General features: G+C 36.5%; 44 protein-coding genes. 6 read left to right on the top strand and 38 right to left on the bottom strand.

Annotated features, from left to right (window positions below; translation table 11 throughout):
* Positions 1-330: 330 nt before the first annotated feature.
* The 12 genes from lysS to pth form a co-directional block, all read right to left on the bottom strand.
* Positions 331-1,839 (bottom strand): lysine--tRNA ligase, encoded by a 1,509-nt coding sequence (gene lysS / locus M3005_RS03185; protein WP_293793622.1) that lies wholly within the window; start codon positions 1,837-1,839, stop codon positions 331-333.
* 66 nt (positions 1,840-1,905) lie between these two features.
* Entirely contained in the window at positions 1,906-2,916 is a 1,011-nt protein-coding gene (gene dusB, locus M3005_RS03180) for a tRNA dihydrouridine synthase DusB (protein ID WP_293793621.1), read from the bottom strand.
* Positions 2,917-2,991: 75 nt separating this feature from the next.
* Positions 2,992-3,876, bottom strand: a complete 885-nt coding sequence (gene hslO / locus M3005_RS03175; RefSeq protein WP_293793620.1) for an Hsp33 family molecular chaperone HslO — start codon at positions 3,874-3,876, stop codon at positions 2,992-2,994.
* A gap of 64 nt (positions 3,877-3,940) precedes the next feature.
* Positions 3,941-5,923, bottom strand: coding sequence for an ATP-dependent zinc metalloprotease FtsH (gene ftsH / locus M3005_RS03170; protein ID WP_293793618.1), 1,983 nt, complete (start codon positions 5,921-5,923; stop codon positions 3,941-3,943).
* A 117-nt stretch (positions 5,924-6,040) separates the two neighbouring features.
* Entirely contained in the window at positions 6,041-6,583 is a 543-nt protein-coding gene (gene hpt / locus M3005_RS03165) for a hypoxanthine phosphoribosyltransferase (RefSeq protein WP_293793616.1), read from the bottom strand.
* A 23-nt stretch (positions 6,584-6,606) separates the two neighbouring features.
* The gene (tilS, locus tag M3005_RS03160) at positions 6,607-7,971 is read right to left on the bottom strand and encodes a tRNA lysidine(34) synthetase TilS (protein ID WP_293793614.1); all 1,365 of its coding nucleotides are present in this window, start codon (positions 7,969-7,971) and stop codon (positions 6,607-6,609) included.
* A gap of 73 nt (positions 7,972-8,044) precedes the next feature.
* Entirely contained in the window at positions 8,045-8,506 is a 462-nt protein-coding gene (locus M3005_RS03155) for a S1 domain-containing RNA-binding protein (RefSeq protein WP_293793613.1), read from the bottom strand.
* Positions 8,507-8,601: 95 nt separating this feature from the next.
* Positions 8,602-8,979 carry an FtsB family cell division protein gene (locus M3005_RS03150; RefSeq protein ID WP_293793611.1) on the bottom strand — a complete coding sequence of 126 codons (378 nt, stop codon included), beginning with the start codon at positions 8,977-8,979 and terminating at the stop codon, positions 8,602-8,604.
* 90 nt (positions 8,980-9,069) lie between these two features.
* The gene (locus M3005_RS03145; RefSeq protein ID WP_293793610.1) at positions 9,070-9,342 is read right to left on the bottom strand and encodes an RNA-binding S4 domain-containing protein; all 273 of its coding nucleotides are present in this window, start codon (positions 9,340-9,342) and stop codon (positions 9,070-9,072) included.
* On the bottom strand, positions 9,329-10,918 hold the full coding sequence (locus M3005_RS03140; protein WP_293793608.1) for a putative polysaccharide biosynthesis protein: 1,590 nt from the start codon (positions 10,916-10,918) through the stop codon (positions 9,329-9,331). The genes M3005_RS03145 and M3005_RS03140 overlap by 14 nt, the downstream gene beginning before the upstream one ends.
* On the bottom strand, positions 10,908-14,435 hold the full coding sequence (mfd, locus tag M3005_RS03135) for a transcription-repair coupling factor (RefSeq protein WP_293793607.1): 3,528 nt from the start codon (positions 14,433-14,435) through the stop codon (positions 10,908-10,910). Before mfd ends, M3005_RS03140 begins: the two co-directional genes overlap by 11 nt.
* A 22-nt stretch (positions 14,436-14,457) precedes the next feature.
* A complete protein-coding gene (pth, locus tag M3005_RS03130; RefSeq protein WP_053949687.1) occupies positions 14,458-15,015 on the bottom strand; it encodes an aminoacyl-tRNA hydrolase in 558 nt (185 codons plus the stop codon).
* A gap of 188 nt (positions 15,016-15,203) precedes the next feature.
* Here pth and M3005_RS03125 point away from each other — a divergent pair, with 188 nt between their 5' ends.
* A complete protein-coding gene (locus M3005_RS03125; RefSeq protein WP_293793605.1) occupies positions 15,204-16,154 on the top strand; it encodes an L-lactate dehydrogenase in 951 nt (316 codons plus the stop codon).
* A gap of 151 nt (positions 16,155-16,305) precedes the next feature.
* A complete protein-coding gene (gene cbpA, locus M3005_RS03120) occupies positions 16,306-16,947 on the top strand; it encodes a cyclic di-AMP binding protein CbpA (RefSeq protein WP_293793604.1) in 642 nt (213 codons plus the stop codon).
* Between the two features lie 56 nt (positions 16,948-17,003).
* Here cbpA and M3005_RS03115 read toward each other — a convergent pair whose 3' ends face one another.
* The 5 genes from M3005_RS03115 to M3005_RS03095 all read right to left on the bottom strand — a co-directional run bounded on the left by M3005_RS03115 (position 17,004) and on the right by M3005_RS03095 (position 21,945).
* Positions 17,004-17,357, bottom strand: coding sequence for a type II toxin-antitoxin system PemK/MazF family toxin (locus M3005_RS03115; protein WP_293793602.1), 354 nt, complete (start codon positions 17,355-17,357; stop codon positions 17,004-17,006).
* Positions 17,358-17,418: 61 nt separating this feature from the next.
* Complete coding sequence (locus tag M3005_RS03110; protein ID WP_293793600.1) at positions 17,419-17,643, bottom strand: hypothetical protein; 225 nt, start codon at positions 17,641-17,643, stop codon at positions 17,419-17,421.
* Positions 17,644-17,662: 19 nt separating this feature from the next.
* The gene (gene alr / locus M3005_RS03105; protein WP_293793599.1) at positions 17,663-18,781 is read right to left on the bottom strand and encodes an alanine racemase; all 1,119 of its coding nucleotides are present in this window, start codon (positions 18,779-18,781) and stop codon (positions 17,663-17,665) included.
* A 99-nt stretch (positions 18,782-18,880) separates the two neighbouring features.
* A complete protein-coding gene (locus tag M3005_RS03100; RefSeq protein ID WP_293793597.1) occupies positions 18,881-20,416 on the bottom strand; it encodes a DEAD/DEAH box helicase in 1,536 nt (511 codons plus the stop codon).
* 158 nt (positions 20,417-20,574) lie between these two features.
* The gene (locus tag M3005_RS03095) at positions 20,575-21,945 is read right to left on the bottom strand and encodes a UDP-N-acetylmuramoyl-tripeptide--D-alanyl-D-alanine ligase (protein ID WP_293793595.1); all 1,371 of its coding nucleotides are present in this window, start codon (positions 21,943-21,945) and stop codon (positions 20,575-20,577) included.
* 194 nt (positions 21,946-22,139) lie between these two features.
* On the opposite strand from M3005_RS03095, the gene M3005_RS03090 reads away from it, so the two are divergent.
* A complete protein-coding gene (locus M3005_RS03090) occupies positions 22,140-22,601 on the top strand; it encodes a low molecular weight protein-tyrosine-phosphatase (protein ID WP_293793593.1) in 462 nt (153 codons plus the stop codon).
* Between the two features lie 49 nt (positions 22,602-22,650).
* On the opposite strand, the gene M3005_RS03085 is transcribed toward M3005_RS03090, so the two are convergent.
* The 5 genes from M3005_RS03085 to M3005_RS03065 form a co-directional block, all read right to left on the bottom strand.
* Positions 22,651-22,896 (bottom strand): type B 50S ribosomal protein L31, encoded by a 246-nt coding sequence (locus M3005_RS03085; RefSeq protein ID WP_053791508.1) that lies wholly within the window; start codon positions 22,894-22,896, stop codon positions 22,651-22,653.
* Between the two features lie 101 nt (positions 22,897-22,997).
* Positions 22,998-24,272 (bottom strand): UDP-N-acetylglucosamine 1-carboxyvinyltransferase, encoded by a 1,275-nt coding sequence (locus tag M3005_RS03080; protein WP_293793588.1) that lies wholly within the window; start codon positions 24,270-24,272, stop codon positions 22,998-23,000.
* Between the two features lie 155 nt (positions 24,273-24,427).
* Complete coding sequence (locus M3005_RS03075) at positions 24,428-26,044, bottom strand: CTP synthase (RefSeq protein ID WP_293793586.1); 1,617 nt, start codon at positions 26,042-26,044, stop codon at positions 24,428-24,430.
* Positions 26,045-26,230: 186 nt separating this feature from the next.
* Positions 26,231-26,812, bottom strand: coding sequence for a DNA-directed RNA polymerase subunit delta (gene rpoE / locus M3005_RS03070; RefSeq protein WP_293793584.1), 582 nt, complete (start codon positions 26,810-26,812; stop codon positions 26,231-26,233).
* 43 nt (positions 26,813-26,855) lie between these two features.
* A complete protein-coding gene (locus M3005_RS03065; RefSeq protein ID WP_293793583.1) occupies positions 26,856-27,290 on the bottom strand; it encodes a YwiB family protein in 435 nt (144 codons plus the stop codon).
* Positions 27,291-27,447: 157 nt separating this feature from the next.
* Here M3005_RS03065 and M3005_RS03060 point away from each other — a divergent pair, with 157 nt between their 5' ends.
* Complete coding sequence (locus M3005_RS03060) at positions 27,448-28,794, top strand: HD domain-containing protein (RefSeq protein ID WP_293793582.1); 1,347 nt, start codon at positions 27,448-27,450, stop codon at positions 28,792-28,794.
* A 12-nt stretch (positions 28,795-28,806) separates the two neighbouring features.
* Positions 28,807-29,619: a sugar-phosphatase gene (yidA, locus tag M3005_RS03055; protein ID WP_293793580.1), complete on the top strand. Its 813-nt coding sequence runs from the start codon at positions 28,807-28,809 to the stop codon at positions 29,617-29,619.
* A 50-nt stretch (positions 29,620-29,669) separates the two neighbouring features.
* On the opposite strand, the gene M3005_RS03050 is transcribed toward yidA, so the two are convergent.
* The 16 genes from M3005_RS03050 to trpS all read right to left on the bottom strand — a co-directional run bounded on the left by M3005_RS03050 (position 29,670) and on the right by trpS (position 45,080).
* Positions 29,670-30,020, bottom strand: coding sequence for a DUF3899 domain-containing protein (locus M3005_RS03050; RefSeq protein WP_293793579.1), 351 nt, complete (start codon positions 30,018-30,020; stop codon positions 29,670-29,672).
* Positions 30,020-31,000 carry a ribose-phosphate diphosphokinase gene (locus M3005_RS03045; protein WP_053949670.1) on the bottom strand — a complete coding sequence of 327 codons (981 nt, stop codon included), beginning with the start codon at positions 30,998-31,000 and terminating at the stop codon, positions 30,020-30,022. Before M3005_RS03045 ends, M3005_RS03050 begins: the two co-directional genes overlap by 1 nt.
* A gap of 124 nt (positions 31,001-31,124) precedes the next feature.
* Positions 31,125-32,498 carry a bifunctional UDP-N-acetylglucosamine diphosphorylase/glucosamine-1-phosphate N-acetyltransferase GlmU gene (gene glmU / locus M3005_RS03040; protein ID WP_293793577.1) on the bottom strand — a complete coding sequence of 458 codons (1,374 nt, stop codon included), beginning with the start codon at positions 32,496-32,498 and terminating at the stop codon, positions 31,125-31,127.
* 2 nt (positions 32,499-32,500) lie between these two features.
* Positions 32,501-33,343 (bottom strand): pur operon repressor, encoded by an 843-nt coding sequence (gene purR / locus M3005_RS03035; RefSeq protein ID WP_293793576.1) that lies wholly within the window; start codon positions 33,341-33,343, stop codon positions 32,501-32,503.
* A 120-nt stretch (positions 33,344-33,463) separates the two neighbouring features.
* Positions 33,464-34,312: a 4-(cytidine 5'-diphospho)-2-C-methyl-D-erythritol kinase gene (gene ispE, locus M3005_RS03030; RefSeq protein ID WP_293793574.1), complete on the bottom strand. Its 849-nt coding sequence runs from the start codon at positions 34,310-34,312 to the stop codon at positions 33,464-33,466.
* Between the two features lie 141 nt (positions 34,313-34,453).
* On the bottom strand, positions 34,454-34,699 hold the full coding sequence (locus M3005_RS03025; protein ID WP_053949666.1) for a Veg family protein: 246 nt from the start codon (positions 34,697-34,699) through the stop codon (positions 34,454-34,456).
* A gap of 87 nt (positions 34,700-34,786) precedes the next feature.
* The gene (gene rsmA, locus M3005_RS03020) at positions 34,787-35,674 is read right to left on the bottom strand and encodes a 16S rRNA (adenine(1518)-N(6)/adenine(1519)-N(6))-dimethyltransferase RsmA (protein WP_293793571.1); all 888 of its coding nucleotides are present in this window, start codon (positions 35,672-35,674) and stop codon (positions 34,787-34,789) included.
* A gap of 3 nt (positions 35,675-35,677) precedes the next feature.
* Positions 35,678-36,229, bottom strand: coding sequence for a ribonuclease M5 (gene rnmV / locus M3005_RS03015; protein ID WP_293793570.1), 552 nt, complete (start codon positions 36,227-36,229; stop codon positions 35,678-35,680).
* Complete coding sequence (locus M3005_RS03010; protein ID WP_293793568.1) at positions 36,229-36,996, bottom strand: TatD family hydrolase; 768 nt, start codon at positions 36,994-36,996, stop codon at positions 36,229-36,231. Before M3005_RS03010 ends, rnmV begins: the two co-directional genes overlap by 1 nt.
* 74 nt (positions 36,997-37,070) lie before the next feature.
* Entirely contained in the window at positions 37,071-39,107 is a 2,037-nt protein-coding gene (gene metG / locus M3005_RS03005) for a methionine--tRNA ligase (RefSeq protein ID WP_293793567.1), read from the bottom strand.
* A gap of 76 nt (positions 39,108-39,183) precedes the next feature.
* Positions 39,184-40,035 carry a DUF72 domain-containing protein gene (locus tag M3005_RS03000; RefSeq protein ID WP_293793566.1) on the bottom strand — a complete coding sequence of 284 codons (852 nt, stop codon included), beginning with the start codon at positions 40,033-40,035 and terminating at the stop codon, positions 39,184-39,186.
* Between the two features lie 15 nt (positions 40,036-40,050).
* Positions 40,051-40,758 carry an NAD-dependent protein deacylase gene (locus M3005_RS02995; RefSeq protein WP_293793565.1) on the bottom strand — a complete coding sequence of 236 codons (708 nt, stop codon included), beginning with the start codon at positions 40,756-40,758 and terminating at the stop codon, positions 40,051-40,053.
* 20 nt (positions 40,759-40,778) lie between these two features.
* The gene (locus tag M3005_RS02990) at positions 40,779-41,741 is read right to left on the bottom strand and encodes an IpaB/EvcA family protein (RefSeq protein WP_293793563.1); all 963 of its coding nucleotides are present in this window, start codon (positions 41,739-41,741) and stop codon (positions 40,779-40,781) included.
* Positions 41,742-41,743: 2 nt separating this feature from the next.
* Positions 41,744-43,003 (bottom strand): hydroxymethylglutaryl-CoA reductase, degradative, encoded by a 1,260-nt coding sequence (locus tag M3005_RS02985; RefSeq protein WP_293793561.1) that lies wholly within the window; start codon positions 43,001-43,003, stop codon positions 41,744-41,746.
* 92 nt (positions 43,004-43,095) lie between these two features.
* Positions 43,096-44,028, bottom strand: a complete 933-nt coding sequence (locus M3005_RS02980; RefSeq protein ID WP_293793559.1) for a Ppx/GppA family phosphatase — start codon at positions 44,026-44,028, stop codon at positions 43,096-43,098.
* A gap of 32 nt (positions 44,029-44,060) precedes the next feature.
* Entirely contained in the window at positions 44,061-45,080 is a 1,020-nt protein-coding gene (gene trpS, locus M3005_RS02975; RefSeq protein ID WP_293793558.1) for a tryptophan--tRNA ligase, read from the bottom strand.
* Positions 45,081-45,411: 331 nt separating this feature from the next.
* Here trpS and helD point away from each other — a divergent pair.
* Positions 45,412-46,901, top strand: a 1,490-nt coding sequence (gene helD, locus M3005_RS02970; protein ID WP_293793556.1) for an RNA polymerase recycling motor HelD, incomplete at its 3' end; no start/stop codon positions are given.

Raw genomic sequence — 46,901 nt, 5'->3', positions numbered from 1 at the left:
AGATTCCTTACACATCATCGATTATCAATCTTGTTCAGTTTTCAAAGATCTACCATTTTGTCTTTTTGACGACTTAATAAGTATATCAAAGTTGTGAAACATAGTCAACAACTTTTTTATTCAATTTATAAGTCGTTTTCCTTAACGACAACAATAAATATTATGCCATCTAATGACTGTAAAGTCAACATGTTTTTATATTTATTTTTTCGTTTTGTTTTTTCAAACAACATTTAATATATTATCAATTTTGTGGAACATCGTCAACCGATTTTACAAAAAAAGAACTTTAAAAATTGAAATTCAATCTTTAAAGTTCTTTTAAAAAAATTATTCTTCTACAGAGTTGTCTTCTGGTCTCATAGTTGGGAACAATAGAACGTCTCTAATTGATTCTGCATCAGTTAATAGCATTACCAGACGATCAATACCGATACCTAGTCCACCAGTTGGTGGCATACCGTATTCAAGAGCTTCAACGTAATCTAAATCGACTGGTTGAGCTTCATCGTTACCGTTTGCTTTTTCTGCAGCTTGTGCTTCAAATCTTTCCTTTTGATCGATTGGATCGTTTAATTCAGAGAAGGCATTAGCGTATTCCATTCCTTCTACGTATAATTCGAAACGATCAGTAAATCGACCATCTTCTGCATTCTTCTTAGCCAATGGAGAAATTTCTACCGGGTGACCGTAAATGAATGTTGGGTTGGTAATCTTAGGTTGAACTTCTTCTTCGAAGAATTCGTTAATGATGTGACCAACAGTCCAGAAGTCTTGGTATTGAATGTGATGTTTATCAGCAAGTTTTCTTGCTTCTTCTAAACTCATTTCTTTCCAGAAATCAATTCCAGTTTCTGCTTTAATTGCATCTACCATGTGTAGTCTTTCAAATGGCTTGTTGAAGTCAACTTCATCCCCACGGTATGAAATAATTCCATTATCAGTAACTACTTTAGCAGCTGCCTTAAAGATACCTTCTGTTTCATCCATAACATCATGGAAATCAAAGTATGCAATGTATGATTCTAATTCAGTAAATTCTGGGTTATGGTTTTGGTCCATCCCTTCATTTCTAAATACTCTACCAATTTCGTATACTCTTTCCATTCCACCAACGATTAGTCGTTTTAAGTGAAGTTCTAGGGCAATACGTAGGTATAAATCAATATTTAATGCATTGTGATGAGTAATAAATGGACGCGCACTAGCTCCACCGGCTTGGTTATGTAGCACTGGTGTTTCTACTTCTGTACAGTCCATTTCATTATCTAGATAATTTCTAATTGCTGAAATAATCTTGCTACGTTTTTGGAAACGGTTAAAACTATCTTGGTTAGAAATTAAGTCCAAGTATCTTTGACGGTATTTTTGTTCTTTGTTTTGTAGTCCATGGTATTTATCAGGTAATGGACGAAGTGCTTTTGATAAGAAAGTAACGTGAGTGGCTTTAACTGTTAGTTCACCCATGTCTGTCTTAATTAAGTCCCCTTCAATTCCTAAATGATCACCTAAATCGGCACGTTTGAAGAAGTGATAGTTATCTTCTCCAACTTCATCTTTTCTTACGTAAAGTTGAATTCTACCAGTACGGTCTTGTAGGTCACCAAAACCTACCTTACCTTTACCACGTTTAGCAACCATACGTCCTGCAATAACTACCTTAATGTCTTTTTCTTCAAGCTCTTCTTTTGAGCAATCCTTGTAGTTATCGTGTAATTGTTTAGCTAAATGAGTACGTTCAAAACGGCTACCAAATGGATCTACGCCTTCTTCTCGTAATTCATTCATCTTTTGGCGACGAACTCGCAATTGGTCATTCATTTGCTTTTCTTGTGCCACAGTAAAACCTCCATCAGAATAAATTATTATATCTATTTACATAATACCATAAAATATATCAAAAAATTAGATTTCACTTAAATCTGCATTTTTTGCTTGTCTTTTATGAGTCTTTTCAACAAATTCGTCGAAAATATCAATCATTTCTTGTTCTGTTTCTGCATTGTTTAATGCTACCTTAGCTCTAGCAGAATGTGAAATTCCCTTTAGGTAGTATGCAGCTTGTCCTCTAAATTCACGAGGACCTGTAAAGTCACCTTTAACCCCTACTAAACGGTGTAAATGTTCCTTAGCAGTTTCGATTCTTTCATCTACTGAAGGTTCTTCTAGCAATTCACCAGTTTCTAGGTAATGTCTAGTTTGTTCTAGCATCCAAGGGTTTCCTTCTGCTGCACGACCAATCATAACAGCATCAGCACCAACTTCGTCTAACATCTTTTTAGCTTCTTGTGGTGTTCTAACATCCCCATTACCCATGAAAGGAATTGTTAATGCATCCGCAACTTGTTTTAAAACGTTCCAGTCAGCATCACCAGTGTACATTTGTTTTCTAGTACGACCGTGCATAGCGATTGCAGATGCGCCGGCTTTTTCAGCCATTAAAGCATTTTGAACAGCGTAAACGTGGTCTTCATCCCAACCAGTTCTCATCTTAACAGTTACTGGTTTCTTAACAGCATCAGTAACGTATGAAACCATTTCATATACCTTGTTTGGGTCTAGTAACCATTTTGAACCTGAATCAGATCTAATTACCTTGTTTACTGGACAACCCATGTTGATATCAATAATGTCTGCTTCAGTTTCTTGGTCGATAAACTTCGCACCTTCAACTAAAGTTTCCTTAGTACCACCAAAGATTTGAATACTCATTGGGTGTTCCTTAGGATCGATATCTAACATACTTAAGGTCTTCTTATTCTTGTGCATTAGTCCACGGTCAGAAATCATTTCACAGACTACTAAACCAGCACCAGATTCTTTACAAATCATTCTAAAAGCAGTGTTAGTTACCCCCGCCATGGGTGCAACTACAACTTGATTAGGGATTGTAACGTCTCCTATTTTCCATTCCATTTTATTCACCTCTATTAAACACATCTAATATGATAAATATAATATCACACTAATTAATAAACTACCTAACAACAATTACGCATCTTTATTACTACTTAAAAGCGCTCTTAAATCATCTTCAGTATAATTATATTCACTTTGACAGAAATTACATACTACTTTTGCACCATGATCTTCATCAATCATCGCTTGAATTTCGTCATCGTTAATTCCTGAAATTCGATCAGCAAATTTTTCTTTTGAACAATCACATCTAAACTCAACTGGCATGTTTTGTAAAATATCGATGTTATCTTCACCAAAGATTAATTTCAAAATATCTTCTGGTTTTTGTTTAGATAAGAATAATTCTGAAATCATTGGAATTGATTTTAATCTTTCTTCCAACTTCGCAATTGCATCTTCAGATGCACCTGGTAATACTTGAATTAAGTATCCACCAGCAGCACCAATTGTACCATCTTCATTTACGTATACAGACACGCCCACAGCTGATGGGATTTGTTCTGATTGAGCAAGATAGAAAGTAAAGTCGTCACCAATTTCTCCAGAAACTAATTGAACGTTACTTACGTATGGTTCGTCACCACCTAGGTTCTTCATTACTTCAAGACTACCTTGACCAACAGCTCCACCTACGTCTAGTTTGTGGTGGGCATTTAATGGTAAGTCCACACGAGGGTTGTGAATGTATCCTTTCACGTGACCGTTGGCGTCAGAATCAATCACGATGCCACCAGCGGGTCCATCGCCCAAGATTTTAACGGTCATTGTTTCTTTCCCTTTAAGCACAGAAGTTGATAGTAATAAACTAGCAACCAATGAACGGCCTAATACCGCTGATGATACTGGCCATGTTTGGTGATCCTTTTGGGCTTCACTAACAACGCCAGTAGCTTCCATGGCATATGCTCTAAACATTCCATCTTTAGTTACACTTTTAGTTAAATAATCAGTCAATTTTATTCCTCCTAATCACCTAAAAAAGCGTGAGTCAAATAAATTCAACCCACGCTTTTATTAGTTAGTCTTCATCATTGTTTTCTTGATGTTGATTTTCTTTTTCTTCTAGTTTTGCTTTGCTTTCTTCAAAAGAAGAATCTTCGTTAGTTTCTTCTTCTTCAGGCATCTTACCTGTACGGTATAGACTTAAGATTTGCTTTTCGTCTAGAGTTTCGTATTCAAGTAATGCATCAGCAATTGCCTTATGTTGTTCACGGTGTTGTTCAATAATATCATGAGCTTGACCATGTGCTTCATCAATGATGCGTTTGATTTCTTCATCAATGATTGCGGCAGTCTTTTCAGAGTATCTTCTTGCGTATGGGTCATCACTTGGGTTAACTAATTGAACAGTTCCTAGTTTTTCACTCATACCATATTGAGTAACCATTGAACGGGCTAAGTTAGTAGCTTGTTCAAAGTCATTTGAAGCACCTGAATCTAGAGAGTCGAAGACGATTTCTTCAGCAGTTCTACCACCCATTAAACCAGCAAGTTGTTCCATTGCATTCTTCTTAGATAAGAAGTATTGGTCTTCTTTAGGTAGCATAATTGCGTATCCTCCAGCACGTCCACGAGGTACGATAGTTACCTTATGAACGACACGGGCATCGTTTAATACTAAACCAACAATCGCATGTCCTGCTTCGTGGTTAGCAACGATGTTTCGTTCTCTCTTACTTACCGCTTTATCCTTCTTAGCAGGACCAGCGATTACTCTATCTTCAGCTTCATCCAGTTCAGCTGGGCCAATTTCAGACTTGTTTCTTCTAGCAGCTAGTAAAGCAGCTTCGTTTAACAAGTTAGCTAAATCAGCACCTACGAAACCAGGTGTTTGTTGAGCAATTGCGTGTAAGTCAACGTTATCAGCGATTGGCTTGTTCTTAGCATGGACCTTAAGAATTGCTTCTCTACCTTTAACGTCTGGATAACTAACAAGTACCTTACGGTCAAAACGACCTGGACGAGTTAACGCAGGATCCAATACATCAGCACGGTTAGTAGCAGCAATTACGATTACACCATCATTACCTGAGAAACCATCCATTTCAACCAATAGTTGGTTCAATGTTTGTTCTCTTTCATCATGGCCACCGCCCATACCGTTTCCACGTTTTCTACCAACAGCATCAATTTCATCAATGAAAATGATGGCTGGAGAATCTTTCTTAGCTTGTTCGAATAAGTCACGAACACGGCTGGCACCAACCCCGACGAACATTTCAACGAAGTCAGAACCTGAAATTGAGTAGAATGGTACGCCTGCTTCACCAGATACGGCTTTAGCAAGTAAAGTCTTACCAGTTCCTGGAGGTCCTTCTAATAGGACACCATGTGGAATCTTAGCGCCTAACTTAGTGAACTTCTTAGGATCTTTTAGGAATTCAACAACTTCAACAAGTTCTTGTTTTTCTTCCTCTTCACCAGCAACATCACTAAATCTAACATCACTCTTAGTTGGCTTAGCTTTTGACTTACCAACACCCATGATGCCACCTTTACTACCATTCTTACCACCCATTTGGTTCATCATAATAAAGAAGAACACGATGATAATTAACATTGGTAATAATGAGAAGATTAGGTTTGACCAGAAACCGCCATCGGTATCTGCACCCTTAGCGCCCATCTTAACGCCGTTCTTCTTCGCATATTCAGTGATTTCATTGATAGTACTATTGTTCTTCAATACCTTAGTCTTGAATGAAGAAACTTTAGTTTCACTCTTAGCACCAGTAAATAAAATACTGCTGTTAGAGTCTGATTTCACGCTTTGAGCTTTTCTGTATTCACCAGAAACGGTGTATACACCATTTTCAGGTTGAATTGAGAAACTCTTAATTTTATTATCTTTTAGTTCTTGAACAAACTGGCTTGATTGTAGTTCTTGAGTTTGAGGTTGACCATTCTTAGATGTAACAAAGAAGGTAACTCCCAAGACTATTAAGAAACAAACAATGTAAAACAGGCTGTTCTTGAATAATCCTTTGTTGTTATTATGCATCAATTGCCTCCTGTGTTTAATGCTTGTCTATGTATTAAAAATTACGTGGTGAGACCGCCACTTTCTTCAATACATTACATGAAACATATATTATCATTTTTCAAACAAATACTCCATTTATTTGTCTGAATATACTTCTGGTTTTAGCACACCAACATATGGAAGATTACGATACATTCCTTTGTAATCCAATCCGTATCCAACAACGAATTCATTTGGTACTTCTAGACCAACATAATCAGCCTTGGCATCAACTACACGGCCTTCTGGTTTATCCATTAAAGTACATACCTTAATTGATTTGGCACCACGTTCAGCCAATAGATCTTCTAGATATTTTAGAGTACGACCTGTATCAATGATATCTTCCATAAAGATAACATCACGTCCTTTAACATCAAGTTCAACATCTTTAACTAGTTCAATTGATCCGCTAGATGCTGTTCCTCCGTGATAACTTGAAACATCGATAAAATCGATATCAATGTATACGTCCATTTCTCTTACAACATCAGTCATGAAGAAAATGGCACCCTTTAATACACCTATTACAATTGGCTTTTTCCCATTATAGTCTGAAGTAATTTGTTGTCCTAATCTGCGACAAGCGTCTTGAATATCTTCTTTGCTATACAAGGTTTTTAGAATGTCGTTGTTCATTAGCTGCTCCTTTCACATCGTTATTATTTAATTATTAATGCATATTTTTGTTTCTGCACATCCGTCTTAAAAACTGACTCACGATAGCCTAAGATAGCTAATACTTGTCCATTACTGTCTACCAGCGTTTGGGACATTTTGCGATCTTCAAACGGGACTTTACTATTAATAAAGACACGTTTGGCTGCCTGATGTCCACCATTTTTAAGCGTGACTTTGTCATCGTTTTTGGTTGGCTGTACATTGATTGGAAACTGTTCATCACTAAGATAAATAGTCGCCTCTCGTTTGTTTAATTCATCATGGTAATCTGACTTATCAGTAAGCATCCACTTAAATTGATTAGCAGAATACCATTGATTCAATGTTACCACAAATCGCTCATTTTTTAATCCTGATATTTGCTTTTTAACCATTTTTTCGACAAAAAAATAGTTATATTGCTTTTTCATGACAAAATTCTGTGCTAATTGCACCTCACCCTGTGGTTTAGTTCGGTTATTGAGCAACTGCATAATTTGTTTAATTAACGCTAAATTAAATTGATTAGGAATATTTTCATTCAAAATCAAATCAATTACACCCTGCTGAATAAACTCTGGACAACTTAATAATTGATTTAAGTCATACTTATTTTCCATATTAATTTCTTGCACAATTTGCTTAATTAAGTACTCATTTTGTTTATGCATTAATTCGACTTGATTGGCAAAACTTGCGATATGGTCGACCCCCTGTGGATTTTCCATTTCAATCAGAGGCATTAGTTGGTGTCTCATCCGATTTCTCGTGATTTCTAAATCTTGATTAGTCTCATCTTCATACCATTTAATTGAATTATCGATGGCGTATTGTTTTATTGCTTGCTTCTTAAAATGCAATAACGGTCTGACTAATTGATAGCCATGAAAATCTCTAACTTCCTTAATCCCACTTAAATAATTGATAAAAGTTCCACGAATTAATCGCATCAATACCGTTTCAGCTTGATCATTTTCGTGATGCGCCGTAATTAAAGCATCTGCATCATATTTTTGTAAAACTTGTAAAAAGAAATCATATCTAAACTTGCGCGCTGCTTCTTCCACTCCGGTTTGTGGATGTTTGTTTACATCCCAAGCACTCACCTCAAGCGTTAAACCGTGTTCTGCACAAAACGTTCTAACATATTGTTCCTCTTCATCACTGACGGATCGTAACTGATGATTAACGTGGGCAACCACAATCTGTGGGCGATTCTCAGTTGGTAAGTTCATCATTAAGTTCAATAAACTCATCGAATCCACCCCAGCTGAAACACCAATTACGACGGTTTGTTTGGGAGTAAACCAATGATGATTTTTTAAATGTAAATTAAATTGTTGCTGTAATTTTTTTGGCTCATCCATCCCAAACTCATCCTCCTTTACATTTTTAGGTAAAAATAAAATGATTAAGGTTTCCCCCAATCATTTTTTATGATTAGCTACGACGACCGCCACGGCCTCCGCGCTTACCTTCTGTATTCTTCTTGATTGTTGCTAAACGACTTTCACTTTCCTTTAAGAAACTGTCCATTAAGTCGTCAAAATTAGCTTTATTATTTTTATGGTTATCATTATGATGACGATTATCACCGAACTTACCATGAGTTGAACGATTGTTGGCCATCTTAGGTTGTGCTGCTGGCTTTTCTTTTGGTGCCGGTTTATCAGTAGCTTGTCTGATTGATAATGCAATCTTACCATCATCGCCTACGCTTAAAACCTTAACCTTAACGTCGTCGCCAACCTTTAATACATCTTTAATTTCTTTGATATAGCCATCAGAAATTTCACTAATGTGAACCAATCCTGTTTTGTGTTCGCCTAGATCAACAAAAGCACCAAAATTAGTGATTCCTGATACTTTGCCGGAAACTTTTGCTCCAACTTCAATTGCCATAAAAAAAATGTTCCTCCTAGAAATGATTAGTAATTTAAGTATAGCACCATTCAAATGATAATTGTATAAAAAAAACGGTATTTTTTCATACCATTTTAATTTTGGGTTACATCTTTTGAAACATCCCCTGGAAGGCTATATACCGTTTCTCCAGGCTTCGTGTAATAGTATCTTTCGCGAATGATTTTTTGGATGTAATCATTATCATGCAACTGCTTAATATTTTCTTTTAATTTCTTATTATCAACTTTACTCTTCTTTAGTTCTTGTTGAGATTGGACTTGCTGCTCAGAAATATTTCTCACCTTTTGTTTAGTTGAGATAATTTGAAAGGTTAGAACCGCAAATATTAAGAGGAATGTTGACACTAGAATAATTCCACGTTTTTTTCTACTTTTTAGAATTTCTTTGTGTCTAGACTGTTTCATTCTAGTATATTGATTATCTAGTTGATGAACGTTGTTCACAGCCATATCGATTCCTCCTCTCAAATTACTATTTATTAGTATAATTGATTCCTTAAAAAAATAAACAAACAATTAGCTTTTTTAATGTAAATTTAATTATTCTTCAAAAAAGTCACGTTCATACTTTTCATCCAAGACAGTGTACATTCTATCGGCATCTGCTTTCTTGGTTGTTTCAAATAATTGATTTACTTGAACCGTTAAGGTTTTGTTACCAAATTTAATCACTAACACATCGTTAGACACCACATTAGATGATGACTTAGCGACACGGTCATTGATGGTAATTCGACCTTGATCAGCGATATCTTTCGCTACTGTTCTTCTCTTAATAATTCTTGAAATCTTCAAAAATTTATCTAATCTCATTTTTTAATCCCCACTTATCTATAAACTTATTTATTACTGGGACTGATTGCCATTCTTGATAAGTTAATAATTTCATCTTGATTGCGAGTCCACCAAATACTGCTGCCCCAACTGGGATAAATAATACTAACCAGATGATGGCTTGTAATCTACTACTATGGATAAATACGTATTGTCCTAGTAATTGCATTAATCCTAATTCAATTACCAACATCGTAATCGCCATAATGGCTAGTTTAAACATAAATGACCATTTTTGTTCGATATTAACAATTGTCTTCGGCGCAAATTTAACGGTGAATATTAGCATAATCAATAAACTAACCACCGTTGAAATACTTGCTCCACTAATTCCCATATAGATTACCATTGTTTGCGTGATTAATAATTTCAACGTTAAACCAATTATAATCGATATAATCGTCACCTTAAAATGATTAGCACTCTGCAAAATACTACTATAAATGGTAATCATTGTAGTTAAAATGACACTAATCATAAAAATACTGATGGTTGTATTTTGTTGAACACTGTTGAACAACAAACGATTAATCAGTGGCATTAAACTAATCATCCCTACTGCTACTCCCACTGTTAAAAACATGCTAACGCGGAGCATTTCTGATGCCAAATGGTGAAATGATTTCAGTTCCTTTTTTCTGTATGCCAAACTTAATGACGGTAAAATGGCCGAAGCAAATGATGTTGCAATCACTAATCCTAATTGAACTAGTGGTTGGCCACGATCATAAATTCCCTTAACCACCTGTGAGTCTAACATAGATAAACCATTCATAATTAATCCCTTTCGCACAGTAAAGGAATCAATTAACTGCATTAATACCATCAAAGATGATAGTAAACAAATGGTTCCCCCTTCAAATACCATTCGTTTGATTAATACTCGATAGGATAAGACCTTGATTTTCGGTAATTTTTTAATGTCCTTAACATAGTACTTAACTAAAATTGCGACCGAGAATAATTCGGCTACCGGCGTTGCAATCATTGCATACGTTCCAATTGTATATGGATCAATGCCATGATGAACTCCAATGTAGGCTGCCAAGATAATCAATCCCACTCGAATGATTTGTTCAATCACTTGAGAATACGCGGTTGGTTTCATGACTAAGGTAGCCTGAAAGTATCCCCTTAAACAAGCTAGAATTGGCATCATCAGAAACATCCAACTAACCGCACGAATCAAACTATCTAATCGAATGTCACCCATCATTGCCGCAATTGATGTCGCTTTAAGCTGAGCGACCAAAAAGACGACGATTCCAAAGATTGCCAATACAATAAAGATTTGGCGTAATAGCCCCTTTTGCTGTTCGATTGAATCTTGTTCTGATATCACTTGTGAAATCAGCATTGGCATTCCACTTAACGCAAACACCATTCCAATTCCATAAATTGGATAAACCTGTTGAAAAACATAAAAGCCCACATCTCCGACTAAGTTTTGAAACGGTACTCTGTATACGGCACTTAAGATCTTACTGATTAAGGATGCAATTGATAAAATCATTGCACCCTTCATAATAATCGCTAATTTATTTTCATTTTTCATTATTTAAGTTTCCTGTGTGTTCTTTATCTAATGCCACGACGAATTTAGTTAATTCAGCTAACCATTCTTGTTCTTCCATATTTGGTTGAATAATCAATGTCACCTGCATCTTATCGTTGGCAGTTCCGACCATTGATCTAAAGTTAGTTTGGGCAATCGCTTTTAAAACTTGTTTACTATCATAAAATTCTGTTCCAATTCTCGATAGTGTAATCACAATTTGTTTTGGCACTTGGCGAATCTTTTCAATTAGTGATGCATCTGCATACATTTTAATTCGACTAATCGTTAATAGATTTTCGACTGCCACTGGGTAGTCACCAAAACGATCAATTAAATCAGATTGTAATTCACGGTATTGGTCATCATTTTGCATTTGACGAATTCGTTTATACAATTCGATTTTTTGTTGCGAGTCATCAATGTAGTCACTAGGTAAGTACGCTTCGACATCCATTTCAACGGTTGTGTCGACACGTTGTTCTGCTCGTTTACCACGTTTAGTGGCGACCGCATCCGCTAGCATTTGAGTATACATATCATAACCGACTGAATCGACGAATCCTGATTGTTGCTTCCCTAATAGGTTTCCTGCCCCACGCAATGATAAATCACGCATCGCAATCTTAAAACCAGATCCCAATTCGGTGAAATCACGAATGGCTTCCAATCTGTTTTCAGAAACTTCGGTTAACACCTTATTTGGTTTATACATAAAGTAAGCATAGGCAACGCGATTGGAACGACCAATTCTTCCACGAATTTGATACAACTGAGATAATCCCATGTGGTCAGCATCTTCGACGAATAATGTATTTGCGTTTGGAATATCGACCCCGGTTTCAATAATGGTAGTGGTTACTAACACATCATATTCCCCGTTGACGAAATCATATAGAATCGTTTCTAATTGGTTTTCGGTCATTTGACCATGAATATAACTAATTCGTGCATCTGGTACCAACGCTTGTAGTTTCATCACCGTTTCTTCAATATCAGAAACTCGATTATGCATGAAGAAGACTTGCCCACCACGATGCATTTCACGAGTAATGCCTTCTCGAATTGCACCGGCGTTTTCTTCCATTACATAGGTTTGAATTGGATAACGGTTTGCTGGTGGAGTTTCAATAACTGATAAATCACGTACTCCCATCATCGACATGTTTAATGTTCGAGGAATTGGAGTCGCAGTTAAGGTTAAGACGTCCACGTTGGAACGTAGTTGCTTAATCTTTTCTTTGTGTTTAACCCCAAATCGTTGTTCTTCATCGACCATTAATAGTCCTAAATCCGAAAACTTAATATCATCTGATAATAAACGATGGGTTCCGACAACGATATCGATTGAACCTTCCAGTAAACCAGCTTTAGTTTCTTCAACTTGTTTTTTAGTTCTAAATCTTGATAGCACTGCTACCGATACTGGGAAGCCTTCAAAACGATTGACCATCGTTTCATAGTGTTGTTGTGCTAAAACCGTTGTAGGAACCAAAAAAGCGACTTGTTTGCCTGCTTCGATTGCCTTAAAGGCAGCATGCAATGCTACTTCGGTTTTTCCATAACCAACATCTCCGACCAATAATCGATCCATTGGGTGTGGTTGTTGCATATCACGCTTAATTTCTTCGGAACTCTTCACTTGATCAGGCGTTGGTTGATAAGGAAAGGCTGCTTCAAATTCTTCTTGGTATTCATCATCTTCTGGGAACGCATATCCTTGTTGATTAGAACGTTTGGCATATAGTTCAATTAAGTCATCGGCAATATCTTCAATCTTTCCTTGTACTTTTGACTTCGTCTTTTGCCATTCACTTCCACCCAGTTTGTTCACTCTTGGATGTTTATCTTCGGATGAAACGTACTTTTGAATTAAGTTTAACTGTGTCACCGGAATAAATAACTTGGCATTATTTTGATAAGCAATTGTCATGTAGTCTTGGTGCTTACCATCGACTTCCATTGTTTTCATACCTTCATACTTACCAATCCCATGGTTAGCATGAACAACGTAGTCGCCCGGTTTTAAGTCGGTATAACTCTTAATTCTTTCCGCATTCGAGAAAGTTTGACGACGAGCCCTTTTTTTAAGCACGGTTGTAAACATTTCTGATTCAGTAATTACCGCTAATTGCTTAACCGGTAATTCAAAACCATTTTTCAAACGTTCGTTAACCACTTGCACCTGGTGTTCTAAAATTTCATCGCCATTGGTTTGCGTTGCTTTAATTTCAAAGTCTGCAAGCGTTTGCGTCACCTTTTGCATTCTCGCTTTGTCTTTAACCAAAATAACGACAGTGTCATCTTGTCTGTGCCAACGATCAATTTCGGTCTTCAACAATGGCATTTGACCAAAGAATTTTTGCATTGGACGGACTTTAATATCATTTAATTGCGTTAGTTTTAAGTTTCCTAACCCTTTTTGGAATAATGATAATAAGATTTCTGCTTGTTTAATTTTATGGAAATGTTCTCTAAAATCGACCGTGTATAAATCATTGGCCACGATTTCACCATGTTCAAACTTATCGTCTGCCCATGCTTGTTCTTCTTCGACTAATTGTTGATTATTTTCTAAAATACGGCTGTAGTCATCAAATAAAACCACGCCATCTTCATCTAAATAATCAAAAATAGTGGTTTCATTATCATAAATTAATTTGGCATACATTAACCAATCAGGTGTGATGACTCCTTGACGGGCATCAGAAAGTAGTTCTTCCACCGTATTCGATAATCTTAGTTGTTGTTCTTCATCTAATAATTGTGGTTGGCGTTTTGCCAATAATGCAGATAGCTTTTCAATCGCTTCATTCTTTTGATCCGAAGTTAACACCATATCGGTTGCTGGTAAAATACTAATCGATTCGATATTTTCCACACTTCTTTGGTTGGAAACATCAAAGTAACGAAGTGAATCCACTTCAGTATCAAATAAATCAATTCGGACCGGATAATCTGAGTTCAGTGGATAAATATCAATAATTGATCCACGTAAAGAAAATTCACCTGGTGCTGCCACCATTTTTTCTGGGACGTATCCCATTTGATAAAGTTGATTTCTGACTTGATCTAAATCAATATCATCTTCAACTTTAATCGTTAAATTAGCAGCTAAAAAGTCATCCGCCGATGGCAAAATCCGCTTAGTTCCAGACACTGAAGTCACGACAATTTTCGGTTTATCACCCAATAAATCTGCCAATGCTTGCACACGGGTAGCTTTATATTCAGGTGAACTAGTTGCGACTTCGGCGGCTAACACTTCTTCGACTGGAAATTCAATTACATCATCTTCATCGATAACGTTTTGTAAATCTTCTACGATATCATCACATCTGGAAAGCGTATCTGTCACAATTAAGATATTCTTTTTAGTTGCGTTAAATAAAGCCGCAATCATCATTGTCTTAGCTGAACCGGATAATCCAGTTACTAACTGACGATGCTTCGGCTGTAAATCTTCTACAACTGTTTCAAACTGTGGTAATTGTGTAAAAAATTGACTTAATTCCAAAACCGTTATCCCCTCTGATTAATTAGTTATACTTATTTTCCAACTTGTTAAAGTCGACTCCATCAATAAATTCTTCGATTGCGTCGACAGTTCGATCTAATGCTGGATCTAAATCGATTCTTTGGTCTTTAGTAAATTGACCTAATACGTAGTTAACGACACTTTCGTTAGTTGGGTGGTCAGTTCCCACTTTGATTCTGTTAAACTTATCAGTTTGTAGGTGCGCAATTAAACTCTTAATTCCGTTGTGACCACCAGCTGACCCATGAGTTCTCAATCTAATTTTGCCGACCGGTAAATCCATGTCATCATATATTACTATTAAATCGCTTAAATCTAACTTAAAGTATTTCATTAATGGTCCGACTGAACGACCTGATTCATTCATGAAAGTTAGTGGTTCAACCAACATTACTTTTTCACCATTAATAGTGGTAGTTCCAATTTTAGCTTCCATCTTTTGAGTATTTAATTCTACTCCATGTTTTTCAGCAAATGCATCGATTGCCATAAAACCAGTATTATGTCTGGTTTCTTTATATTGTGGTCCCACATTTCCTAATCCCACAATCATCTTCATAAAAAAACGCTCCTTTTTCGTAACTATAATATGTAAATTATATCATAGTCTGGACCCTATTATCGGGAGGAAAACCTATCGAAATCTGGAAAAACCTTATATTTTTTCATGCTTTGTAATTACTATTTTCCAAATTAATGATATAATTCAGTTGTAGATTTAAATATGTTTTTGAAGGGATGATTATTGTGGCTTTAAAACATCAAAAAGTTGTTTTAGTTGGTGACGGTGCCGTTGGTTCTTCATACGCATTTGCTATGATGCAACAAGGACTAGGCGAAGAATTCGTCATCGTTGATATTATTAGAGATCGTATCGAAGGAGACGCACTTGACTTAGAAGATGCTCAAGTATTTACTGCTCCTAAGAACATTTACGCTGGTGATTACAGTGACTGTGCAGATGCTGACTTAGTTGTTATCACTGCCGGTGCACCTCAAAAACCAGGTGAAACTAGACTAGATCTAGTTGGAAAGAACTTAAAGATTCTTTCATCAATCGTTCCTGAAGTTGTTAAGTCAGGATTTAAGGGTATTTTCTTAGTTGCTGCTAACCCAGTTGACATCTTAACTTACGGTGTTCAAAAACTTTCAGGTTGGCCAAAGGAAAAGGTTGTTGGTTCTGGTACTTCACTAGATACTACTCGTTTCCAAGTTGCTGTTGCTAAGAAGTTAGGTATTAACCCTGCTGACGTTAACGCCTACATCATGGGTGAACATGGTGACTCAGAATTTGCTGCTATTGACGAAGCAACTGTTGGTTCACGTCCATTACTAGACGTTGCTAAAGATGCTGGCGTAAGCAAAGATGACTTACTACAATTAGAAGATGAAACTAGAAACAAGGCATACACAATCATCAACAAGAAAGGTGCTACTTTCTATGGTGTCGCTACTGCCCTAATGAGAATTTCTCGTGCTATCTTACGTGATGAAAACTCTGTATTACCTGTTGGTGCTCCAGTTAATGGTGAATATGGTCTAACCGATATTTACATTGGTACACCTGCCGTAGTTAACGCTTCAGGTATCAAACAAGTAATCGAAGTTCCACTAAGTGACGAAGAAAAAGCAAAAATGCAAGATTCAGGTAAGACCTTAAAGGAAACTGCCGAAAAAGGTATGGATGCTTTAAAATAATCTAATTTATAAATTAGATTAATAAAGTCGAGGTGCATTGCGCCTCGACTTTTTCTTTGGAATTAAATCATATTTGTCAACACATTAATTTAGTTTTATGTTAGAATTAGATTATGAGAAAAATTCTAATAAATAAAAGGGAGGTCTCAATATGCTTTTGAAGTCATTAGTTAAGCCTAAAGGGAGTTTAGTTACTGTTTCCGAAAATGTTTCATTAGAGGAAGCGTTAAAAACATTAGAAGATTCAGGATACAGATGTATCCCTATTCTAGATGAAACTGGAACCATTTTTAGAGGTAACATCTATAAAATGCATATCTACCGTCACAAATCACGAGGTGGTGATATGTCACAACCTGTTACTACACTATTAAAGAATGCTACTAAGTTTATTAACGTGAACTCAGCATTCTTCCACATTTTCTTTTCAATAAAAGACTTACCATACATTTCTGTTTTAGATGATAATAATCGTTTTTATGGTATTTTAACTCATACTCGATTATTGGATATGCTATCACAATCATGGAACGTCAACGTAGGTAGTTATGTGGTCACAGTTTTAGCTCCAGGTAATCGTGGCGATCTTGAAGCAATGTCTAAGATCATTACTAAATACACTGCAATTGCCAGCGTTATCAGTTTAGATGCGCAAGAAGGCGAACTAGTTCACAGAGTTATGTTCACCCTCCCTGCAGATGTTAATTTAGAGTTACTAAAACGTATTACTGCTGCTCTAGAACGTAAAGGTTTTAGAGTTGCTGAAATCGAAGATTTAGCTGACGAAAAATAATCATTACCAAAACAAAAAGGATGCGAATAATTCGCATCCTTTTTTTATGTATATTATTACTGAACACCCACACTTAATTTCAGCGCTTCGTCTACCCGTTTCATAAACTTATCACTTAAATGATCAACTCGATCATGTAATCGTTGCTTATCAATTGTTCTAATTTGCTCTAATAAAATGACTGAATCTTTTTCAATTCTAGTCTTATCAGCGCTAATTGCCACATGAGTAGGCATCTTTGGTTTTGAAATTCTAGCAGTAATTGCGGCTACAATCACGGTCGGACTATAGTGGTTACCGATATTATTTTGCACAATCAATACCGGTCTCATCCCACCCTGTTCTGAACCAACAACAGGTGATAGGTCAGCATAAAACACATCGCCACGTTTAATTTCAACGTTAGCCATTGTAAACATCCCCTATCCATTCTTAACTTCATAAAAAACGATCTAATCTATCGTAATACTTCTAAAGATCATCACATAATGTGAACTCTTCAGATATTTCACGGTTAATTTCGGTCATCTCAGTATATCCAGCAATTAATCCCTTAATGATCATATAATCATTGAAGTAAGGACTAATCACAACCTTACTTTGACTTAATTTTAAGTCATTACAAGTATGATTGGAACTGGCTTTTAAAACAGAAATGCGATTTACTGAGTAAACAAATTGATTTTTCGCTGGCATTTTGATCTCCTCAAAATCATTATTTGACAATAATCCGTGGGAGTCTGTTTGTAAATAAGCAAGCTACCTCATAATGAATTGTATCACAATATGTGGCAATATCTTGCAAAGAAATATTTTCTTCACCATCTTGACCCACAATTGTAACCTTCGTTCCAACAGGAACCGGTTCATCTAAACGAATCATTAGCTGATCCATACAAATTCTTCCAACAATTGGACAAAACTTACCGTTTACCAATAGTTTGAATCCTTGCAATTTTCTCACAATTCCATCGGCATAACCAACCGGAACTGTGCCAATCCATTCAGCAGCCGGTGCCACATAAGTTGCACCGTAGCCAACAGCTCTACCCGCTTCAATCTTCTTACAATAAACAATCTCACTAGTTAAGCTCATTGCTGGCTTTAAATCAAATGGTTCCGTTAATTCTCCACCTGATGGATTTAATCCGTATGTTGCCACCCCAAAGCGAATCATATTCCCATTGCAGCTAGCATGCCATAAACTAGTAGCAGAATTAGACACATGTACATATTTAGGTAATGTATCTATAACAGAAATTAAATCATTAAATCGTTCAACTTGCAAATTAAAATATTCTTCATCTTTAGAATCTGCTTTAGAAAAATGGGTATAAATCCCTTCGAAACACAGATTTGGCGAAGTTTTTAAGTAGTCCATAACTTCTGATAATTCATCTTTAGTTTGGAAACCAATTCTGCCCATCCCGGTATCTAGACCGACATGCACATTTAATTTTGGTAAATCTTTATGTGCTAATAACTCATCAGCCTCTTTTAACCATTCCAAAGAAGAAATGGTCACTGAAATATTATTTTTCGCCATAATGGATACATATTGGACATCGGTTAATCCTAATACCAACACTGGCTTTTCAATCCCAGCTTCTCGTAATTCCAATGCTTCATCTAAAATCGCGACACAAAAACCATCCGCACCCGCATTTTCAGCGATTTTGGCAATATTAACGGCGCCATGTCCGTATCCATTTGCCTTGACTACCACGAATAAATTATCTGAATCTTTTAAACGTTTTCTTTCTTGGTTTATGTTATGTTGCACAGCACTTTCACTAATTAAAAGCTGTGCATTTCTGTGATTTCCTACAACCATATTAATCTTTCCCCCAATTAATAATGGAATATTTATTTCATTGTAAGTCTTTATGTACAAAAAAGCCATTGACTATATCAATATCAATGGCTTTTTTAATTAATCTTTGTTTTTAATTGTAAATGATTTGTTAGGACGTTTGCCGTTTGATGAACGACCACCATTCTTGTGATCATCTCTGTGGTTACCGTTACCACTGTAACGACGACGGCTATTACCATTGCCACCACCACGGTTGCCACGGTATCCACCACCATTACGACGATGGTTACCGCCACCACGGTTACCACGATAGCCACCACCGTGACCACGATTGTTCTTGTTAGGTAATGGTTTTTCAGCAGAGATATGAACCTTAACTTGGTTTCTAGTCATCTTACTTAGTAATACTGATACTAAGTCTTTTGCATCGTATTGTGCTAATAATTCTTCAGCAGAATCAGCAAAAGCATCCATCTTAGTCTTTTCAATTAGTGAACCAATTTCTTTAGTCGCTACTTCTAATTGACCCTTTAGAGCTTCATCAGCCGAAGGTGGTTTTAGAGGTAACATTCTAACCTTAGTTAACTTTTCGATATCTCTTAAGTAACTAGTTTCGTTTGGTTCCACAAAAGTCATTGAAACCCCATGACGTCCAGCACGTCCAGTACGTCCAATTCTGTGAACGTAACTTTCTGAGTCTTGAGTAATGTCATAGTTGTATACATGAGTAACACTTGAAATATCAATTCCACGGGCAGCAACGTCAGTGGCAACTAATACATCAATTTTGTCATTCTTAAAGTCTTTCATGATTTGTGAACGACGGTTTTGTGTTAAATCACCATGAATTCCGGCAGCACGGTAACCGCGTAATAGAAGTCCCTTAGAAACTTCATCAACACGACGCTTAGTACGACAGAATACGATAGTAACCTTTGGTGCTTGAATATCAAAGAAACGAGTCATGATATCAAACTTTTCAAATTGTTTTACACGAATGTAGTATTGATCAACTAAATCAGTGGTTAATTCTTTGGCTTTGATAGTAACTTGTTGTGGGTCTTTCATAAATTGAACCCCAACACGCTTAATTTGAGCAGGCATAGTTGCTGAGAATAGCAATGTTTGTCTGTCTTCTGGAACTTGTTTGATGATACTTTCGATATCATCTAAGAATCCCATGTCTAACATGTCATCAGCTTCATCTAAAACCAATGTCTTTACATGATCTAATTTCAAAGTCTTTCTGTTAATGTGGTCTAATAAACGACCTGGAGTACCTACCACGATTTGTGGACGGCGTTTCAAACTTTGAATTTGTCTTCTGATGTCAGAACCACCAAAAACTGATACAGCCTTAACGCCCTTTTCTTTTCCGAAGCGACTAATTTCGCTTTGTGTTTGAATAGCTAGTTCACGAGTTGGTGAAATAACTAAAGCTTGAACATTCGGATTGTCTAAATCAACATGTTCAATAATGGGAAGAGCAAAAGCGGCAGTTTTACCTGTACCTGTTTGTGCTTGTCCCAAAACATCCTTACCTTGTAAGGTCAAAGGAATTGTTTCTGCTTGGATTGGAGTGGCTTCCTTAAAACCCTTGTCTTCAATCGCTTTTAATAGATCTTCTGATAGACCTAATTCTCTAAACTTCAAATATGTTTCCTCCTAAACGAAACATTTTCAATAATACCATCACTAGCTAAGGAAGAATCCGTTCCTGTTGGTGCGCTAATGACTTGATTAAAAAATTCCGTGTTCTAAAAAATGTAACTAGACTAATATAACTCTTTTACCATAATTAAGCAAATTAATTAATCAGTTAATTTAGCTAATAGTTGTTCTAAATGAATTCCGTGACTAGCCTTTAGTAAAACTTCGTCACCTTCATAGATTTCTGAGTTTAATTGTTCATATAAATCATCTAGTTGGTCAGCTTTAAAATAGAATAAATTTTGCGCTGGGTAAACATCTACTAATTTATCGTATAGCACCTTGATTTCATCCCCAATTAAATAAACACTTTGGACCTCTTCAGGGTTAAGTGAATCCTCTAAAGATGCATGCAATTGACTTGATTGATCACCTAGTTCTAACATGTCGCCTAAAACGGCGATTTTACGGCCGCTAATCTTTTCAGAAGTAAATGCCTTCAAAACTTCTTTAACCGCTGTAGGATTAGAATTATATACGTCTGACAGAATCTTTTCGCGCTTAGCTCCTTCAATCCATTCTGTACGGTTATTAGTAAGGTCAACTTCTAATAATGCTTTAGCCATATTTTCTTCACGAATTCTGAATAATGAACCAATCGCAATCGCTACTAACGCATTGTTAACGTTGTATGAACCTAGCATTGGAATCTTAAATTCAGTATCTTCGATTTGTTCTACTTTAAAACTAGTAGCTTGTGGAGTTGATGTAATGTCATATGCAGTAAAGTCATCAGCTTCATTTAATCCGAATGTTTTAGTGAATGGTAAGTTTTCACTACGTTGCACTAATAATGGTTCATCCCCGTTATAAACGAAAATTCCATCTTCTTTTAGTCCGTTCACGATTTCCATCTTTGCGTCAGCAATCTTATCACGCGTCCCGAAGAATTCGATGTGGGCTTCACCAATCATAGTGATTGCAGCAACATCTGGTTCAACTAAATGACTCAATAAATCTAGTTGACCTGGACGATCCATTCCCATTTCAACCACTAAAATTTCTGTGTTGGGTTCAATGTCTAAAATTGTCATTGGAACCCCAATTTCGTTGTTAAAGTTTGCGTTAGTCTTAGTAACGTTGAACTGGGTTGATAGTACTGATGCCACCATATCCTTAGTAGTGGTCTTACCGTTACTTCCTGTAATTGCAACTACCTTTGGATTAATCTTAGCTAAGTAATATTGAGAAAGCATTTGTAGAGCTTCCAACGTATTATTAACGATAATCACTGGAATATCAGTTGGGACATTTTCATGGTCAGCTTGCCAAAATGTAGCAACTGCCCCGTGTTCAATTGCGCTTTGGATGTAATCATGACCATCATTTTCACTGACTAGCGGTACAAATAAAGCGTCTGCTTCTAGTTGTCTGCTATCAAAAGCAACGCTAGTAATATCAATTCCTTCATATTCGCTAGAATCATTTTGCGCAGCAACTGCTCGACTTACTTCTGTAAGTGACATTTTCATATTAAATCGTTCTCCTATGTTTCTTTTTTTCGAATTAGTGTTACACATATTATAACATGAAACGCAAAATTGTTTTAATTGAGCTTGATTAGATAATGATATGTTTTTAATGAGGACTTATAAAAGCTATTAACTATTCCATCAAACACTGATAATATATTTTATATAATAAAATATTTGGGGATGTGACTACATTGAAAAAAGTCTTATTTGTTTGCCACGGAAATGTTTGTCGTTCAGCAATGGCGCACGCTATTTTCAATCAATTAATTAAGAAAAGACATTTAGAAAGCGAAGTGTTAGTAGAATCTGCTGCCACTAGTACTGAAGAAATCGGTAATCCGCCACACCCTGAGGTTAGAAAAATATTAGATAACCTAGATATTAGCTATCAAGGTCAATCAGCACGCCAAATCGAATCTAGTGATTTCATTAAATATGATTTAATCATAGGGATGGATTATGAAAACATCAAAAGCTTACTGCACTGGTGTCCTAAAGATCAAGCCCATAAGATTCACTTATGCCTAGATATTATGGAATACCAAAAAGGTGATGCGATTGCTGATCCTTGGTACACTGGAAACTTCGATTTAACATACAGTCAAATTAATGCTGCCATGCCAAAATGGCTGGATTATGTATTAAGCCTTTAAGATAAAAGCACAAAAAAAGAGATATCCGATTGGATATCTCTTTTTATCTTTACTTGAAACCGTATTTCTTGTTGAAACGATCCACAGCACCATCTGCTTGAGTGAACTTTTCACGTCCAGTGTAGAATGGGTGAGAATCTGAAGAAATTTCAAGACGTACTAATGGGTATTCATTACCATCATCCATAGTGATAGTTTCAGCTGAGTTCATAGTTGAACCAGCCATGAATTTAAAACCAGTACTTGTATCTTGGAATACCACTTGGCGGTATTCTGGATGAATTCCTTGTTTCATTATAAATCGCTCCTTTGCCCTGTATCATATGTTGATTCAGAGATTATCGATTAGTCGACTTGATTATATTAACACTAAATAAGAGTTAATTCAACATAAAATTAACTTTCACGGTGCACCATTTCGACATCTGCATTCAAATTAGTAAGTTTATCGATAATGTTGTCATAACCACGTAAAATGTTATCTGCATTATCAATCACAGTGGTCCCTTCAGCCATTAAACCGGCAATCATTTCTGATGCTCCGGCACGAATTTCACCAGCTTCAATTTGAGAACCAACTAATTTGTCAGTATGACTCACAATGATTGTTCCATTACCATGATCATATTTAATCTTAGCACCCATCTTTTTCAATTCTTCGATGTGCTTGGTACGTTCCGGATAAATAGTATCGATAATGGTACTATCCCCCTTGGCCATCAATAGCAATGGTGTGATTGGTTGTTGTAAATCGGTCGCAAAACCAGGATATGGCATTGTCTTAATTTCAATATTATTTAGTTCATCTGTCTTAGGGACATAAATGCTATCTTCATTGATTTCCAATTGAATACCCATTTCTTGCACCTTAGCAATAAATGATTCCAAATGTTCTGGAATGACATTCTTAATTGTAATCCCGTCACCATAAGCAGCTGCCATCGACAAATAAGTTCCAGCTTCGATTCGATCTGGAATAATAATGTGGGTATTCTTAGCTCGAAGAGATTCAACCCCTTCAATTCTAATGACATCGGTTCCAGCACCGCGGACCTTTGCCCCCATGTTATTTAAAAATGTAACGACATCAATAATTTCTGGTTCTTTAGCAGCATTTCTAATTACTGTGTGGCCATCAGCTTTAACAGCAGCTAAAATCGCGTTAATAGTTGCCCCGACTGACACAACATCTAGGAAAATTTGTGCGCCATGTAGACCATTTTCATCAGTAGTAATAATGATTTCATCCCCGTCATTAACTACTTTTGCGCCCATTGCTTGAAAGGCTTTAATATGTTGATCAATTGGTCTAGGTCCGATGTTGTCTCCACCTGGGAACGTAATTCTCGCACGACCAAAACGGCCTAATAATGCTCCCATGAAGTAATATGATGCTCTTAAACTTTTAATTGCTTTACTAGGTAAAGCACTTTCTACTATTTTTGTTGGGTCGACGTTTAGTATTCCATCGGCAAAATCTGATGAGACATTCATTGATTCCAAAATCACCATTAGATTATGTACATCTAAGATGTTTGGCACCATGTCAAATTGGACTTTTGTATCCGCTAAAATGGCAGCTGGAATTAATGCTACCGTACTATTTTTAGCTCCCCCAATTGTGACGCTACCAGTTAGTCGATGTCCGCCCTTTATTATCATTTTATTCATTAGTTAAAATTCCTCACTTACAGTTTCACCGATTTCAGTGAACAATAACCATCATAAATAATAAAAGTTAAAAATACAATACTTTGCATAAAAATAACTTTAGATTTAACAAATAATTAAAAAAGACTAGGACATTATCCTAGTCTTTTGATTAATTATTTGTTGTTTTCAACATGTTGGTCGTATGAAGCAGCAACGAAAGCCTTGAATAAACCTTCTGGTCTAGTTGGACGAGATAGGAATTCAGGATGGTATTGTGCAGCAACGAAGAACTTGTTAGTTGGAATTTCCACAACTTCAACCAAGTGATCATCTGGTGATGTACCAGCAATAACTAGGCCGTGGGCTTCCATTTCTTCTCTGTATTCGTTGTTGTATTCATAACGATGACGGTGACGTTCTGAAATTTCAGTCTTGTTATCATATGCAGCAGCAGTTACAGTACCTGGTTTTAGCTTACATGGGTAAGCACCAAGACGTTGAGTTCCACCCATACCATCGATATCAGCTTGATCAGCCATTAAATCAATAATCTTGTGTGGAGTATCTGGGTCAATTTCAGTAGTATTAGCGTCTTTGTAACCTAATACGTCACGAGCAAATTCGATACTTGCAATTTGCATACCTAAACATACACCTAGGTAAGGAACGTCGTTTTCACGAGCGTACTTAACTGCAGTAATCATACCTTCGATACCACGGTCACCGAAACCACCAGGAACGATAATACCATCAGCATCACCAAGTAGTTCATTAACGTTATCTTCAGTAACTAATTCTGAGTTAAGCATCTTTAGGTTCACTTTAGCATCAACTGGGTAACCAGCATGTTCTAGTGATTCAGTAATTGAGATGTAAGCATCCTTTAACTTAACGTACTTACCAACTAAAGTAATGTTTACTTCATTCTTCAAGTTTTGTACTTTTTGTTCTAGTGCTTTCCATTCAGTCATGTCAGCCTTAGGAGCATCAATACCAAAGTGGTCAACTACTTGTTGATCCATACCTTGAGCTTCTAGCATCAATGGAATGGTGTATAGAGTAGGTGCATCCTTTGATTCAACAACCGCTTCTGGCTTAACATCACAGAATAAAGCAATCTTTCTCTTCATTGCGTCAGTAACATCTTGTTCAGTTCTAACAACCAATAGGTTTGGTTGAATTCCAACAGCGCGTAATTCTTTAACAGAATGTTGTGTTGGCTTAGTCTTCATTTCACCAGCAGCACGTAAATAAGGAATTAAAGTAGTGTGGATGTAGAATGTGTTTTCATCTCCTACTTCACTCTTCATTTGACGAATTGCTTCTAAGAATGGAAGTGATTCGATATCACCAACAGTACCACCAATTTCAGTAATAACGATATCAGCATTTGATACCTTAGCGGCACGCATAATTTTTTCTTTAATCATTCCGGTAATATGAGGGATAACTTGAACAGTGGCACCTAGGTAATCACCACGACGTTCTTTTCTCAAAACTTCTGAATAAATTTTACCAGTAGTTACGTTTGAGTATTTGTTTAAGTCATTATCGATAAAACGTTCGTAGTGGCCTAAATCAAGATCAGTTTCAGTACCATCATTAGTAACAAACACTTCACCGTGTTGGTATGGACTCATAGTACCTGGGTCGACGTTTACGTATGGATCAAACTTTTGAATGGTAACGTTTAAACCACGGTTCTTTAGTAAACGTCCTAGTGATGCAGAAACAATTCCTTTTCCTAGTGAAGAAACAACCCCACCAGTAACAAAAACATATTTAGTCATGTGTAAAACTCCTCATAAAATCTATTAGGGTAAAAATTAAAAACTCCCTATTCATTTAGAATAGGGAGTCATTGATTACTATAATCGATCAATTGTCCTCACAAAAATACTCTTTTGTAAGGAGCCCAAAAATAATATTACATCGTTCCTAATATATAGTCAAGAAATATAATCATTATTTTCGAATTAATCTTTGTCGTCGTCTTCGTCGATGTCATCATCTTCATTTAATTCAGATAATTCACCTTCAATACCGTCAGGAACATCGTCTTCATCAACGTCATTTTCTTCGTCAATTTCATCTAAATCTTTGTGATACTTATCGGTTTCATCGACACCTTCATCAGCGTCTTCAAATTCATCGTCTTGGTCTTCTGGATCATCATCATCGTAATCGATAACGTCGTCATCGTCAGAAGCATCAGCTAAGAATGCGTTAACCTTACGACGCTTTTTCTTTCTAGGACGATCGATATCTTCGTCTTCAGGATGAACTGTAGCTTCATCGATTGAATCATATGGATACCAAGTTCTTAGTCCCCAAAGATTATCACCTAAAGAAATAAAACTACCATCAACGTTCATATCTGTGTAGAATTGTACCAATCGTTTGCGGATTTCTTCATCAGAATCACCCAAATACTTTTGGATTTCGTTGGCGATATCAGCAAAGGCCATTACCTCACCATGTTCGGATAGAATTGCGTGAGCAACTTCGACCATTGATAATTCTTTTTTATCTTTACCTTCTAAGGCTTCTAATTTCAATGCGGTGCACGTCCTTTCAAAATACTATTAATATCATACCTTTTTAAGCAGAAAAATGCAATGTAATATTATATTCTCCGACAATCATTCCACCAGTATATAATTCATAGTCAATCATTAAGCTCCCAGAGTTGTCATCTTCAACGATTTTACAGTTAATCTCTTTGGTCTTCACTTCAATTTTAAGTGCGCCAAATTGAGTTTGGTAAGCTGTCTTATGAATCTTTTCTTCATTGAAAATCAATCTAGATTGATGGCCCATTTCATCTTTACGGGTTAATTGAACATGTTCGTCAGTAATCTTAATGGTTACTGCAGCGACTTCTTTGCCATCTTGATGTTCTTTAAAACGCAAGTATAAACCGTTGGACATCTTAACTAAATTACCCTGTTCCACGAATTCAAAATCTTGGCGTTCACCATCTTGAAATATGGTCGTCTTTAAGTTAACGGCGACTGGATTATTCTTTTCTTCCATCTAATAAACACCTCGTTTCATTTTCATCACAGGTTATCATTATATACGCAGACGCCAATAAATGCATTAATTAATAGTTGGAAATTAATTATTTAACAACAATCTTTGTTATAATAAGCTTAAATAAGTAAACATATCAAAGTAAGGAGGTAAGAATTTGGAATACCAAGAAAAACTACTGACTCGAGAAAAGGTTTTTCGAGATCCGGTTCTTAACTACATTTACGTACAACACCAAGTCATTTTAGACTTGATTAATACTAAAGAATTTCAACGATTAAGACGAATTAAACAACTAGGACCAGCATCATTTACTTTCCATGGTGCTGAACATTCCCGCTTTACTCACAGTTTAGGGGTTTACGAAATTACTCGTCGTATATGTGATGGATTTTTACGAAACTACCCGACTCAAGAAGCTAGTGATGGACTTTGGGATGATTCCCAACGATTAGTCGCATTATGTGCGGCACTCCTTCACGATATTGGGCATGGTGCATATTCACACACATTTGAACACATCTTCGGAACTAACCATGAAAAAATTACTCAAGAAATTATTACTTCCCCTAAAACAGAAGTAAACCAAGTTTTGAGTAAAATGGGACCTAACTTTGCTAAAGATGTAGCGAGTGTGATTGACCACACCTACAGCAATCCGCAAGTGGTGCAAATGATTTCTAGTCAATGTGACGCTGATAGAATGGATTACCTGCTTCGTGATGCCTATAACACGGGTGCTAATTATGGTAATTTCGATTTAACTCGTATTTTGCGAGTAATGCGTCCATATGAGGGCGGTATCTGTTTTGAAATTAATGGAATGCATGCGGTTGAAGATTACATCATTTCTCGATTACAAATGTACATGCAAGTATATTTCCATCCCGTTTCACGTTCCATGGAAGTCATCTTAGATCACCTTTTAAGACGTGCGAAAGAATTATCAGCTAACTTAGATAAAAATGATAGTACTACTCCTTACTTATTGATGCCGTTCTTCAAAGGTGAATTCGACATTGATGATTATTTAAAACTAGATGATGGTGTTTTAAACACTTACTTCATTCACTGGATTGATTCAGATGATAAAGTACTCTCTGATTTGGCTGATCGATTTATTAATCGTAAGCCATTCAAGTCAGTTGAATTTAATGATGACACCAAAGACTTGATTCCAACCATGCGCGATTACATCAAACAAGCTGGTTTCGATGTCACCTACTACACAGAAATCAACAATAGTTTTGATTTGCCATATGATGCATACGATCCAAATAAAAAACATCACACTACCCAAATCGAATTGAGAAGGAATGACGGTTCTATGATTGAGCTATCAAAGATTTCTCAATTAGTTAGTGCCGTTACTGGTAAACACCTGGGGGATGAACGTTTCTTCTTTCCTAAGGAAATGTTATCAGTCGACAATAACGTTGATTTATTCGAACCCGTTTATCAAGAGTTTCAAAAACACATTAAAAATGATGAATTAATTAATTAAAGGAGTTTTCCCATGAGTGATATTAAATTAATTGCCATTGATATCGATGGTACCCTTCTAAACGAACAAAACATTTTAGCCCAAGAAACAATTGATGCAATTACCGAAGCACGTAATAACGGCATTAAAGTTGTGCTTTGCACCGGTCGCCCATTAACTGGTGTCAAACCATACTTAAAGGCATTAGGAATCAGCGGTCACGATGAATATGCGATTACCTTTAACGGTGCCCAAGTTCAAGATGCCGATGCTAACATCATCGAAAAATTCGATTTAGATCACAAAGACTTCGTTGAACTAGAAAAACTAAGTCACAAACTAAACACTAACTTTCAAATTGAAACAACTGACTTCATCTACACTACTAACCGTGACATCAGTCCTTACAGCGTGATGGAAAGTTACTTGGTTAACATGCCAATCAAAGTCAGAACGACTGAAGAACTTACTAAAGATATAGAAATAGTTAAAGCAATGCTAATTGCTGATCCAGACATTGTTGCTAAAGCCATTCCTGCTGTTCCAGAAAGTTTCTTAGACCACCTTTCAATGGTTAGAAGTGAACCTGTTTTCATCGAGTTCATGAATCAAAATGCATCTAAAGGAGCTGCATTAAGCAAACTAGCAACTCGCTTAGGTTTCACTGCTGATAACGTCATGGCCATCGGTGATCAAGGTAACGATATTAGTATGGTTACTTACGCTGGTCTAGGTGTTGCCATGGGTAACGCTGCTGATGATTTAAAAGCCGTTGCCAACAAGGAAACTAAGACTAACAAAGAAAATGGGGTTGCATACGCCATTAGAAACTTCGCGTTAAAATAAAATTAAATAAATAAAAAGAACTGATTTCAAATGAAATCAGTTCTTTTTATTTATAGCGTAATCACAATTGCAAATGCAATCCAGATTATTCCAATGATTAATGTTAATTGCGCTGTGGGTCTAATCATAATCTTGGCATTCTTAATGCCCCCGATTTTATCCGCAGGAATCTTTTCATTTTCAAAACGTTCTTTATCACCCTTACGATGAAAAATACGCCATCCAGTAAATAGATGTCCTTTTGATAAAACCGCGATTGTCCCAACTAGGAAAAATAATAATCCTACGAAGAAGAAATAGTTGCTAACCGTTACTACTTTGACATGTAGTAGTAAGGTTATTAAACCAACCATTACTCCAATCACAGAAATTAAAAATCCGTATAGCTTAGCTTTATTCATTATTCAGCGTCACTTCTGAAACGGTTACTAAATAATGGACTAACTGCACGGTCTTCATTAATACGTTTGATAGCATCCCCAATAAGTGGAGCAACAGAAATTTGTTCAATCTTGTCGATTTGTTTTTCCTTTGGTAAACGAATGGTATCAGTAACCACTAGCTTAGTGATTGGTGACTTGTCAATTCGTTCAATGGCTGGACCAGATAATACTGGGTGGGTACAGCAAGCGTAAACTTCTTTTGCACCAGCATCCATAAGTGCTTGTGCACCTAGTGTAATGGTTCCGGCAGTATCAATCATGTCATCAACCATTAGACATGATTTACCCTTAACATCCCCAATGATGTTCATGATTTCAGCAACATTTGCTTTAGGACGACGCTTGTCGATAATCGCAATTGGTGCTTTTAGGAATTCAGCTAATGCACGAGCACGTACAACTCCACCATGATCAGGTGAAACTACAACTGCGTTTGAATCCCAGCCTTTGTTAATAAAGTGATCTGCTAATAATGGTGCACCCATCATGTGATCAACTGGAACATCAAAGAATCCTTGGATTTGAGCAGCATGTAAGTCAAGAGCAACAACACGGTCAATTCCAGCAGTTTCTAGCATGTTCGCTACTAACTTAGCAGTGATTGGTTCTCTTGAACGCGCTTTACGGTCTTGTCTAGCATAACCGTAGTATGGAATCACTACGTTAATAGTCTTTGCACTTGCACGTCTTAGTGCATCAATCATAATCATTAGTTCCATTAAGTTATCATTAACAGGAGCTGATGTTGATTGAATAATGTAACAGTTATCCCCACGGATACTTTCTTCAATGTTAATTCTAATTTCGCCATCGCTAAATCTGTCTACAGATGTTTTACCTAAGTCAACACCGACACGGTCAGCAATTTTTTCTGCCAATGGGATGTTTGAGTTTAAAGCAAAAATCTTTAATTTAGGATCAGAATATCTTTCAGCCATAAAGTCCTCCACCTAACAATCAATTCTATATTCGTTTCTAATTCACAATTAATTTTACACTATAATTCGATTTATTTCATTCAAAAATTATAGAAATAATAAACAATAATTCATCTATCCAATACTAATCAGCGTATGGAAGCTTTTTAAAGTATCCCGGTTTATTAGTTTGTCTTTGACGAGCAATTGCCATTTCATATTGTTTAACATCATCTGTGATGGTTGAACCAGCAGCGATAAATGTATGATCATCAATATGCAATGGTGCAATTAAGTTAGCGTTGCTTCCGATAAAGGAATCATCCCCAACTTCAGTGTTGTGTTTATTTTTACCGTCGTAGTTCGCAAAAATAACTCCACAACCAACGTTGATGTTCTTACCAAGATGAGCATTACCCACATAAGTTAAATGACCAACCTTAGTACCTTCATCAATTTGAGCCTTCTTAACTTCCACAAAGTTACCTAAGTGAACGTTCTTACCAATAACTGCTTCTGGTCTTAAATGGCTGTATGGTCCGATATTGGAACCTTCTAGCATTTCTGATTCTTCTAATAGTGATGAAGTAACAGTCACGTTATCATGAATGATACAATCTCTGATTTCAGAGTTAGCACCAATCTTACAGTCCATTCCAATCTTAGTATTACCAGTGATGTGCACCCCTGGTTCAACGATGGTATCTTGACCAATTTCAACACCGAAATCAATGTAAGTATCAGTTGGGTTCACCATGGTAACACCATTACGCATGTGATATTCGTTGATTCTTTGTTGCATAACTTGGTTAGCTTTAGATAAGGCAACACGGTCGTTTACACCCATAGATTCATCAAAATCATCCATTTGGTAAGCGCCAATCTTCTTGCCTTGATTTTTAAAGATTCCAATAACATCAGGTAAGTAGTATTCACCTTGCGCGTTATCGTTGTTAACTTGTTTTAATGCTTCAAACAATTCATGATTATCAAACACGTAAACCCCTGTATTGATTTCATCGATTGTTTGTTCAGTCATAGAAGCATCTTTTTGTTCAACAATCTTGTTAACGTTACCCTTTTCATCTCTAACGATACGACCATACCCAAATGGGTTTGGTGCCTTTGAAGTTAGAACGGTCGCAACGGCATGGCTTTCTTCATGTTGATCAAATAAGTTTTTAAATGTTTCCGCGGTAAATAATGGTGTATCTCCACTAACTACCATGGTTGAACCTTCGACATTTTCTAGAATGCTAGCAGTCTTTTTAACCGCATCTCCAGTTCCTAGTTGTTTTTCTTGTAATGCATATTGGCTTCTATCACCTAATTGTTTTTCGACATCTTCAGCACCGAAACCAACAACGGTAACAATGTTGTCCATTTCGATTTTTTCAACTTGTGACAAAACACAATCTACCATTGTACGACCACAAACTCGATGCAAAACTTTGTATAGTTTTGACTTCATACGAGTTCCTTTACCGGCCGCTAAAATAATTGTATTTCTAGTCGCCATGATTAATCCTCCTTGGTGTAATCACTAAACTTGTCATAGGTGAAGTTACCTAATTCAACTTTAATGTCCCCATTATTAGTATCAATTTTGAATAATGATGTGTAATCATTATCATTAATCTTGCGTTGACCTTCGTAATCACGTTCGGCAACAAACGCAATTCCGGCCACTTGGCTATCAAATTCACGAATTAAACTACATAGTCCATCAGCTGAACCTCCACCACGCAAGAAATCATCTACGATTAACACGTTTGAGTTAGCTGGTAAACTACGTTTTGATAGTACCATCTTTTCAATTCTCTTTTGAGATCCTGAAATGTAGTTCACACTGATAGTAGAACCATCAGTAATTCTAGAATCATGTCTAGCAATTACAAATGGCACATTTAACAATGTCGCTACACTTTGCGCAACGGGAATTCCCTTTGTTGCGACAGTTAAAACAGCATCGATTTTTTTATCACTGTATAAAGTTGTGATCACACGACCAATTTGACGTAAAATTGATGGTCGGTTTAATAAGTCATTCATATATACATATCCACCAGGTAATACTCTGGTGTTATCAGCTAATGCTGATTGTACTTCATCGATAAATTGACTGGCTTCAGCTTTTTGAATACCAGGCATAAACATGCTACCGCCAGCAGCGCCCGGAATTGTTTCCAAGACACCAGTACCGGTTTCCATAAATGTATTTCTTAAAATAGTTAGGTCTTCACTAATAGATGACTTAGCAGAACCATAACGGTTTGCAAAAAAAGTCAATGGTACTACCGTATTAGGATTCTCCATTAAGTAACGAGTCATATCTACTAGACGCGCACTACGTTTTGCTTTCATTCTTTCACCTCATTAAGTAAAAACTACATCTAAATTTTATCATAATGTTCGGATTTTAGACACTTTTTTATTGAAATAAATAAAAAATATCCGTTTAGGTTCATCCCTAAACGGATATTTTTAGACTGGTCGCACAATGTAAACCTCTGAACAGAACCCGCGAATACTGTTAAAGATGTGTTTAGCTTGGCTCTCGGTCTTACAAATGCCAAATACGGTTGGCCCGGTTCCACTCATTTGAGCGCTGTCGGCGCCGTATTTTTCAAATTTTTCTTTGATACGTTTTATTTCTGCATGATGCTTTGAAGACAATGGCTCTAACACATTGCCCATGTGTGAAATGATATCGTCGTAATCCTGCGTTGATACGGCGTTGGCTAATCCATCGATATCAACGTGTTTTAACTTATCATAATTAATCTTATTAAGTATTTCTGGTGTCGAAACGCTTACTTTTGGTTTGACCACCACGAAATACATTTTAGGCAACTTCGGCATTAATTCAATGTCGTCACCCTTTCCGGTTACCATTGCGGTTTGACTATACACGCAATATGGTACATCGGAATCTAACTGCAGACCAAAAGTGGCCATCTCTTGATCAGACATATGTAAATCCCATAGTCGATTTAATCCGCGAATCACTGCTGCAGCATCGGATGACCCACCACCCATTCCAGCCGCCACTGGAATGTTTTTCTTGATATTAATCTTGACTTTTTGATGAACATTAAACTTCTTTTTAAGTAGAAGTGCCGCTTGATACGCCAAATTACGTTGATCTTGTGGTAAAAATACACGGTTACAATGAACGGAAATCCCATTACCTTTGCTGGTAATAATTTCGACATAATCAGCCAAATCAATCGATGTCATTAACATCTCCCATTCAATTTCACCATCATCATGACGAAACGGTGTATCCAACCCTAGGTTAAGTTTGGCGCATGCTTTCTCAACAGTCTTCAAGTATCACACCTCCAATTCAACTTAATAGTTATTAACATTATACTAAAGTTAAATTAAAAAGTCAGTGTATCTTTTACTTTTATTGTGTCAGTGAAAAATAAAAGAAGCTAATTAAAATAATTAGCTTCTTGTTTGATTTGCTTATTCATTAACTTCTTCAGCGAAGTCCATTTCGATGTTTTTGGTTAGGATATCGGTGTAACTATATGACACACGCTTTAGATTTTCATCTTCTTCTAACTCAACAACAAAAACTGCAGGGAATGTTTCAGCTAACATTCCATGGCGTTCAAGTGTTTTGTTTCTACCGACTTGAACAGTTACAATAACCTTTTCGCCTAAGCGATTGTCCAAGTGGTTCTTAATGTCTGTCAAACTGGTTGGCATAATATTCACCTCTCTAGGATTCTTATTATACCATAAATTTATTAGAATTCAAAATTATATCACATACTTTTTTAATATTCAATCATTTTATAACATATTTTTTTCATGGAAACGATTAGTTAAATCTACATATTGATCCACTGTAAGTTTTTCAGGTCGAATACTTGGCGCGATATTAAATTCTTCTAATACAGATTGAACGTTAGCCTTAGTTTCTTCATCTTTGCCAAAGACACCTTGTAAATTATTCCAAAGGGTCTTACGACGATGATTAAAACAACCACGAACAAATCCAGCAAAAGCAGCTTCATCGTAGACTTCATTTTCAATGCTTTCACGTTTTTCTAAAGTCACGATTGCAGAATCAACTTTCGGTGCTGGAATAAATGCCTTTCTAGATACTTCAAAGGCAATCTTAGTGTCATTTAAATATTGAATAATAACAGATAATGAACCGTAATCTTTAGTTCCCGGTTTGGCTTCGAGACGTTGAGCAACTTCTTTTTGCATCATCACGGTAATGTTGTCAAATTCAGCATTTCCCTTTAATAGATCCAAAATAATTGGAGTGGTGATGTAATAAGGTAAGTTCGCCACTACCTTAATTGGGCGTTCATTATTGAATTTTTCTTCAATAATCGCAGGTAAATTGGCTTGTAAGATGTCTTGATTGATCACTTCGACATTATCATATGGGCTTAGTGTTTCGGCTAAAACAGGTAATAAACTTTGGTCAATTTCAAAAGCTAATACTTGTTTGGCACTTCTGGCAATGTATTCGGTTAATCCACCGATACCAGGACCGATTTCAATTACATTATCGTCTTTCGTTAAATGCGCAGCATCAACAATCTTTGATAGTACGTTTAAATCGGTCAAAAAGTTTTGTCCTAAGCTCTTCTTAGCTGATAAGTGGAAACGATTTAAAATCGCTTGGGTTCTTGCTGGACTGGCAATATCTGGGTTATTTGGCATAATTTACTCCTTAATTTGGTTAACAGCGTTGTCAAAATCAGTTTTAGTAATGGAAAACATTTCTAAACGTTTGTGTAGTTGTTTCCCATTAACATAACCAATTTTCAAAATATCACAAAGTTGCGTACGGCGTGTCTTCGCATATGGATCATTTATCACTCTAGCGTCTTTTAAATCGGCTAGGGTAATTTCCCCCGCAGCATCGTCACTAGCAGTGTAAACGTTCATTAGTGCTTCTCTGATGGTTTCCACACTCGCATGTTCAACCCCCAGTGAACCGTCACTTTTAGTTGGTACTGATTTCTTGCGATCAACAAAGGCATGTTTGGCATTAGGTACCGCTTGCGTAATAATCTTGCGAATTCGTTCCCCGTTAAAATCAGGGTCAGTAAACACAATCACACCCCGTTGTTGGTCTAGTTTTTTTATTAATGCAATCGTGTCATCATCAATCGCTGATCCTCTTGTCTCAATTGTGTCACAATCGACTGCTTGTTTAATTCTTTTGGTATCGTCGCGGCCTTCGACCACGATTACTTCTTTAATCTTATCCATTAATCTTCCAATCCAAAAATTCTCAATGCATTTTGATATGTCATCTCAGCGATTTTATCTGGAGTAGTATCGCGGAAACGAGCGACAGCTTCTATGGTGTATAAAGTAAAACCTGGTTCATTTTGATGACCACGTAATGGTTCCGGCGCTAAGTAAGGCGCATCGGTTTCCACTAGCATTTTATCACTTGGCGTCTTTTCGACCGCATCGTGAATTTCCTTGGTCTTTTTAAAACTAGCTACACCTGAATAGGAAACATACATCCCTAAATCAATGAACTTATTTAACCATTCAGCATCCCCATTAAAACTATGAATAATGCCATTATTAACTCCACACTCTTTTAAAATGGCGTAAGTATCTTCAAACGCATCACGATTATGCACAGAAATTGGTAAATTCATTTCTTGAGCAATTTTAATTTGACGTTTAAACACATTAAATTGTGCTGCTTTAGGGGCTTGGTCTTGATAATAATCTAAACCAATTTCACCTAAACCAATGACCTTTTCATCAGCTAATTGTTGACGTAAGATAACTTCTTCTTCGTCATTATAATTTAGTGCTTCTTCGGGGTGAAAACCTACGATTGCATATAAATTATCGTATTGATGAGCTAATTGAATCGCTTCTTCGTTCATCGCACGGTTAGAACCGACAATTGCCATCTTAGTAACCCCTAATTTAGCAGCATGATCGATATATGCTTGGACGTTATCACGAAACGCGTCATCATTTAAATGAGTATGGGAATCAAAAATTTGCATTATTCTACTCCTATCCGTAAAAATAGCCATCAATTCAATAGAATCAATGGCTATCTTGATTTATGACTATACCATTATTCCAAAGTGGATCCGTTTTCGAATTGGCTACCAATTGTTACTAGTTCAATACTACCGTCATCATGTTCAACAGACAATAGCATTCCTTGGCTTAATTGGCCACGCATCTTTCGAGGTTTCAAGTTGGAAACAATGATTACTTTTTTACCGACTAATTCAGTATATTCTGGGTACCACTTGGCAATTCCAGATAGAATTTGAGTGGTTTCGGTTTTACCGGCGTCTAAAGTGAACTTTAATAGCTTGTCGGCACCTTCAACGGTTTCAACATTTTTCACTTCAGCTACCTTTAGTTCTACCTTTTCAAAAGTATCGAATTTGATTTCTTTCTTATCAGCAGCACTTTCAGCACCAGCTTCAGCTACTTGAGCTTGTTTCTTAGCTTCTTCTTTGGCTGCACGACCCTTTTGTTTGTCAGACTTAGTCATTTGGTTCTTGATAAAGTCGACTTCTTCTTCCTTGTCTAAACGAGGGAAGATGGGAGTTCCCTTTTCAACAACCTTAACACCCGTTGGTAGATCCTTGATTGAAATGTTAGTTAAGTCCAATTGTTGGTCGTTTAGTCCTAATTGAGCAAAAATTTGTTGAGGTGCTTTCGTCATAATTGGGCTAATTAATAGACCGATTACACGTAAACTAGCTGCTAAATGAGCCATTACATCAGCTAATTTTTCGGCATCATCATCATTTTCAAGTTTTGCTAATACCCATGGGGTAGTTTGATCAATGTACTTGTTAGTTTGTGATACTAATTGCCATACAGAAGCTAAGGCATCTGAGAAACGAGATTCCTCCATCTTAGTCTTGTATTCAGCAATTACTTCATCACTTAGAGTTTCTAGTTCTTTATCAGCATCTAAGAAACCTGGTTTGAATTCAGGAATTACTCCACCTTCGTACTTATTAATCATTGAAACAGTTCTATTTAATAAATTTCCTAAGTCATTCGCTAAATCGTAGTTGATACGATCAACGAAGTCTTCTGGGGTAAAGATTCCATCATTACCAAATGGTACTGCTTTTAGTAAGTAGTAACGAACAGCATCTAAACCGTAACGGTCTGCTAGTACTTCTGGGTAAATAACATTCCCCTTAGACTTAGACATCTTACCGTCTTTCATGGTTAACCAACCGTGACCAATCACATGTTTTGGTAATGGTAATCCTAATGCATGTAATATGATTGGCCAGTAAATAGTATGGAAACGAACAATTTCTTTTCCAACCATTTGGATATCTGCAGGCCAGAACTTCTTAAATAATGAATCATCATCAGTGTCGTAACCTAGTGCAGTAATATAGTTAGATAACGCATCAATCCACACGTATACAACGTGTTCTGGATCTGATTTAACTGGTACTCCCCAGTTAAATGAAGTTCTAGAAACGGCTAGGTCTTCTAGTCCAGGTTTGATGAAGTTATTAATCATTTCGTTCATTCTTGATTCTGGTTGAATAAAATCAGGATGTTGCTTGTAGTAATCTAACAACCAATCAGCATACTTGCTCATCTTGAAGAAGTATGACTTTTCGTTTACTAGTTCCACTTCGTGTCCAGATGGAGCTTTTCCACCAATCACATTACCATTATCGTCTTTGTAAACTTCTGCTAGTTGTGATTCAGTAAAGTATTCTTCATCAGATACTGAATACCAACCACTGTATTCACCTAGGTAAATATCTCCTTGGTCTAGTAGTTGTTGGAAGATTTTTTGCACTACTTCTCTATGTTGTTGATCCGTAGTACGGATAAACTTATCGTTAGAAATATCTAAAGTCTTCCATAAATCCTTAATTTGTGCAGCCATTTGGTCCACATAAGCTTGTGGAGTCATCTTTAGACTTTCTGCTTTTTCTTCGATTTTTAATCCATGTTCATCTGTCCCTGTTAAGAAAAACACATCGTATCCTTCTGCACGTTTATAGCGGGCTAGTGCATCACACGCAATAGTAGTGTATGAATTCCCAATGTGTAAACGTCCAGATGGGTAATAGATTGGCGTTGTAACATAAAATGTTTTGTTATCTGCCATTTTTATCATCCTTTCAACCAGTAATCTTAATATTAATTAATAGTATATCATAATTAATTTAGCAATTATATTGATGTTAAAACAAATCTAATTGCATCGGTGCTAAATCGTTAAACGAAACGTGCAGTAATTCTTGTAGTTGTAGTGCATTTGGCGCTGCATCCCTACCCGAATTATTGTTGAAAATAACACATACTTCCTCCACTTGTTGATTTAACTCTTGCACCGTTTTAGCGAATGCTTGTAGTTCTTCTTTGCTGTAATTATAAAGCGTTCTTTGACTTCGCCAGTTCTTATCCTGGTTAAACCAACCTTGTGCATTCCGTCCATGCAGCCTTAAAAACGCTAGTTTATTGGTTGATACTAGTGGTAAGAATTCAACCCCATTATTGACGTTATGTGGTTCATCGGCAATCACAAAGGTAATCCCGAGGCGTTTTAAATAATCATCCATCGATTGACGTAGACTAACTTCTGTCCAACTGGGATTGCGAAATTCTACCGCAATTGGTGTTTTTGGTCCCATCAATTGACGGATTTCCATTAAGTAGCGAATGTTTTCATTACTTCTTTCAAAATATGGCGGGAATTGAAATAAAATCGTCTTCAACTGATTAGTTGCTAAAAGCGGTTGAATCATCTTTCGATAATCGCTAAATACTTTTTTTCTTTCATCATCATCGGCCGCCAAATTCGAACGCATGTCATGCTTCGTCATTAGTTGATTGGCTTTTAAAATGAATTGAAACGAGTCTGGAACTTGACGCATCCATTGTTGCACTGTCTTGGTTTGTGGGATTCCGTAAAACGGATTATCGACTTCGACCACTGGAAAATGAGCAGCGTATTCGTTTAACTTCACTGGTCGTTCTTCTCCATTAATCAGTGCTGGATGTTCACTCCAAGTAGTCACACCTAAAGTTATCATTTCCTCATCTGCTTTCTAACAATTTAAGTCGTTAAAGAATTCAGTCGCATCCCCTTGAATCATTTCAAAATCGATGCCTAAATTCAAACGTTCTTGATTTACCGCAATCACTTTCGCATTTGGATTACGATAATCGAGTAACCCTGCAAACGGATAAACACGCATTGAAGTTCCGACAATCACGACTAAATCGGCTTGTTGCATTAAATCAATGCTATCGACGATATTCTTTTGATTTAAACCTTCATCGTATAAAACAATCCCCGGTCTAAGTCGTCCACCACAATCATTGTGTACATCACTTTGCATGTATTCATGCCAATCAACTGATTGATGACACTTTTGGCAAATTACATTGTATAAAGTACCGTGAAACTCGATTAAGTTCTTAGTCCCACATGCAGAATATAATCCATCAACGTTTTGTGTGATCACGCTCGCCTTTCCTTGTTGGGTTAACTGCGCTTGTTTTTGATGAATGATGTTGGGCTTCGCATTTGGATAATACATATTTTCTTTCACGAAAGTGTAAAAGACTTCTGGTTCATTCACTAAGCAAGCATGGCTTAAGTAATACTCTGCTGGTTTCCCAGTAGTATCAGTCGCATACAAGCCGTTTTTCGAACGGTAATCTGGAATATTAGATGCAGTTGAAACCCCTGCTCCAGTTAGAAATACAATATGTTTAGCTTCAACAAATAATGATTGAATTTTACTATCCAAAACAATCCCTCCCTCAAAAACTACTTTCTAATAATGTATGGCATCTTTAGTTCTTTAAATAGGTCTTTAACAGTCATTGCGTATAACTTCTTAAAGTATTCAGGACTATCATCCATTCCGGTGGGTGCTGGAATTACAAATGAATTTTGGTCATCAGACTTGTTGAATCCAACGTATGCACGACGGTTAGTTTCCTTATCGTGTAATTCTGAATGGAAGATTTCAAATTGTTGTTTAACGTTTAAGTTCAATTGACGTTCTGAAACAACACTAGAAATAGTAGCGTATTCATTGTTGTGTAGTGCTGGTAAGCCCCACTTAGCTAGTTGTTCATCAAATACTCTGAATAACTTAACTACGTTTCTTCTGAAACCAAATGGTGAATCAGTTGGCTTTTCAGTAATAATATCGTAAATCTTGTCAGCTGCAGCAAGTGCAGTTGGGTAATCCTTTTCTAAAGTCTTACGAGCTAGTTGATCAAACTTGTCGCCGAAGAAGACACGCGCGTCAATTAAAGTTAATAGACGTAATTCCATTTCATTATCTAATTCTTCTGGTTCTGGCTTGATAGTGTTTTGAATTCCCTTTAGATACATTTGTTCGATTTCATCATCGATTAAACCGTGTTTACGTTGTTCTGATACGACAACGAAATGAGCGATAATGTCGAATAATTCAGTTCCCATTACTTCTAGTTGTTCATCTAAGTCATCTTGACCAGTTGATAAGGTAAAGAAGATTTGTGGGAAACCACGAAGTGTCATTAATAAATGAATTAATTCGTGAGATGCGGTGTAGTTTGGTGCTGACATATCTGAGATTTGGACGTATAGGTTCTTACCATCTTGAACCACTTGAGCTTGATCATGGCGTACATATCCTGATTGCAATTGACCGATAAATTGTACTTCGATTGTTCCTGGGAAGAACTTATTAACCACGTTAATTAAACTTTGGGTGTCTTGATTTAATTCGATTTCCATATTTATTCACCTTCATTATTTCTAATTAATTTTAAGATTTTTTCTGCTGACGCTAAATCAGCTTGATGTTGTTCTTTTAGTTGTTGAACCACTTGGCGAACTTCATCTTCAGTTGCACCAGCAGTGATTGCTAGTGAGTTAAGTTGTAGTCCCATGTGGCCTTTTTGAATTCCTTCTGAAACGAGTGCTTTTAAGGCAGCTAGGTTTTGGGCTAATCCAATTGCTGCTACCACTTCGCTAAGTTCTTCTTTAGAACTGACTTTGGCAATTTGTTGATTGATTTTAACTTTATCAAACACCTTGGTAGCTCCACCAATGAATCCTAATGACAATGGAATCGTTAGTTTACCTACTAACTTATCACCGTCAATTTGCCAATCTGACAAACCACGGTATTGACCATTTTGACTAGCAAATGAATGAACGCCAGCTTCCACTGCCCGCCAGTCATTCCCCATTGCCATAACAACGGCATCAATTCCGTTCATAATCCCCTTGTTATGCGTTGCTGCACGATAAGGATCAATTTGGGCTATGTGGGAAGCTGCTACAATTTGGTTCGCAACAGTTTCCCCATCAATTCCAGCCGTCGCTAGTTTAGTAACTGGTACAACCCCTTGCACTTGGACTAAACTGTCTTCACCGTAATTAGAAAGGATACTCATTAAAATGGTACCATCAATCTTATCAGTGATAAAAGCAGCTAGTGCTTCTAGCATGGTGTTCATCATGTTCGCACCCATTGCCTCACCTACATTGACGAATAAATCAATTGAGCAATACGTTGCATCTAGTTGGCGGACACGTACTTCTTTCGCACCTCCACCGTATTTTAATATTGAGGGATGGGCTTGATTAGCCACTTCAATCATCTTTTCAAAATGAGTATTTACAAAACCTGTTAATAGATTAACGTTATCCGTCTTAACAACGATTTGTCCCATTAAGTTATGTCCTAATACTTTGGCTTCAATGCCGTCACCACGACTTAATAAGCGGGAACCATTACTAGCAGCCGCAATCACTGAAGGTTCTTCAGTCACCATCGGAACTACCTTTTCATCCCCATTAACCACTAAATTAACCGCCACGCCTTCTGGAAGAGCATAATCAGTTAAATAGTTTTCAATGAGATGATCATTTCTTTTTTGGTAGTCTGATGTTAATTGTACTTGTTGGTCTTTTGATAATTGAGCGAATTCACTAACTAAGTCGGTTCGTTCTTGATAATCACGATGATAAAAATGCTTAAATGTGCCCATTGATTTCTCTCCTATTCAATGCTCATGATAACACGCATGCTTCAATTTAGATTTAAAAAGGTTTTCAATCCCGTTAAGGATTAAAAACCTGATTAATAGTGTCGATAATGTTTCTTTAGATATTCAGCTATTAATCCTTCACGTACGCCACCTTCAGAGAAAACGATTCTTCTAGAATCGATTTCATCGATGACAGTAATTAATGGTAGTAGCCCACCTAAGATAATATCTGCACGTTCATTTTCTAATCCGTGAATTTCTTTTCGATTGTGTAAATTCTTTCTTAATAACAATTCATAGGTTCCCATGACTTGTCGTTGATTTAAATGATAACCATTTAAATTATCTGAATTTGAAAAGTGTTGGTAGCTGCGGTTAATTCTCGCAAGACTGCGTGCAGCCCCACCTAATACAACTAATTGATAATGGTCCGCTTTTTTCAACCACGGAACACGATGAATATTTTCCTTTAAGAAACGTTGGGCGTTAAATAAGTCTGCAGCGTGAACAGAATTATTTAGTTTAAAACGTTCTGAAATATTAACCGCTCCGATTGGTAAACTGATTAAATCGCGGCGTTTCTTGCCTTGGACACGCACTAGCTCAATACTAGCCCCCCCAATATCCATTACCATATAATCATTCATTTTAATCTTATTAACGACACCTAAATAGTCATAATAAGCTTCTTCTCGACCTGAGAGAACACGAATGTCTAATCCAACCTTCTTGCGTACTTTTCTGATAAAGGCCTTTTGATTTTCGGCTTGACGAACAGCAGCGGTCGCAATTGTGATTACAGTTGTATTATTCATTGCACTATAAATGCGTTTAAACGATTTTAACGCATTGATTGTCCGATTAATTGCAACCGGTTGTAACATCTTCTCTTTACCCATTCCCTCTGAAAGTCGGCTATCGCTTTTACTACGTTTTATTTCAACACAGTATCCATCACTTTCAATTCGGTAAATAGACATTCGAGCAGAATTAGAACCGATGTCAACAATTACTAAGTTTTCCATCCGATTCACCCTAAACTATAAAATAATTTGCATTACTTGAAGTAGTTGATACCAATAGCATCTCTAACTTCGTCTAGAGTTTGGTTGGCTACCTTGCTAGCTTTTTCACTACCATCTTTTAGAATATCATAAACGCCTTGTGGATCCTTTTCAAATTCCATACGACGTTCTCTGATTGGTGCTAATTCGGCTTGTAGGACTTCGTTTAGATAACGTTTAATCTTCACGTCACCCAAACCACCATGTTCATATTGTGCCTTTAAGTCAGCCACTTTTTCTTTATCTTCAGCGAAGATATCTAGGTAAGTGAAAACAGTGTTTCCTTCGACTTGACCTGGGTCCTCAACATGAATATGGTTAGGATCAGTGTACATTGACATAACTTTCTTTTGGATAGTGTCTTCGTCATCTGATAAGTAGATACAGTTATTTAGTGATTTACTCATCTTAGCGTTACCATCTAAACCAGGAATACGTCCCATTCCCTTTGGTGGGAAGTAACCTTCTGGTTCAACTAAAACGTCTTTACCGTAGATACCGTTAATACTTCTCACGATTTCTCTAGTTTGTTCTAGCATTGGTTCTTGGTCTTCACCAACTGGAACTGTATCAGCCTTGAATGCTGTAATATCAGCTGCTTGGCTAACTGGGTAAATTAAGAAACCAGCTGGCACACTTTCACCGAATTTTTTTTGTTGAATTTCAGTTTTAACAGTTGGGTTTCTCATTAAACGATTAACTGAAACAATGTTTAAGTAGTGCATAGTTAATTCGTTTAAAGCATCGATTTGTGATTGAACTAAGATAGTTGACTTCTTAGGGTCAATGCCGACTGCTAAGTAATCAAGTGCTACTTGTAGAAGTGAATTTCTGATTTTTTCAGGATCACGCGCATTATCAGTTAATGCTTGCATGTCCGCAATCATAATATTAGTGTCATATTCTCCTGAATTTTGTAGTTGAACACGGTTCTTTAATGAACCAACGTAATGTCCAATGTGTAGTTTTCCTGTTGGTCTATCACCAGTTAAAATTACTTTTTTATCTGTCATCTTGAAACTTCCTTTCTAGAAAAAAAGCGTCCCACTGTTAAAAAACAATAGGACGCTTTAGCGCGGTACCACCTAACTTGCAAATGTAATTTCATTCGCCACTCTGCGATAAGGGTGCATTCCCATTATTCATCCATTTCGCTAGTCGTGATTACTTTCACTACATAATAATCTCTCTGTAAATGACATCGCTACTTACTTTAATATTACTTATATTTTACTGGATTTAATAGGGCATGTCAAAAAGGATATTAATTGACACAAGCCTAAAATCTCATTAGAATTGTAAAGCATAAATGAACGGATTTTGTGTTCGAGCGAGGAGGAAATAATGGGCAATAACGATTTAAATAATGAGCAAAAACGTGTCGATGAAGTTGTTGAAAAATTATACCATCGCATTGATACGACTCAAATTGAATACGATAAAGCACATAACGAAACAAAACGTGTTCAACAGAACTACGGTAATAATACCTCCGTTAACTACGTCGAAGTCGATGATAGAATTGAAACCTCTGCGGATTTACAACAACAAAGAGGATTAGTTAATAAAGTAGTCCAAAGCGAAGCCATCATTAAGAACCAACTAGAAACTTACAAAAAGCTAGCTGATTCGCCCTACTTTGGTCGTATTGATATTCAAGACGAGGATGAAGTGGATTCTGACAGTCTCTACATTGGAACTGCTTCATTCGTTGACGACGATGATAACTTTTTAGTTTATGATTGGCGTGCACCAATTTCTAGTATCTACTACAACGGAACGTTGGGAAAAGTTAAATACCAAACTCCTGCTGGAACCCAATCAACTGAATTAATCAAAAAGCGTCAATTCCAGATTAGTAATGCCCATATTGATAACATGTTTGATACCAATGAAACCGTTGGTGATGAAATGTTGCAAAATGTTTTAGGTCAACAACACGATGAAGTGATGCAAAACATTGTTTCCACAATTCAAAAAGAACAAAACGATATTATTCGCGATACCTATAATGACTTACTAGTTGTCCAAGGAGTTGCCGGCTCTGGTAAAACTTCTGCGATTCTTCAACGAATTGCCTTCTTGTTATATCACAGTAGAAGTTCACTAGAAGCCGATCAAATTATCTTGTTCTCACCGAACCGATTGTTCTCCCATTATATTTCAGATGTTTTACCTAGTTTAGGTGAACGCAATATGAGACAGGTAACATTACAAGAATTTATTGATCACCGATTAGAAGGAATTAAAGTCCAAAGTCTCTTTGATCAATACGAATTAGAAACTCAATATAGTGATGATGATAAAGCCATTCAAGCTTTTAAACAAAGTCATGGTTATATGCAGCTAATTGAAGAATATATCCAAACTATCTTTAATGAAGACATCGCTTTCCAAAGTATTTTAGTGGATGGAAATGTTTTCTTTGATAAAGATGTGATTAGAAACATTTACGCTGAACAACCTAAGCTAATGAAACCAGCGGATAAATTCTTAAAAACCAAAAATCGTTTAATTGAGATTTTAAAAAAACGTATCGAAATTGAAGTCTATAAACCTTGGGTTGACGAAGAAATTGATCAACTTAGTTCAGAACAATATCACGATTATATGACTGGTAAACAATTAGGTAGTTTCCAAGACCAAGATGATGAACGTTACTACATCGCTAAACAGATCGTTACTAAAAAATTCAGAAAAGTTTATGATGCGCTATACAATAATTCATTTTTTGACGCCTATCGTCAATATGAAAAATTCATGCAACAAGTAGTATTACCAGAACAACTAAATGTCGACAAATGGAATCAAGATGAAAAAGACTTTGAAGATAA

It is taken from the genome of Apilactobacillus sp., assembly GCF_025290035.1.
Classification (GTDB): domain Bacteria; phylum Bacillota; class Bacilli; order Lactobacillales; family Lactobacillaceae; genus Apilactobacillus.
Note: the sequence above shows the minus strand (reverse complement) of the source record. Positions and strands in the feature narration are given on the sequence as shown.

Coding starts and splice junctions, on each gene's coding strand:
- dusB (WP_293793621.1), bottom strand. CDS start 2,916: ATGGAATGGAAAATAGGAGACGTTACAATCCCTAATCAAGTTGTAGTT.
- ftsH (WP_293793618.1), bottom strand. CDS start 5,923: ATGCATAATAACAACAAAGGATTATTCAAGAACAGCCTGTTTTACATT.
- hpt (WP_293793616.1), bottom strand. CDS start 6,583: ATGAACAACGACATTCTAAAAACCTTGTATAGCAAAGAAGATATTCAA.
- tilS (WP_293793614.1), bottom strand. CDS start 7,971: ATGGATGAGCCAAAAAAATTACAGCAACAATTTAATTTACATTTAAAA.
- M3005_RS03155 (WP_293793613.1), bottom strand. CDS start 8,506: ATGGCAATTGAAGTTGGAGCAAAAGTTTCCGGCAAAGTATCAGGAATC.
- M3005_RS03150 (WP_293793611.1), bottom strand. CDS start 8,979: ATGGCTGTGAACAACGTTCATCAACTAGATAATCAATATACTAGAATG.
- M3005_RS03145 (WP_293793610.1), bottom strand. CDS start 9,342: ATGAGATTAGATAAATTTTTGAAGATTTCAAGAATTATTAAGAGAAGA.
- M3005_RS03140 (WP_293793608.1), bottom strand. CDS start 10,918: ATGAAAAATGAAAATAAATTAGCGATTATTATGAAGGGTGCAATGATT.
- pth (WP_053949687.1), bottom strand. CDS start 15,015: ATGAAGATGATTGTGGGATTAGGAAATGTGGGACCACAATATAAAGAA.
- cbpA (WP_293793604.1), top strand. CDS start 16,306: ATGCTTTTGAAGTCATTAGTTAAGCCTAAAGGGAGTTTAGTTACTGTT.
- M3005_RS03115 (WP_293793602.1), bottom strand. CDS start 17,357: ATGGCTAACGTTGAAATTAAACGTGGCGATGTGTTTTATGCTGACCTA.
- M3005_RS03110 (WP_293793600.1), bottom strand. CDS start 17,643: ATGCCAGCGAAAAATCAATTTGTTTACTCAGTAAATCGCATTTCTGTT.
- alr (WP_293793599.1), bottom strand. CDS start 18,781: ATGGTTGTAGGAAATCACAGAAATGCACAGCTTTTAATTAGTGAAAGT.
- M3005_RS03095 (WP_293793595.1), bottom strand. CDS start 21,945: ATGAAAATGTCACTTACAGAAGTAAGTCGAGCAGTTGCTGCGCAAAAT.
- M3005_RS03085 (WP_053791508.1), bottom strand. CDS start 22,896: ATGAAACAAGGAATTCATCCAGAATACCGCCAAGTGGTATTCCAAGAT.
- M3005_RS03080 (WP_293793588.1), bottom strand. CDS start 24,272: ATGAATAAAATGATAATAAAGGGCGGACATCGACTAACTGGTAGCGTC.
- M3005_RS03075 (WP_293793586.1), bottom strand. CDS start 26,044: ATGACTAAATATGTTTTTGTTACTGGTGGGGTTGTTTCTTCACTAGGA.
- M3005_RS03065 (WP_293793583.1), bottom strand. CDS start 27,290: ATGGAAGAAAAGAATAATCCAGTCGCCGTTAACTTAAAGACGACCATA.
- yidA (WP_293793580.1), top strand. CDS start 28,807: ATGAGTGATATTAAATTAATTGCCATTGATATCGATGGTACCCTTCTA.
- M3005_RS03050 (WP_293793579.1), bottom strand. CDS start 30,020: ATGAATAAAGCTAAGCTATACGGATTTTTAATTTCTGTGATTGGAGTA.
- M3005_RS03045 (WP_053949670.1), bottom strand. CDS start 31,000: ATGGCTGAAAGATATTCTGATCCTAAATTAAAGATTTTTGCTTTAAAC.
- glmU (WP_293793577.1), bottom strand. CDS start 32,498: ATGGCGACTAGAAATACAATTATTTTAGCGGCCGGTAAAGGAACTCGT.
- purR (WP_293793576.1), bottom strand. CDS start 33,343: ATGAAAGCAAAACGTAGTGCGCGTCTAGTAGATATGACTCGTTACTTA.
- M3005_RS03025 (WP_053949666.1), bottom strand. CDS start 34,699: ATGCCAACCAGTTTGACAGACATTAAGAACCACTTGGACAATCGCTTA.
- rsmA (WP_293793571.1), bottom strand. CDS start 35,674: ATGCCAAATAACCCAGATATTGCCAGTCCAGCAAGAACCCAAGCGATT.
- rnmV (WP_293793570.1), bottom strand. CDS start 36,229: ATGGATAAGATTAAAGAAGTAATCGTGGTCGAAGGCCGCGACGATACC.
- M3005_RS03010 (WP_293793568.1), bottom strand. CDS start 36,996: ATGCAAATTTTTGATTCCCATACTCATTTAAATGATGACGCGTTTCGT.
- metG (WP_293793567.1), bottom strand. CDS start 39,107: ATGGCAGATAACAAAACATTTTATGTTACAACGCCAATCTATTACCCA.
- M3005_RS03000 (WP_293793566.1), bottom strand. CDS start 40,035: ATGATAACTTTAGGTGTGACTACTTGGAGTGAACATCCAGCACTGATT.
- M3005_RS02990 (WP_293793563.1), bottom strand. CDS start 41,741: ATGGAAATCGAATTAAATCAAGACACCCAAAGTTTAATTAACGTGGTT.
- M3005_RS02985 (WP_293793561.1), bottom strand. CDS start 43,003: ATGGGCACATTTAAGCATTTTTATCATCGTGATTATCAAGAACGAACC.
- M3005_RS02980 (WP_293793559.1), bottom strand. CDS start 44,028: ATGGAAAACTTAGTAATTGTTGACATCGGTTCTAATTCTGCTCGAATG.
- trpS (WP_293793558.1), bottom strand. CDS start 45,080: ATGACAGATAAAAAAGTAATTTTAACTGGTGATAGACCAACAGGAAAA.